Below are 55,002 nucleotides of genomic sequence, written 5' to 3'. Positions count from 1 at the left end.
CCGCGGCAACAGGACAAGTCCTTGATGGTTTGCGGAATTTCCCCGCTTGACGCTGCCTCAGCGAGCGTGGAGCATGGCGTGCATATGTCCCGATCTGGGGTCTACTAAGCGTTAGGCTCATATGCCACGTTTTTTCACAGCCATTGTCTTTGCGTTTCTTCTTGGCTGTTGTGTCATGGGCACAGCCGAGTCGTGCCCTGCGGGTTCCGGCGTCGCGACCCTGATTGTTTCTCACACTACAAACTGGTGCTCGCATTGCAAGCTCGGACCGGATGTTGCTCTTATCCAAGTTCGGACGCCTTCGGGCAAGATCGTCTGGTCATCTATTGCAGGCCAAGAACCTGAGCGGCTGTCTTTGAAAGCCGGTCACTGGCAAATCACGTATTTCTGCCCCGGTATCGCAGACTTCGAGAGACATCAAGAGATCGTCGTAGAGTCGGGCATCAGCTATATCGTTTCCTGCGGCAAGGTTCCAAACTACCCGCTTCAGTTGCGGCGCGCATCTGGTGCGCCTAACCACTCGTTCGAGGCGGACGGCTCCGCCGCCGCTCAACTCAAGCGTTAGCTTACTAATGACCATTTCTTCCGACGAAGAGCTTAGCAAGGCGATCGACGAAGCCAGCGCCTTAGTCCAACAGATCCAGGACTATGTTGGGCGAGATTTTTCCAAGCCCGCCAAGCTTCGCTTTCCGCGGGGATATCTGAGGACAGCATCGGAGGCGAGGCAGCGTGTAGGCTTCCTATCCAACCGGACGCTCCGAAGCAACATCGCATACACCCTCCAACTCGCGGACGTCCAACACTGGATCTTGAACCGCACAGACCTTTCCGGCATGGCAAAGGAGATGGTGATCAAGCTTCAAATGTTCCTGCTTGGAACGATTGTTGAGAGCATCACAAAAAACTACTTGCACGGTAAGTGCGGTGGCAATTTTTGTAAGCGGACCCAGTACCTCCTCGAGGCTGGCGAGATCGACGAAGAGCTCAAGCTAGACATCGATTGGCTCTGGGGGCTTCGCAACAACATGCATCTGTTTCAGCTAGATAACATTGAGTGGTCATCAACCGACTACACAATTGCAAATCACAACAGGGCTGTACGAGCTTTCCGTCATTTACTGGCGAAGCTTGGAGGCAGCTAACCACTCGTCCAAGCGGACGCGATAACGCGCGCCGCTTAGCTCCAGCGTTAGGCGCCATGAAGAATCTTGCCATCGCTTCATTGTCGTTCTTGCTGGCCGTACTCTGCGCATCCTGTGCCCACGACGCCAGCATTCCAAAGGTGGACAGGTCGCCAAACCTGGACCTCTCACCTATTGCGAAGCGCTTCGGTGTGCCTCGTTGCAAGGTGTCTGTGCCGTTGACCCAGGAGCAAGTGCTTCTCGCTGCTAAGCGGCAAGGCGATCCATACACTGAGAAGCGGCCCGAGTGGGCAACAATCAAGCGCGAGGCCAAGCCCGGCGATCAACTCCGTCAGGTCATTTGTCTTACAACGGGGCCGCAGGGCTATGCTGCTGGTGATGTCTTCTACGGGCTATTTCGGCGCGGCAAGATGGTTGCCGAAATGCATACAATCATCATCAACTAGGCAAGCCTTTGCCTAACCACTCGTCCAAGCGGACGCGCGTACCGCGCGCCGCTTAACTCAAGCGTTACGCCGCAACGACCAAAGCAAAGCATTCAGACCGTCGCTTGCTCCTGGGAGCCGCTCTCTTGCTTCCAGGCTTCGTTGCCTCTGCTCTTGCTTCTGCGCGCAGGAGCGCGCCGCTCTTCGGGGCCCCTGTGCGGTGGTGAGGCGGGGACGACCAGGCCGCGCAGCGGGCGTTGCCATGGAGGGCAACGCCTTTTCGCGCGGACAGGAGTCCGCTCGAAAAGCCCGGCCACGCCTCACGGACTCGGAGGGCAGGAGGCCCGGAGAGCGCCGCATCGGGGTGTCGTTTCCTCTTGGTTACTTCTCCGTTGGACAAGCAAAGGAGAAGTAACTCGGGCGCCGGCAGGCGCACGAAACCGCTTTATCGCCGACGACAGCGCGAGAGCAACAGCCCTCTCTCCCACAGGTGGGAGAGGGGAGGATGTGGATCGCGGACACGGCCGCATATCGGAGGCAGCGCCAGGCAACCGGAGACTTCGAACCGGTTCCTACGCCGCCGGTGCGCGCATCGCGAGGATCAGCGTCGCCTCGTCGCGCGACAGCCCGCAGCACGCCACGAGCTGTTCAGCGTCGGCACCCTCGCGTGCCAGTTGCTTGGCCAGTTCCCACGAACGCCCGGGCGGCGCGGGCCGCTCGACCTGGCCGAGTTGCCGTTCCAGCCGGCCCAGCGCCGTGACCACCATCGAGGTCGGCACGTCGGTGCTGGCACCGGCCGCGTTCTGCCACAGCGCATCCACGCGTTGCCGCAGCCGGGTCGATTGCCGCCACAGCCGCAGCAGCAGGACGGTCTGGCCCGTGGCCAGCAGCAGCAACACCAGTACGCCCAGTTCAAGCCACATCGCCATCACCTCCATCCAGCCGGTACAGCCGGCGCGCGTCGAGCAGGGCCACGAAGCCATCCCGCCAGGGCAGCACGCCACTGACCGGATCGTCGTCGCGGCTGGCCCGCCCCGGCGGCGGCGGCGCGATCTCCAGCCCGTCGCTGCACAGCAGCTCGCCGACCGCGTCGACCTTGAGGCCGAGCGGCTGGCCGGCATGCGCCAGCATCACGATGCGCACCGCGAGCGGATCGGCGGCGGGCAGCGCAGGCAGACCGAGTCGCCGGCGCCCGTCCATCACCGGCACGATGCGCCCGCGCAGATGCCGCACGCCGAGCAGGTCGGCGGCGGCGCCGGGCACCGGGGTCAGTTCCCCGTCGCGGATCACTTCGCTGACCTCGGTCAGCCGCGCGGCATACAGCTGCGTGCCGATCCGGAACGACAGCCAGTGGCGATCCTCCGGCGCGTCGCCGGCGACCTGGACGTTCATGTGTGTTCTCCCGCATGGACGCGCCGGTTCATGGCATCGCCCTGGCCTGGCCCGCGGCGGCGGATGCGCCGCCGGCCTGCATGCCGCCACCCGCCGCCGGCACGCCGAGCACGCCGGCGGCTCCTCCGGCGGGCTCATGTCCCGCTGCCGCGGCCGCCGGTGCCGGCGCGGTGTTCCGCAACGGCTCGACCACCTGCACGGTGGGCAGCGTGCCCGGCGTCGGCGCGTCGGCGACACCCGGCTGCTTGCCGAGCTCGCCGATGTCGCTTTGCTCGCGCGTGGGCGCCGAACCCTCGCCCATCACCACCACCAGTACGCGGCGATTCGCGTTGCGGCCTTCGGCGGTGTCGTTGTCGGCCACCGGATGCATTTCGCCCCAGCCGATGATGCCGAGCCGCTCCGGCGCGATGCCGCTGTTGACGAACAGGCGCGCCACGCTGCCCGCGCGTGCGGCCGACAGCTCCCAGTTCGAGGGATACAGCGCGGTGTTGATCGGCACGTCGTCGGTGAAGCCCTCGATCCGCAGCGGATTGCTGAAGCCGCCCAGCACCACGGCCAGGTTGTGCAGCACCGACTGCGCCGGCGTCGATAGCTGCGCCACGCCGCTGGGGAACAGGATGTCGGTGCGGATCTCGATCTCCAGCCAGCGCCCGTTGTTGCGCACGGCCACCTGCTTGCGGTCGATCAGCGCCTGCAGCGCCCTGCGTACCTCGGCCTCGATGCGATCGAGCCGCGCCCGCATGGCGGCCTCGTGCGCGATGTTGCGCCCGTTGCCGCCCTGCATCGCCACCGGATGCGGCGGAATCGGCACGGCGATCGGCACCGCCGAGGAGCCGGCCTGCCCGGACGGCGTGGCGATCGACGGATTGACGTTGTGCGGGCGCACGCGGGTGGGCGGCAGCGGCGCGATCGCGTGGCTGGAACCGTTGAACGCCTCGATCATCGCCTCGGACAGCACCCGGTACTTGCCCTCGTTGACCGCCGAGACGGCGTACATCACCACGAAGAAGGCCAGCAGCAGCGTGATCAGGTCGGCATACGGGATCGCCCACGCCTCGTGGTTCAGGTGGTCGTCGTGCCGGTGCCGCCTCATGCCACGTAGCCCTGCAGGCGCGCCTCGATCTGGCGCGGGTTGTCGCCCTGGGCGATCGACACCAGGCCCTCGATCAGGATTTCGCGCATCCGCGTCTGCTTGCTGACCAGGCTCTTCAGCCGCGCGGACATCGGCAGCATGAACAGGTTGGCCAGCGCCACGCCGTAGATGGTGGACACGAACGCCGCGGCGATGCCGTGGCCGAGCTTGCTGGGATCGGCCAGGTTCTGCATCACCGCCATCAGGCCCATCACCGCGCCGATGATGCCCAGCGTGGGCGAGTAGATGCCGGCCATCTCGTACACCTTGGCGCCGGCGAGGTCGGTCGCCTCGCGCGTTTCCAGGTCCACCTCCAGCACGCCGCGGATCGCCTCCGGCTCGCCGCCGTCGACCAGCAGCTGCAGGCCCTTGCTGATGAACGGATCGGGCTCCGCCTCGATCTGCGGCTCCAGCCCCAGCAGGCCCTGCCGGCGGGAGATCTCGCTCCAGCCCACGATGCGGCTGATCAGGTCGTCCGGCCGGTGGCGCGGCGGACGGTAGATCATCGGCACCATCTTCAGCGCGTGCTTGAGCACCTTGCCGTGGTTCTGCACCAGCAGCGCGGCCAGCGTGCCGAAAAGCACGATCACGAAGGCGCCGGCGTTCCACAGCGCCTCGATGCTGGAGCCCTTCAGGATCGTGCCGACGATGATGACCACGAAGGCCAGCACGGTACCGATGATGCTGATCAGATCCATGAAGTTCAGCCGGCCTGTGCGAGGGGAAGGGAGGATTGCGCGGCACCGTCGGCGAGGCCGGCCAGCTCCATCACCAGCGCCAGCCGGCCGTCGCCGGTGACGGTGGCCCCGGCCACGCCCGGCACGCCGTCGAACAGGTGGCCGAGCGGCTTGACGATCACATCCTCGCGGCCGAGCACCTGGTGCACCAGGCAGCCCAGCCGCTGGTGGCCGATGTGCAGCACCGCCACGTGGCGCACCGGCTCGGCCGCCACGCCGGCCCACGCGACCAGGTCGACCAGCGGCAGCGCGCGGCCGCGGTGGCGCGCCACCAGGCGACCGTCGAGCAGGCAGTCCTGGCCGGCGGCCAGTTCGAACACCTCCTCCACGTTGCCCAGCGGCAGCGCGAGCAGGCGGTTGCCCGTGCGCACCATCAGCACGCGCAGCACCGCCAGGGTGAGCGGCACCGCCAGTTCCAGCTCGCTGCCGTGGCCGGGGCGCGAATGCACCGCCAGCGTGCCGCCCAGCTCGGTGATGCGGGTCTTCACCACGTCCATGCCGACGCCGCGGCCGGAGACGTCCGACACCGTGGCGGCGGTGCTGAAACCGGGGCGGAAGATCAGCTCGTAGCATTCGGCCTCGTTGAGCCGCGCGGCCTGCGCCGCGTCGATCACGCCCTTCTCCACCGCCTTGCGGCGCAGGATCTCCGGGTCCATGCCGCGGCCGTCGTCGCTCACCGCGATCACGATGCGCTCGCCGCGCTGGCTGGCCGACAGCACGACGCGGCCCTTGCGCGGCTTGCCGCACTGCTCGCGCAGGTCCGGCGCTTCCACGCCGTGGTCGAGCGCGTTGCGCAGCAGGTGGATCAGCGGATCGGCCAGCGCCTCGACCAGGCTGCGGTCGAGATCGGTGCCCTCGCCTTCCAGCACCAGCTCCACCTCCTTGCCGAGCTGGCGGGCGAGATCGCGCACGATGCGCGGGAAGCGCTGGAACAGGCGCCCCACCGGCTGCATGCGCATGCCCATCACCGCGCCCTGCAGCTCGTCGGTGATGCGGTCCAGTTCGCCGGCCGCGGCCGCCAGCGCCTCGCCGCCGTGGCGCGCAGCGAGGCTGAGCAGGCGGTTGCGCGCCAGCACCAGTTCGCCGGCGTGGTTGACCAGCAGATCCAGCCGCGCGGTGTCCACGCGCACGGTGGTCTCGGCAGCGGGCGCCGCGTGGCGCGCGGCCGGTGCGGCCGCGGCGGACGGGGGCGGGGCTGGTGCCGGGGCCGGTGCGGGCGCCGCCACCGGTGCAGCGGCAACGCCGGGCTGGCCGCCCGCGTCATGCAGGCCGGGCTGGCCGCCCTTGCCGTGCAGGCTGTCCAGCAGCGCCTCGAATTCGTCGTCGTCGATCGTCGCCGCCGCGGCCGGCGCCGGCGGCAACGGAGCGGGCTCGACCGTGCCCGGGGCCGCCGTGCCGTACAGGCTGTCCAGCAGCGCCTCGAACTCGCTGTCGTCGATCGTGTCGCCCGCCGGCTCGGGCGACGGCGCGGGCACCGGTGCCGGCGCCGGCGCCGGCGTGGCGCCGCCGCGCGGCAGCAACGCCTGCAGCAGTGCCGGCGGCGGCGTGGCCAGCGGCGCGCCGGCGCCGAGCGCGGCCATCATCTCGCCGAGCAGGTCCAGCGTCTGCAGCAGCGCATCCATGTAGCCGGCATCGAGCAGCACGGCGCCATTGCGGGCCAGGTTAAGCAGGTCCTCGGCGTGATGGCACAGCTGCACCATCGGCTCCAGCGCGAGGAAGCCGGCGCCGCCCTTGACCGTGTGGAAGGCGCGGAACACCGCGTTCAGCAGCTCGCCGTCGCCGGGTGCCGCCTCCAGCCCGACCAGTTGCTCGCCCAGGCGCTCGACGAGCTCGCCCGCCTCGACCAGGAAGTCCTGGCGCAGCTCGTTGTCGAAATCCGGGTTCATGTGCCCCTGCACTCAGAAACCGAATTCGCTGAGCAGCCGGTCGGCGTCCTCCTGGCTGGTCACCTTGGCCACGTCCGCCGGCGCCTCGACGCCGGCCAGCGCGCCGGTGAGGCGCACCAGTTCCAGCAGCGAGGATTCGACCGTGCCGATGAAGCTGGCGACTTTCTTGATGCGCTGTCCGGTGAGGTCCTGCCAGGACTGCGCCACCACCATGTCGGCGAGGCCGGAACGGCAGCTGCCGGCGAAGCCGGCGGCCTCGCGCGCCAAAGCGGCGGCTGGCTCGTCGCCGTCGGACCGCTGCAGGAGCGCGTCGGCGTGGCGCGCCAGCGAATCGGCCTGCGGACGCAGGCGTTCGGCGAAGTCGATGCTGCGGTTGGCGGCGTTCGCGCTCATCTCCAGCACGTCCTGCAGGTGCTGGCGCGCGTCGGCCACGATGCCGGGCACGCCTTCCTGCGCCAGCTCGCCGCCGAGGCGCCGCACGGCGTCGTGCAGTTCGCGGGCCAGCTGGCCCAGCGCGCGGAACAGGTGCTGCTCGCGCTGGCGCACCATCGCGTCCAGCGCCTGCTCGAAGGCGGGGCCTTCCGGGCTGTTCAGCAGCTCGCGCAGTTCGGGCGGCAGGCTCTCGTCGACGGCGAGGGGAAGTACGGCATTCATGCGCTGGCTCCGGCGGCGGCGATCCGTTCGAAGATCTTGGTGAGTTTTTCCTTCAGGGTGACCGCGGTGAACGGCTTGACGATGTAGCCGTTCACGCCGGCCTGGGCGGCGGCGATGATCTGGTCGCGGTTGTTCTCGGCCGTCACCATCAGCACCGGCAGGCCCTTCAGCGCGGCCTCGGCGCGGATCGCGCGCAGCAGGTCGATGCCGGTCATGTTCGGCATGTTCCAGTCGGTCACCACCAGGTCGAACGGCTGGGCGCGCAGCATGGTCAGGGCGTTCTCGCCGTCGTCGGCTTCCTGGATCAGCGGGTTGCTGAAGCCCAGCTCGACCAGCAGGTTCCTGACGATGCGCCGCATGGTGGAGAAGTCGTCCACCACCAGGATTTTCATGTTCTTGTCCAAACGTCTGCTCCGCGTGCGTCGGGCCGGCGGACGGCCCCGGGGATGGTGGGATGGCGAGGTTTCAGTCGCGCCAGCCGGCCAGCTGCGCGCGCAGCCGGATCACGGCCTGGCCGTGGATCTGGCACACCCGCGACTCGCTCACGCCAAGCACGGCACCGATTTCCTTGAGGTTCAACTCCTCCTCGTAGTACAGCGACATCACCAGTTGCTCGCGCTCGGGCAGCTCGCCGATCGCCTCGACCAGCGCTTCGCGCATGCCGTGGTGCTCGATGCCCTCGTCGGGGGCGAGGCTGTTCTCGTCGGCCACGTCGAGCACGCCGGCCTCCTCGCCGTCGTCCGACGCGGTGAGGCTGAGCAGGCGCGAGGAGACCGCGTCGGAGAGCACCTGGTGGTACTCCTCCGCGCTGATGCCGAGCCGGCGCATCACCTCGGCGTCGTCCGCCTCGGCGCCGGTCTCGGCCTCGATCTGGCGGATCGTCTCGGCCACTTCGCGGGTCTTGCGGTGCACCGAGCGCGGCGTCCAGTCGGCGCGGCGCAGCTCGTCCAGCATCGCGCCACGGATGCGGATGCCCGCAAACGTCTCGAAGCTGGCGCCCTTGTCGTGGGCAAAGTGGCGTGCCGCCTCCAGCAAACCGATCATTCCCGCCTGGATCAGGTCGCCCACGTCGACGCTGGCCGGCAGCCGCCCCATCAGGTGATAGGCGATCCGGCGGACCAGCGGCGCGTGCCGACGTACCAGTTCGTCGGCACTCTCGCGGGAGAGTTGCAGATATTCCGAAGCCGCGTTCATCCCGGCATACCCCCGGCCGGAGCCGTCCGGCCACCGAAGAAGGAGATGCGGTCGAGACCCGCGCGCCCGGGCTCGATCCACTTATCGACCGCACCGGCCAGTTTCTTGAATGCCCGCGCCGACGGGCTCGACGGCCACAGCTCGACCACCGCGGCCTGGCGCCGGATCGCCTGGCGCAGGCGTTCGTCGTGCGGCACCCAGCCGCAGAAGTCGATCGCCACGTCGAGGAAGCGGTCGCTGACCCGCGCCAGCTTCTGGTGCAGCAGCCGCGCGTCGCCCTCGTTGCGCACCATGTTCGCGACCATGCGCAGGCGGCGCACGCCGAAGTCGCGGCTGAGCACCTTGGCCAGGCCGTAGGCGTCGGTCAGCGAGGCCGGCTCGTCGCACACCACCAGGATCACCTCGGTGGCGGCGGCGGCGAACATCGTCACGTTGTCGGCGAGGCCGGCGGCGGTGTCCACCAGCAGGTATTCGGGCGGCCGTGCCAGCTCGTCGAAGGCGCGGATGATCGCCGCCAGTTCGCCGCTGTCCAGCTGCGCCAGCCGGCGTGCGCCGGAGCCGGCCGGCACCACTTGCAGGCCGCACGGCGCGGGCAGCAGCAGCTCCTGCAGCGTGCACTCGCCGTCGAGCAGGTGGCCGATGTGGCGCGGCGGGGTGAGGCCGAGCATCACGTCGACGTTCGCCAGGCCGGTGTCGGCGTCCAGCAGCATCACCTCGTGGCCGGCAGCGGCCAGCGCCACGCCGAGGTTCACCGCCAGCGTGCTCTTGCCCACGCCGCCCTTGCCGCCGGCCACCGCGATCGTGTGGCAGTGGCGACGCGCGACCGACACCGCGGCGAGCAGGCCGTCGGCCTGGTGGCCGTCCGTGGCCGCCGGCGCGGGGCGGCTGACCATCGCCGCCAGCATCTGCTTCAGACCCGAAGCCTGGTTCATCGCGAGCACCCCGTTCATGCCTGGGCCACGGCGAGGCCGAAGCGCTCGGCCATCACGCTGTCGTCTGGCGCATCGCCCTTGAGCGACTGCGCGGCGCGGCACACCAGCACGCGCGCGTCGGCGGCGGCGATGTCCTCGGGCACGCGCTGGCCATCGGTGACGTAGTCCAGCGGCAGCCGGTGGCGGATCAGCACCGACAGCGCGCCGCCCAGCTTCGGCGCCTCGTCCAGCTTGGTGAGGATGCAGGCGTGCGGCTTCAGCTCGCGGTACGCGCGCACCGCCTCTTCCAGCGACGCGGTCTGCGCATTCGCCGCCAGCACCAGGCACGAACGCAGCTCGCCGGCATCGGCGAGGATCTCCAGCTGCTGCGCCAGCCGCGGGTCGCTGCCGGCCATGCCGGCGGTGTCGATCAGCACGGTGTGGCGGCCCTGCAGCATCTCCAGCACCTTGCGCAGGCTGCGCGCGTCGTAGGCCGGATACACCTGCACGCCGAGCAGGCGGCCGTAGTGCTCCAGCTGTGCGGCGGCGCCGATGCGGTAGTGGTCGGTGCTGACCAGCGCCACCCGCTCGGCGCCGTGGCGCATCACCGCCTTCGCAGCGAGTTTCGCGATGGTCGTGGTCTTGCCCACGCCCGTGGGGCCGACCAGCGCGACGATGCCGCGGCCGTCGTCGCACAGCTGGCGGCCGCTCACCGCGAGGCTGCGGCTGAGCATGCCCAGCGGCAGGTAGCGCGCCTGGTCGGCGTTGATCTGCTCCGGCAGCTCGGCCACCAGCGTGCGCGCCACGTCCGCTTCGATGCCGAGCCGGGTCATCTCGCGCAGGATGCGCGCGCGCAGCGGCTGGCGCCGCTCCAGGTCGTTCCACGCCAGGCTCGACAGCTGCAGCTCCAGCATCGCGCGCAGGTCGCCCAGCTCGCTGCGCAGCTGCGCGGTGTCGCGCGCGGCGCGCTCCATCAGCGGGTACGCCGCCGGCTCCGCGGCCGCAGCGGGAACCGCGGCGACGGCAGGCGACGCGACCGCATGCATGCGGCGTGGGGTGCTCGCCGGCGGTGGCGGCGGCGGCACCGACGACGCGGGCTTCGCCGGGGCGGCCGGCGACCGCGCCGGAACCGGCGCGCGCTCGGCCGGCGCTGCCTCCGCCTCGTTCGCGACGGCCTTCGGCGCGACCGGCGCACCGTGCCGGGCCGCTTCGCGTACCAGCGCCTCGTCGTAGTCGATCGCGGCGATCACCTCGATGCCGTCGTCCATCCGGCGCGTGGACAGGATCACCGCATCCGGCCCCTGCTCCTCGCGCACTTCGCGCATCGCCTGGCGCATGTCCGGCGCCACGAAACGTTTGATCTTCATGCGTGCTTGCTCCGCGAGCGGAATCCGGAAGCCGCGACCGGCGATTCGTCAACCGCCGGGACGCCGCAGGACCGCCGCGCCGACCGCCTTTCCGAACCCCGCATCCCGATATCCAAGTCCCTGCTCCTCATCGCCCCAAGGCCTGCACCAGACGCACCCGACGGTTGTCGGGCACCTCGTTGTAGGCCAGCACGTGCAGGTTTTGTGCCACGTGCCGGGTGAAGCGCGCGAGCCATGGCCGCAGCAGCGGCGGTACCAGCAGCACCGCCGGTTCGCCGCTCATTTCCTGGCGCCGCGCGGCTTCGGCCACGCTCTGCTGCAGGCGGTCGGCGAGGCCGGGCTCCACCGCGGCGCCCGCCACGCCGCCGGACATCGAGCCGAGCAGGATCTGCTCCAGCTCCGGCGCCAGCGTGATGACCGGGATCTCGGTGCCCAACCCGGCGATCTCCTGCACGATCTGCCGGCCCAGCGCCACGCGCACGGCGGAGGTGAGAACGCCGGGATCCTGACTCTGCCCCGCGTGCTCCGCCAAGGATTCGACGATGCCGCGCATGTTGCGGATCGGTACCCGCTCGGCCAACAGGTTCTGCAGCACCTTCACCACCACGCCCAGGGTCAGGCGCTTGGGGACCAGGTCCTCGACCAGCTTCGGCGCGCCCTGCGCCAGGCGATCCAGCAGCTGCTGCACGTCCTGGTGGCTGAGCAGCTCGTGCGCGTGGCCCTGCAGGATGTGCGACAGGTGGGTGGCGATCACCGTGGCCGGATCGACCACGGTGTAGCCGTAGCCCTGCGCCAGTTCGCGCTGGCCCGGCTCGATCCACACCGCCTCCAGGCCGAAGGCCGGGTCCTGCGTGGCGATGCCCGGCACCGTGCCGTGCACCTGGCCGGGATTGATCGCGAGCAGGCGCTCGGCATGCACCTCGGCCTCGCCCATCGGCACGCCCATCAGCATGATGCGGTAGGTGTTGGGGCCGAGGTCGAGGTTGTCGCGGATGTGCACCGCGGGGATCAGGAAGCCGAGCTCCTGCGAAAGCTTGCGGCGCACCGACTTGATCCGCCCCATCAGCTCGCCGCCCTGGTGGGTGTCGACCAGCGGGATCAGCCGGTAGCCCACTTCCAGGCCCAGCGGATCGACGCTGGCCACGTCGTCCCAGCCCAGCTCCACGCGTTCGGCGGGCAGCGCGGCGGCTGGCGTCTCGGCGGGCGCGGCGGCGAGCTGCTCGCGGGTCTCGCGCTGGCGCTTGAACAGCAGCCAGGCCGCGCCACCGCACACGCCGCCCAGCAGCAGGAAGGCAAGGTTCGGCATGCCGGGGATGACGCCCATCACGCCCAGCACCACCGCCGCCACCGCCAGCGCACGCGGCTGCCCGAACACCTGGCCGGCGAGCTGGCGGCCCATGTCCTGCGCGCGCGACACGCGGGTGACGATGATCGCGGTGGCCACCGACAGCATCAGCGCCGGCACCTGCGCCACCAGGCCGTCGCCGATGGTGAGCAGGGTGTAGGTGTGGGCGGCGTCCGCGGCGGACAGGCCGTGCTGCATCACGCCCACGAAGAAGCCGCCCACGATGTTGATGATGAGGATCAGGATGCCCGCGGTGGCGTCGCCGCGCACGAACTTCGAGGCGCCGTCCATCGAGCCGTAGAAGTCCGCCTCCTCGCGTACTTCCTGGCGGCGCTCGCGTGCCTGCTCCTGGGTCAGCAGGCCGGCGTTGAGGTCGGCATCGATCGCCATCTGCTTGCCGGGCATCGCGTCGAGGGTGAAGCGCGCGGTCACCTCGGACACGCGGGTGGCGCCCTTGGTGACCACCACGAAGTTGATGATGGTGATGATCGCGAACACCACCAGGCCCACCGCGAAATTGCCGCCGATCACGAACTCGCCGAACGCCTCGATCACCTTGCCCGCGGCGCCGGGGCCGTCGTGGCCGTGCAGCAGCACCACGCGGGTGGAGGCGATGTTCAGCGCCAGGCGCAGCAAGGTCGCCATCAGCACCACGGTGGGGAACGCGGCAAACTCCAGCGGCCGCATCACGTAGACCACCGCCAGCAGGATCACCAGCGACAGCGCGATGTTGAAGCTGAACAGCATGTCGAGCAGGAACGGCGGCAGCGGCAACATCATCATCGCCAGCATCACCAGCATCATCACCGGCGCGCCGGCGCCCCGTCGCGCCAGCTGCTTGAAACTGCCCAGTACCTGCGTGCCCGTCATGGATTTGACTCGTGCTCAGTCGCGATAGGGACCCATCAGGTCGGGATCGACCTCGGGGTTCGGCGCGGCAGGCGGCGCCTCGCCGCCCGCCTTCGCCTGCTTCAGCTGGAAGACGTAGACCAGTACCTGGGCCACCGCCACGTACAGCGCGGCGGGGATCTCCCGGCCCAGCTCGGTGGTGGCATACAAGGCGCGTGCCAGCGGCGGCGCCTCGACCAGCGGAATCCTGTGGCTGGCCGCCACCAGGCGGATCTGCTGGGCCAGCATGTCCACGCCCTTGGCGATCACCCGCGGCGCGCCCATGCGGCCGTCGTCATAGCGCAGTGCCACCGCGAAGTGGGTGGGATTGACCACCACCACGTCGGCCTTGGGCAGCTCCTCCATCATGCGGCGGCGTGCCTGCGCCATCTGCACCTGGCGGATGCGGCCCTTGATCTCCGGGCTGCCCTCGCTCTCCTTCATCTCGTCCCTGATCTCCTGCCGGCTCATGCGCAGGTTCCTGGTGTGGTCGTACTTCTGGTACAGCGCGTCGATGCCGCCGATCAGCGCCAGGATGCTGCCGAACCACAGCGCGGCCTGGCCCAGCAGGCCCAGCGCCTGCGCGATGCCCGCCGTCACCGGGCCGCGCCCGGTGGCCTGCAGCGCGCCCTGCCAGTGGCGCAGCAGCAGCGCCAGCACCGCGCCGATGAAGACGAGCTTCAGCAGCGCCTTGCCCAGCTCCACCAGGCCGCGCAGCGCGAAGATGCGGCCCAGCCCCTTGATCGGGTCCAGCCGCTCGAACTTCGGCTCCAGCGCCTTGCCGCTGAAGTTGAGCCCGCCCAGCAGCAGCGGCGCCGCCAGCGCGGCCAGCAGCGTGGCCAGCGCCACCGGCGCGAACAGCGCCATCGCCTCGTGCATGGCCGCGTGCAGCGCGCGCGCGGGCAGCGCGTCGGAAAACAGCGCCTCGCGCGAATAGCCCAGCCCCAGTCCGAAGATGCGCCGCGCATGCTCGAACGACGCGCGTCCGCCGGCCAGCAGCGCCGCCACGCCGGCCAGCACCACCGCCGCGCCGCTGAGGTCGCGCGATCGCGGGACCTCGCCCTTCTCGCGCGATTCCTTGAGCCGTTTCTCTGTCGGCTGTTCGGTTTTTTCCTGGTCGCTGTCGTCGCTCACGCGCTAGCTCCCCAGCAGGTGGCGCATCAGCTCCCAGGCGCTGTCCTGCAGGGCGCCGAACGCGCCGGGCAGGCTGCGCAGGGAGAGCCACAGCGCGATGAAGCCCAGCGACACGGTGATCGGGAAGCCCACCGCGAACAGGTTCATCGACGGCGCCGCGCGGCTGATCGCGGCGAAGCCGATGTTCACCACCAGCAGCGAGGTCATCGCCGGCAACGCCACGCGCACCGCGCCGCCGAACAGCTGCACGCCGAACGCGAGCACCGCGTGCAGGCCGTTGGCGTCGATCGCGGGTCCGCCCGGCGGCAGGCTGCGGAAGCTGTCGGCGAGCAGCGCGACCAGGCGCAGATGGCCATCCATCGCCAGGAACACCAGGGTCACCAGCACCAGGTAGAACTGGCCCAGCACGTTGGCATTGCCGCCGGCCTGCGGATCGACCACCTCGGCGAAACCCAGGCTCATGCCCTGCCCCACCAGGCCGCCGCCGAACTGCACCGCGTCGAACACCAGCTTCAGCACGAAGCCCACCGCCGCGCCGGCCACCACCTGGCCCGCCATGTCGAGCATGCCGGCGAGGCCCAGCACGTCCACCGCCGCCGGCGCCAGCGGCGCCAGCACCGCGGTGAGCACCAGCGCCACGCCCAGGCGCACCCGCATCGGCATCACCGTGGCGCCGAACACCGGCGCCACCAGGCACAGGCCGCCCACGCGCGCCAGCGCCCACAGGAATCGGCCCAGCCACAGCGACAACCAGGCCAGGTCCAGCGTCATCACCGGATCACCCCGGGCAGGCTCCCGATCAGCTGCGCGGTGTAGTGCACCAGGAGGCGCAGCATCCACGGCCCCGCGATCAGCGCCACCAGCGCCATCGCGATCAGCTTGGGGATGAAGCTCAGCGTCATCTCGTTGATCTGCGTGGCCGCCTGCACCACGCCGATCAGCAGGCCCACCGCCAGCGCGGTGAGCAGCAGTGGGGCCGCCACCAGCATCGCCACGTAGAGCGCGTGCTGGCCGATTTCCATGATGGATTCGGGGGTCATGGGCGCATCTCTTTTTGCGCAGGGCGCGGCATCCGCGTCTCGCCCACGCAAGTTTCAAAGCGGTTTCGAGCGCCTGCCGGCGCCCGAGTTACTTCTCCTTTGCTTGTCCAAAGGAGAAGTAACCAAGAGGAAACGACACCCCGATGGCGCGCCCTCCAGGCATCCTGCCTTCCGGGTGCGCGGGCGGGTTCCGGGGTTTTTCGACGGGACTCCTGTCCCGGCGAAAAACTGGCCGGCATCCATGCCGGCCATCCTGCGGACTTTCCTCCACCCGCCCGCCGCGCCATAGGGGCCCCGGGTAGAGCAGCGCGCTCCCGGCGCGTAGAAGCAACAGCAAGAGCGCGCAGCGCTGCGCTGCGGCTTCTGGCGCGCACGATGCGCGCCTGCTTTTCTGGGGCCCCTGGGCGGCGGTGAGGCGGGGACGACAAGGCCGCGCAGCGGGCGAGCCCACGGATGGGCTCGCCTTTTCGCGCGGGCAAGAGCCCGCTCGAAAAGCCCGGCACCGACTCACGGACTCGTAGGGCAGGATGCCCGGAGAGCGCCAACCGGGGTGGCCTTTCTCTTTGGTTACTTTCTCTTTGGCCACGCAAAGAGAAAGTAACTCGGGCGCCGCAGGCGTACGAAAGCTCTTGGCAAGCAAACCAGCCGGCAGCCAACGCCCCCGCGAGCACCCGCCCCTCACCCCAGCCCTCTCCCCGGAGGGGAGAGGGAGTAAACGTCCGCGCGCCGCTCACGTGTAGAAGCTCCCCGCCAGAGTCCCGAGCAGCAGCGTCCACCCGTCCACCAGCACGAACAGCATGATCTTGAACGGCAGCGAGATGATCGTCGGCGAGACCATCATCATGCCCATCGACATCAGCACACTGGCCACCACCAGGTCGATGATCAGGAACGGGATGAACAGCAGGAAGCCCATCTGGAACGCGGTCTTCAGTTCCGAGGTGAGGAAGGCCGGCATCGCCACCTTGAATGGCACGTCGGCCTTGCTGGCGTAAGGCTGCTCGCCAGCCAGCCGGGTGAACAGCGCGAGATCGGCCTCGCGGGTCTGGTCGAGCATGAAGCGCTTGAACGGCGCGGTGGCCGCCGGCAGCGCCTGCTCGGCACTCAGCTGGCCGTCCATGTACGGCTTCACGCCGTCGGCGTAGGCGCGGTTGAGCACCGGCGACATCACGAACAGGGTGAGGAACAGCGCCAGCCCCAGCAGCACCTGGTTGGGCGGCGTGGACTGCGTGCCCAATGCCTGGCGCAGGAAACCCAGCACGATGATGATGCGGGTGAACGCGGTCATCATCAGCAGGATCGCCGGCAGCAGGGTCAGCACCGTGAGCAGCGCCAGCATCTGCAGCGACAGCGTCCAGTTCTTCGCGCCGCCCGGCGCGTCGCGCACGGTCAGCACGGGGATGCCCGCGCCGCCCAGGCCCGTCGGGCCGGCCGGCATCGACAGCGCCGGCATGGCCGGTGCGGGCGCGGCGCCGCGTGCGGCCTGCGGTGCGGCCCAGGCCAGCAGCGGCAACAGCAGCAGGACGAGCGCGAGCCAGCAGCGCAGGACGGGACAGCGACGGGGCCTCACGACTTGCCCTTCCAGCGCGACAGCAGCTGCGCGAAGGAGGGCACCTCGGGCGCCGGCGGTTCGGCCGCGGCCGGCGCCACGCCCTCGTAGACGTGCAGCGTGCGCATGCCGCCCGGGCCCACGCCCACCAGCAGGCGCTTGCCGTCGGCGTCGAGCAGCAGCACGCGGTCGCGCGCGCCCACCGCCATCGCCTCCACGCAGCGGATGCGCCGTCCGCCGGGCCGGCTGCGCAGCTGCATGCGGCGGCTGAGCCAGCCCGCCACGAAGATCAGCGCCACCACCGCGACGAGGCTGAGCAGCACCCGCAGCAGCTCGCCGCCCACGTCGACGTCGGCGGCCGGCAGCGCCGCCGGCGCCAGCGCCGCGACGATCCCATGCGCCGTTCCCCGTGCCCCGTTCACGGCGTCACCGCAGCTTGCGCACGCGCTCGGCGGGGCTGATCACGTCGGTCAGGCGGATGCCGAACTTCTCGTTGATCACCACCACTTCGCCGTGGGCGACCAGGGTGCCGTTGACGAACACGTCCAGCGGTTCGCCCGCGGCGCGGTCCAGCTCCACCACCGAGCCCTGGTTGAGCTGCAGCAGGTTGCGGATGCTGATGCGGGTGCGCCCGACCTCCATCGCCAGGGTCACCGGCACGTCCAGGATCATGTCGAGGTTGACCTCGCCGGCACCCGCGGCGGCGCCGCGCAGCGAATCGAACTGGACGCGTTCGCCGGCGTCGTCGGCCAGGGCTTCAGTGGACTGGTTCATGCGGTTTCTTCCCGGATGGACAGGTCGCCGGTGGTGCGCACTTCGCGCCGCCCGACCTGGGTGTGGAAACGGACGGCGTTGCGGCCGTTGGCCTGGCCGTAGCGGCCGCGGAACAGCGGCACGTCTTCGGCGTAGACGGTGGCCAGTTCGGGCAGCTGGATCGGCAGCACGTCGCCGGGACGCAGGTGCAGGAACTCGCCCAGGGTCAGCTCGATGTCGAGCAGCTGCGAGCTCAGCGGCACCTCGGCGTCGAGCACCTCGTCGCGCAGCAGCTCGGCCCAGCGGTCGTCGCGATCGACGCGGTCGCTCTGCACGCCGGCGTCGAGCAGGGTGCGGATCGGCTCGACCATCGCGTACGGCAGGGTCAGGTGGATCTCGCCGCCGCCGCCGTCGAGCTCGACGTGGAAGCGCGACACCACCACCGTCTCGGTGGGGCTGACGATGTTGGCGAACTGCGGATTGATCTCCGAGCCCTGGTATTCGAACTGCAGGCCCAGCACCGGCGCCCACGCCTCGACCATCGCGGTGAACAGCTCGCCCAGCATGATCTGGATGACGCGGTTCTCGGTGGCGGTGAAGTCGCGGCCCTCGATGCGCGCGTGGAAGCGGCCGTCGCCGCCGAAGAAGTTGTCGATCACGGTGAACACCAGGCGCGGCTCGAACACCACCAGCGCCGTGCCGCGCAGCGGCTTGATCCGCACCAGGTTGAGGTTGGTGGGCACCACCAGGCCGTGCACGTACTCGGCGAACTTCAGCATCTTCACGCCCAGCACCGAGACCTCGCAGGTCTTGCGCAGCACGCTGAACACGCCGGTGCGGAAGAAGCGCGCGAAGCGGTCGTTGACCATCTCCAGCGTGGGCAGCCGGCCGCGCACGATGCGGTCCTGCTGGGTGAAGTCGTAGGAGATCACCGCGCCGGGCGGCAGCGGCTGGTCGCCGCCGGTTTCCACCGCGCCGTCGGCCACGCCGTCGAGCAGCGCGTCGATCTCGTCCTGGGAAAGCAGGTCGCTCATGCGCGCACCGTCCCCGTCACTGCATCACGAAGCTGGTGAAGTACAGCGCGTCGATGCCGGGCTTGCCCTGCCGCGCCTGCACGATCCTGCGCACCGCCTGCAGCGCCTGCTCCTGCAGCTTCTGGCGGCCGGCGGCGCTGCTGATGATCGAGTACTCCTGGTTGCTGAACAGCGACACCAGCGCATCGCGGATCACCGGGTCGGCGGCCTTCGCCACCTCGATCGCGTGCGGGTCATGCGACATCAGGGTCACCGCCACCTGCAGGTAGCGCAGGGAATCGCCGTCGCGGAAATTCACCACGAAGGGCGGATCCAGCGGCAGATACAGCTCGGCCCCGTGCTCCGCGGCCTGCCGGCCGACCTGTTCGTGCGCGGCCTTCCGCGCCTGCCAGACGTAGCCGCCGGCGGCCAGCGCCAGCAGCGCCACGATGCCGACCAGCAGCGGACCGCGCCGCTTGCGCGGCGCCGCTGCCGATGCCGCTTCAGCCTGTTCCTCGTTCGCCATGAAAACTTCACTCCACCCGGTTGACGGTCGCGCGCCATGGCGCGCCTACCGTGTCAAAGCAATCCATGTGCCATGCGCCGGAAGCCTTGCGGCAAGCGGGTTCGCGGTTGCCCGCGCGCAAACCGAACGGTGCGACGGCGCTTTCTTGACGCGCGCCGGAAGCCTGTCGCGACGCAATCGCGACGCGCTCCGCGGACAGGCGCGCAACGCAAAGCGCCCGCCGCCGCGGGCGCGGGGCGGGCGTGTACATCGGGGGGCTGTTCTCAGGCGAACGCGTCGAGCAGGCCGACCCGGCTCGTGGCGAGCGGCAGGCCGGCGCCGTGCGTGTCGCCGACCTCGTCCACGGCCGCGTGGGCGCGCCGCTCGCCGCGCGCGTGCTCGTCGCCGCGACTCTGCTGCTGCCCCACCTCGGCATGGCCGAGCGAGAGGCCGTGCCGGGCCAGCATGTGGTCGAGCTGCGGCAGGCTCTGCTGCACGGCCGCGACGGCGGCCGGGTGCTGCGCGCTGAACACCACGTCCACGCGGTCGTGGCTCACGCTGAGATGCACGTCGAGCGTGCCCAGGTCCTCCGGATGCAGGCGGATTTTCGCCTGCTGGATGTCGTGCCGGCCCAGCCACGCCACCTGCTGGCCCAGCTCGCCGGCGAAGCCCGCGCTGCCCGGCGGCGACGACAGCTGCAGCTGGGGCAGCGCCGGCGCCGGCGCCGCGGGTGCCGACACCGGCGTCGTGGCCAGCGCCAGCGCCGCCAGGCCGTGATCCTTGCGCGCGTCGACGGCGGTCGAAGCGAGCGCGTGCTCCACGCCGGCGGCGATGCCGGCCGGGCTCGCGCCCGGCGCGGTGGCGGCGGCGACGGCTGCGGCGAGCGCCTCGCCATCCGCCCCCGTGCCTTGCGGCGTCGCGGTGCCGTCCACTCCCGTGCCTTGTGACAGTACGCTCGCCCTGGCCTGGCCCGAGGCCGCGCCATCCGCGGACACCGTAGCGTCGTCCGCCGCGGGCGAGGCCCCCGCCAGGCTACCCGCCGCCTGGCCCAGCAAGGCGAGCATCGCGCCGGCCAGCGTCGCGGCGGCTTCCTCGTCGGGCGTCCCGGATTTCGATGTGCCGGCCGTCTTCGCGGCAGCCGTGACCGCGTCACCGGCCTCGGCAGCGAGCGGCGCGGCAACCGCCGGCGCGGCCTGCGCCATGAGCAGGGCGGCATCGAGCGGCGCGGCCGCCGCCTGCCCGCGCGATGTCGCGCCCGCCGCAGGCAATGCGTTCGTCGCCGATGTCGCGGGCGTGGTGGCAGGCGTCGACATGTTCGGCTCCGGGGTTGGCTTCGCCGCGGCGTCCGCGGCTGCAGGCGCGCCTTGCGCGGGCGCCGCCGGCGACGGCGCAGGTGGCGGCGGCTGCGACGGCGAGGGCGCGCTCCTGGCTGCCTGCATATGCTGGTCGAACGGGCTCGGCGCCGCCTCGTCGCGCGGTGCGGCGGCGGGAGCAGCGGGGGCGCCGCGCACGCTCGGTGCGGCGGGCAGCGGTGGGAGTGCGGCGGGCGGTGTCATGGTGAATGGACTCCTCGGCTGGGGCGGCGCGGCATCGCGGCGGTGCGCTTCAGCGCGGCCGCCGATGCTGCATGCGCTCGTCGATCTCGGCCTGTTCGCGCCGCTCCTCGGCGCGGCGTTCGTGTTCCTGGTGCTGCGCGACCACGCTGTCCAGCGCGCTCTCGCGCGCATGCGCCTGCTTCCAGCGGTCGCGCACCTGGTCCAGCCGGCGGTGCTGTCGATCGATCTCGGCGGCCTGCTGCGCGATCGCCTGGTCGATGCGCGCGATGAACTGCTGGCGGTTGAGCAGCGCGGTGACGCTGACCGCTCCCTCCTCCGCGGCGGCGTACTCGTTGCGGTAGCGCTCCAGCTCGCCGAGCTGGTGTTCGGCCCTGGCCAGCTGCTGCTGCTGCGTGGCCAGTTGCGCCAGCACGTCCTCGGTGTGCTGGTGGGCCTGGTCCACCGCCGGCTGCAGGCGTCGCGATCGCGAGTTCATTGGGTCACCTGTGCGGCGAGCTGGTCGAGCCGTTCGACGGCGGCACCGAGCGTCATCGGTTCGTCCACTTCCTGCTGCAGGAAGTCGCGCAGTTGCGGCCACAGCTCGATGGCCAGGTCCACCTGCGGGTCGGAGCCTTTCTGGTAGGCGCCCACCGCGATCAGGTCGCGCTGCTGGCGGTAGGCCGAGTAGACGCGGCGGAAGCGCTGCGCCGCCTGCATGTGTTCGCGCGCCACCACCTGCGGCATCACGCGGCTGATCGAAGCCTCGATGTCGATCGCCGGGTAGTGGCCGGCCTCGGCGAGATCGCGCGAGAGCACGATGTGGCCGTCGAGGATCGCGCGCGCAGCGTCGGCGATCGGATCGTGGCGGTAGTCGTCGCCCTCGGTGAGAACGGTGTAGAACGCGGTGATCGAACCCCTGCCCTCGGCATCGTTGCCGGCGCGCTCGACCAGCGCCGGCAGCAACGCGAACACCGACGGCGGATAGCCCTTGGTGGCCGGCGGCTCGCCGATCGCCAGCGCGATCTCGCGCTGCGCCTGCGCGTAGCGGGTCAGCGAGTCCATCAGCAGCAGCACGCGCTGGCCGCGGTCGCGGAACCACTCGGCGATCGCGGTGGCGTACTGCGCGCCGCGCAGGCGCTTCAGCGGCGGCGCGTCGGCCGGCGCCGCCACGATCACCGCGCGGCGGCGGCCTTCGGCCCCCAGGGTGTGCTCGACGAACTCCTTCACCTCGCGGCCGCGTTCGCCGACCAGCCCCACTACCACCACGTCGGCGTTGGTGTAGCGCGTCATCATGCCGAGCAGCGTCGACTTGCCCACGCCGGAGCCGGCGAACAGGCCCAGGCGCTGGCCGCGGCCCACGGTGAGCAGCGCGTTGATCGCACGCACGCCCACGTCCAGCGGTGCGTCGATCGGCTTGCGCGCCATCGGGTTGATCGCCTCGTTCTTGAGCGCGGCATGCTCGTCGGCGTCAAGCGGGCCCAGGCCGTCCAGCGGCAGGCCGTCGGCGCCGACCACCCGCCCCAGCAGGTGCATGCCCACCGGCAGGCCGCCGCTGCGTGCGCAGGGACGCACCCGCGCGTTCGGCAGCACGCCGTGCATGTCGCCCACCGGCATCAGCAGCAGGCGTTCGTCGGCGAAGCCGACCACCTCGGTTTCCAGTTCGGCGCCGTCGGCGGTGTCGACCAGGCAACGCGCGCCCAGCGCCGCCTCGCAACCCTCGGCCTCCAGGGTGAGGCCGACCACGCGGCGCAGGCTGCCCTCCACGGCCAGCGTGTGCGCCGCGGCGGCGCGCGCAGCCTGGCTCGCGAACTGGCGCTGCCAGCGTTCGCGGCGCGCGGCCGGATCGGCGGCGGCGTTCATGCGTCGCTCCCCGCGGACCCGGCGCTCTCGCCGAGCACGGCATCGATCACCGCCGCCAGGCGCGTTTCCACCCGCGCGTCGAGCCGCGAGTGTTCGCTCTCCATCCGGCAGTCGCCGCGCGCCAGCGCGGGATCGGCCAGCAGCTGCCAGTGGCGCTCGGTCGCGCCCAGCTCCTGCAGCAGGGCCAGGTCCTGCGGATGCAGGTGCACGCGCAATTCGCGGGTCGCCGCCGGCAGTGCGTCGGCCGCCTCGCGCACGGCACGCGCGACGAGCTCGGGCGAAAGCCGCAGCTCGCGCGCGACCACCCGGCCGGCCGCCACCATCGCCAGCCGCGTCAGCTCCCGTGCGACCTGTTCGTCGAAAGCCTGCAGCGGACGTGCCGCCGCCGCGCACAGCGCATCGAACTGCGCCATGCGTTGCCGCAGCTCCTGCGCCGCTGCGGCCCGCCCTTCGGCGAGGCCGGCGGCGTGGCCTTCGTCGCGCGCCTGCTGCTCCAGCGCTTCCAGTTCGCGCACGGTGGGCTGCGGCGGCGCCGCCTCGGCGGTCGGCGCCGGCTCCGGCGCGGCGCCGACATGCGGCAGCTCCCAGCGCCGGACATCCATCGCGGCATCGTGGATCGCGGCTGCCATCAGACGTAGTCATCCCCGCCGGCGCTCAGGCTGAGCTGGCCGGCGTCGGCCAGCTTCCTGGCCACGGCCAGCACTTCCTTCTGCGCCGCATCGACCTCGCTGAGGCGCACCGGCCCCTTCACCTCGAGGTCGTCGCGCATCATGTCGGCGGCGCGCTTGGACATGTTCGCGAAGATCTTCTCGCGGATCGCCGGCTCGGCGCCCTTCAGCGCGGTGATCAGGATGCCCGACGGCACCTCGCGCAGCAGGGTCTGCATGCTGCGGTCGTCCAGTTCGGCGAGATCCTCGAACACGAACATCAGGTCCTCGATGCGCCCGCCCAGTGCTTCGTCCTGGCTGCGGATCGCGGTCATCAGCTCGGCCTCGCGACTGCTGTCCATCGCGTTGAGGATGTTGGCCGCCGCCTTCAGCCCGCCGACGTTGGCGGACTTCAGCTTCTTGGTGTTGCCGTTGAACTGGCGTTCCATGATCTCGTCCAGTTCGTTCAGCGCGTGCGGCTGCACGCCGTCGAGGGTGGCGATGCGCATCACCGCGTCGGAACGCACGCGCTGCGGCAGGTAGCCGATCACCTCGGCGGCCTGGTCCGGCTCCAGGTGCGCCAGCACCAGCGCGATGATCTGCGGATGCTCCTGGTTGATCATCTCGGCGATCGCGCGGCTCTCCATCCACTTCAGCGATTCCAGCCCCTTCGAGCTGCGCCCGAGCAGGATGCGGTCGATCAGGCCGCCGGCCTTGGTCTCGCCCAGTGCGTTGGTGAGGATCTTGCGGATGTATTCCTCGGTGCCCACGCCCAGCGAGGTCTGCCGGCCCATGTCTTCGTCGAGCTTGTCGAGCACTCCGCTGACCTGCTCGCGCGACACGCTGGAGAGCGCCGCCATCGCGGTGCCGACCGCCTGCACGTCGCGCGCGCTCAGGTGCTTGAGCACCTCGGCCGCGTCCTGCTCGCCGAGCGTCAGCAGCAGGATCGCCGCGCGCTGCGCGCCGGTGACGGGCGCGTCGGAACGGTTAGTTGCCATCTTCGCTCACCCAGTTCCTCACCACTTGCGCCACCTGCCTGGAGTTTTCGCCGACCATGCGGCGCGCCTGGCCGATGCGCTGTTCGTAGGCCAGTGCCGGCGCCCCGTCGAGGCGGACCGGCTGGCTGCCCGACAACTGGCCGGCGGGAGCCGGTTCGTCGTCGCCCACCCGCACCGAGACGGTCGGCAGCGGCCCCGTCACGACTTCCTTCGCCGGCGCGCTGCGCAGCAGGCCCTTGAGCAGCGGGCGCAGCAGGCCGAACGCCACCAGCAGCGCGATCAGCACGCCGAGGCCCTGCTTGATCAGATCCAGCGCGCCGGGGCGCTCCCACAACGGCGTCGCCGGTGCCGCCTCCGGCGTGGCGTTGCGATGGAACGCCTGGTTGACCACGCTGACGCTGTCGCCGCGCTGGGCATCGAAGCCCACCGCGTTCTTCACCAGCTCGGTGAGGTGCTGCAGCTCCTGCGCGGTGAACGGCACGCTCTTCGGTTCGTTCTTGCCGCCGGCACCGGTGCCGCCCACCAGCTTGTCGTCCACCACCACCGCCACGGTGAGGCGGGCCAGTCGGCCCGCCGGATCGCTGACGTGGCTGATCGTGCGGTCCAGCTCGTAGTTGCGGGTGGCGCTGCTTGAACTCTGGCTGTCGCCGCTGCTCGTCGTGGTCGACGCCGTGGCGCCCGCTGCGGCGGCCGCGCCGGCATTCGGCTTTGCCGCAGTGGGCTGCGCCACGGTCGGCGGCGGCTGGTTGCTGAGCGCACCGGGCACGCCGCCGGCGGACCCGCCGCCGGTGCGCTGCTCGCTGCTGACCTGCTCGCTGCGCAACGCGGGATGGTCGTGGTCGTAGGTCTCGCTGGCCTTCTCGGTCTGGCTGAAATCCAGGTCCGCGTTGACCTGCGCGCGCACGCGGCCGGGGCCGACCAGCGGCGTCAGCAACTCCTCGATGCGCTGGGCATAGGTGTTCTCGATGCGCGTGGCCAGGCGCAGGCGGTCGTCGCCCGCTTCGTCGGAACTGCCCGCATTGCTGGTCAGCAGCCGGCCCTGCTGGTCGACCACCGAGACCTGGCCGGGATCGAGCCCCGGCACGCTGGACGCCACCAGGTGCACGATCGCCGCCACCTGCCCCGCGTCGAGCTGGCGGCCCTGGTACAGCGTGAGCAGCACCGAGGCGCTGGCGCCGTGGCTGTCGCGGATGAAGGCCGAGGGCTTGGGCAGCGCCAGGTGCACGCGCGCGGCGCGCACCGACTGCAGCGAGGCGATGGTGGAACCGAGGTCGTTCTCCAGCATCTGCTGGTAGCGCGTGCGCTCGGCCAGGTCGCTCATGCCGAACGGCGAGTCGCTGGCCGGCTGCGCGTCGAGCGCGGCGCTGCCCTGCGGCAGACCCTTCGCCGCCAGCCGCAGCCGCAGCGCGGCGAGGTCGGCGGCGGGCACCATGATCGAGGTACCGTCGCTGCCCAGCTTGTACGTGGCGTCGGAGGCCTGCAGCTCCTGGGCGATCGCCGCGGCATCCTTCTGGTCCAGCCCCGCGTACAGCAGGCCGTAGTTCGGGCCGCGCGACCACAGCACCACCGCCACGCCCAGCGCCACCGCCGCGGCCACCGCCACCAGCAGCGCGAGCTGGCGCGCCGCCGGATTGCGGGTGATCTGCTTGAGGGAGTCCAGGCGCGCGCCGCTGTTGTCGGTCGTCGCGATGGCGTTGTCGGCCATGCTGCTGCTCGTCGGTCAGGGCTGTTCGGTGATCGTGGCGCCGGCGTCAGACCGGCATGTTCATGATGTCCTTGTAGGCGTCGACCAGCTTGCTCTGCACCGCCACCACCGTGCGCAGCGAGAGCTCGGCCTTCTGCACCGCGATCATGGTGCGGCCGAGGTCGGCACCGGGATCGCCGCGCTCGAAGCTCGCGGCCATCCGTCCCGCCTCCATCTGGCTGTTGCCCACCGCGGCGATGGACTGCCGCAGCAGCGACGAGAAACTCGCCGGTCCGCTGCCCGGCGGCGCCTGCACCGCGGTTTCGGGCATGCGCACCTGCGCCGTCATCTGGCGCATCTGGGCGAGCAGGTTGTTGACGTCGATCGTGCTCATGCCGCGTGCTCTTGGCCGATGGAAGGAAGACGGAATCCCGTCGCGCGACGGGTTTGCAGGTGGTGGATGCACGAGCCGTGCCACGCAATGCACACAGCGCGCGAGGCGTTGTGCATCACGCCGCGAGACCGTTCGCCTGCAGGCCGTACTTGCGCAGCTTCTCCACCAGCGTGGTGCGCTGCATGTGCAGCAGGCGCGCGGCATGCGCCACCACGCCGCCGGTGGCGTCGAGCGCCTGGCGGATCAGTCCCACCTCGATGTCGGCGAGGTGGTCCTTCAGGTCGATGCCGTCCTCCGGCAGCAGGCGTTGTGCCTCGTCCGCCGGCTGCACGCCGGCAGACGCCGGCGTGTGGACGCCTTCCATCAGCGCCAGCAGGGCCGCGCCATGCGCTTCCTCGCCGACCGGCGTGTGGCGGTATTTCGCCGGCAGCTCGCTGGCGCGTACCTCGCCGTGCGGGCACAGGATCGCCATGCGCTCGACCAGGTTGGCCAGTTCGCGCACGTTGCCCGGCCACGCGTGCTCGCGCAGCGTCTGCATCGCGCCGGCGCTGAAGCGCGCCACGTCGAGGCCGCGGCGGGCGAGCCGCTGGTTGAACTCCTCGATCAGCACCGGCAGGTCCTCCAGCCGCTCGCGCAGCGCCGGCAGCTCCAGCGGGAACACTGAGAGGCGGTAGTACAGGTCCTCGCGGAAGCGGCCCTCCGCGATCGACTGCTCCAGGTCGCGGTGGGTGGCGGCGATGATGCGCACGTCGCAGCGCTGGGTCTTGGTGCCGCCCACGCGCTCGTACACGCGCTCCTGCAGCACGCGCAGCAGCTTCACCTGCATCGGCAGGCTCATGTCGCCGATCTCGTCGAGGAACAGCGTGCCGCCCTCGGCCAGCTCGAAGCGGCCCTTGCGCGCGCTGATCGCGCCGGTGAAGGCGCCCTTCTCGTGGCCGAACAGCTCGCTCTCCAGCAGCTCGGCCGGGATCGCGCCGCAATTGATCGCCACGAACGGCTTGTCGCGGCGGGCGGAATGCTCGTGGATGGCGCGCGCCACCATCTCCTTGCCGGTGCCGGACTCGCCGAGCACCAGCACGGTCGAATCGAACGGCGCCACCTGGCGGATCAGCGCGTTGACGCGCACCATCGGCGCCGACTGGCCCACGAAGCGCAGCGCGCCGGACGACCCGCCGGGCGGTCGCGCGTGGATGCCGCGCAGCGCCTCGGCCACCTGTTCGTAGCGCAAGGGAAATTCCAGCGCGGCCACGCGCGCGGCGGACGGCGCGGCCGCCTTCGCGCAGCGCGCGGCCAGCGGCGCATCGGCGGCCAGCAGCACCGGCACGTGGCCGGCGGCGTCGCCGAGCAGGGCCAGTTGGCGCTCCGCTGCGCGCTCGCTCTCGACGTGGCCTACATAGACGGCCTGCCAGGCGTGGGTGGACTCGTCGACGGACTCGCAGTCGCCCGCGCACTGCGGCCGGTAACCCAGGAAGTGAAGCGCCGACAGCACGGCTTCGGCGCGCGCCACATCGGACTCGATGACGAGGAAATCGAATTTCTGCACAGCCCCTTCTCCTTACTGCACTTGTCGCGGGCCCCTCGGCATCCAGCGGGGCACGCAGTTCGTCAGCGCCGGCTTTCCGTCACCGGCTCGATGAACGAAGTGCAACAAGGGGGCCAACTTTGACGGCCCGCGCGACAGCGGAATGTCGCGCCTCGACGGAATCACCGCAGCGGCAAGTCGCCGGCATGCGCAGGAGTCCGTCGCAAGTGCATGAAACGAAAGGCCATCACAAGACAGCCATAGCGTGACGAAGACATCCGGGAGCACGTGACGCGCGTCGGAAAAATCCCGGCGGAGGTTTCGCAACTGTGATGGATATCACATGCGAAATGTCGACCCGGTTCGCCGTTCAGCCGAGCAGCTGGCGCGCCTCTGCCACTTTGCGTCGATGATGGCGGAACACGAGACGCTCAATCGCGTCACCTGTCGCGTCGCCCTGCGTCGCGAACTCCACAAAGCTTCGACCATCGTCGAATGCACGCGCCACGCGGCCCGCCAGTTCGAGCGGCAGGCTGCGGCAGGCGTCGAAGCGCAGGCGCAACAGCAGGCCGTCGCCCGGCGGCACCAGCGCGGCCGGCAACAGGGCGCCCACGGCGTTGAAACGCAGCGCCTGGCGTGGCGGCAGCGCGGCGGCAGGCACCAGCAGCTGGTTCACGATCTCCACCAGCGCGGTGAGCTTGGCATCCATGCGCAGGATTTCCTGCATCAGCGGATTGTCGTCGTCGCCGAGGTCGGCGTGGCGCTCCTCCAGCGCGGCCAGCGTCGCCAGCGTGTTCGCGTTGCGCTCGGCCAGCCGCTGCAGCTGCTCCTGCGTCGGCGGCCAGGCCAGCGGCTCGCTGTCGGCGTGCAGGTGTTCCTCGCTGCTCAGGCGTTGCTCGAATTCATCCCAGCTGCTGGCAGTCATGTCCGCTCCGCGTGGCTATCCGGGCCGCCGTCCGGCCCGTGGCTGGTGTTGCCGCAGCAAGATGCTCGCCGGGCGCCTGCAGATCAAGCCCGACGCGGCGGCTCCACGTCCGGCGGCGCCTTATCCGGCGAGATCCACGTAGGCACGCAGGGCGTGGTGCGTGTAGCCATGCCGGCCCAGCGCATCGGCGACCTCGCCGCGGGCACGCGCGGCCAGCCCCAGCATTTCCTCGTTGCATGTGAGCAGCTGCCGCAACAGCTCGCGGCTGCGCGCATCGCGCGGATGGCCGGCGTGCAGCAGCGGCTGGCGCTCGGCGTCCAGCCCGGGCAGGCTGTCCCAGCGGCCTTCCTGCGCGGCCGCCAGCATCGAGGCGCTCACCGCCAGCGCGCGCTCGAGCGGGGCGTGTCCCGCACTCACGCGGCGCTCCCGGAGCGACCGGCAAGATAGGCGTCGCGGATGCCGTTCCAGCCGTCGCGCACCGGTTCGAGCAGGTTGCCGCACTCGGCCAGGGCCTGGTCGTCGTTGTGCAGCTGCGCGAACAGCAGGCGGCGGTTGACGTAGTCGTAGAGCGAGTCCAGCCGCTGCGCCAGCATGCCGCCGGCTTCATGGTTCAGGCTGGCGCGCAGTTCGCCCACGATCGCCACGGCCTTGGTGACCATGGCCCCCTTGGCGGAGATGTCGCCGTGGCGGAGGTGCGCGCGGGCCTGTGCGATGCGCTCGATCGCGCCGTCCAGCAGCATGGCGATCAGCTGGTGCGGATCGGCGCCTTCCACGCGCCCCCCGGCGCGGGTCTGCTGGTACATCGCGCTGGCCTGGCGCATGTAGGCGTTCGTCATGACCGCTTCCTCGTCACTTGCCCGATGAAGATGAATTGCCCAGCAACGCGTTCATCGAACTGGTGAGGTAGCTGCTGGTGTTGTTGAGCGAGGACATCAAGGTGTCCAGCGCGGTGTACTGCTGGCGCAGCTGGGTCGCATAGACATTCATGCGCGCGGTGAGCGCCGTCGATTCCTGGCTCAGGTTGCTGAGCTGGTTCTGGATGCTGGCGGTGCGCGTGGCGATGATGCCGCTGCTGGAGGTGAAGCCGTCCAGCATGCTGTTGAGACGGGTGGCGTAGCCGTTGGCGCCGGCGAACAGGTCCTGCACCGCGCCCGGGTTGCTCTGCAGCGCGCTGGCGAGCGTGCTGCTGTTGGATGACAGCGTGCCGTCGGCATTGCGCGTGATGCCCAGCGCCGCCAGCGACCCGATGCTGTTGCCGGCCACCGTGCCGCTCAGCACGCTGTTGACCTGGCGCTGCACCGACATCAGGGTGCTGTCGCCCAGCAGCACCCCGCCCTGCTTGGTGCTGGTGTCGTAGCTGCCCAGCGTGCCGACGGTGGAGATGTAGCTGTTGTAGGCGGTGACGAAGTTGGCCACCGCGTCGGTCACGGTGCCGGTGTCCTGGCTCACCGTCAGGGTGCTGGAGCCGGTGGCGGCCAGGTTCAGGGTGACGCCGTTCAGCGCGCCGCTCACCGAATTGCTGGCGCTGGTGACCGCGATGCCGTCGATGCTCAGGCTGGCGTCGCTGGCCTCGTTCGATCCCGCCGTGTTCAGCGTCGTGGCCAGCGATGACAGCCCCGCGCTGCTGCCGGCGCCCGCGCTCACGGTGAAGCCGTTGGCCACGCCGGTCTTGGTAGAGGTCAGCAGCAGCTGCGCGCCGTTCGCGCCATTGACGATGGTGGCCTGCACGCCGGGATTGCTGCTGGACTGGTTGATCGCCGTGGCGATGGTGCTGATCGAGTCGGTCGCCCCGACAGTGATGTTCATGGACTGACTGCCGACGCTCACCGTCAAAGTTCCGGCGCCTACCGTGCTGCCCGACGCATAGGCGCCGCTGGCCCGCTGCTGCGCGGTGGCCAGGTGGTTCACCACCAGGTTGTAGTTGCCCGGCTGCGCGTTGGGGAGGGTGCTGGCGGTGCCCAGCGCGGTATTCCCCAGTGTAGCCGTATAGGTATTGAAGGTGATGCTGCTGGCCAGGGTGGTTAGCGTGGCCTGCAGCGAGCTCAGGGCGCTGCCGAGGCCGGTCAGTCCGGCTTCCTGCGCCTGCAGTTGCGTGGTCTGGCTGCTGATCTGCTGCGCCGGGCCGGCCTGCTTGGCGTTGACCAATGCGGTGATGATGGCGTTGACGTCCAGCCCCGAGCCGATGCCCGCCGAGCTGAGCAGGCCAGCCCCGGTGTTGCTGTTGCTGCCCGAGCTGCCGCTCGTGGCGCTGGCGGAGGTCGTGGTGGTGCCGACACCTGAGATGGAAGTCATGGGTTATTCCTTTCGCGATCCGATCCCGCTCGATGGGGATGCAAGGATCGCAGGCAAAACTCACGCCAGCCGCATGGGCTTTGCCTGAAACCCTCGTGGGGACGGCGGCTCCGCTGCGGGAGCCGCCTCCGCACGGGGCAACCGTTCGCGGCCCGACCGGCCCGTGAACGGTTCCCCTGTCGCCGTCACTGCAGCAGCTTCAGCGCCATCTGCGGGTTGGAGTTGGCCTGGGCCAGCACCGAGATGCCTGCCTGCTGCAGCACGTTCGCCTTGCTCAGCGCCGCCGTCTCGGCCGCGAAGTTCGCGTCCTGGATGGTGGATCGCGCCGCCTGCAGGTTGGTCGACTGCGCCGCCACCGTGGCGATGGTGGACTGGAAGCGGTTCTGCACCGCGCCCAGCTGGGCGGCGAAGTCGGCCACCGACTTCAGGGCCACGTCGACCTGGGAGATCAGGGCGTTGGCACTGTTGACGGTCTTCACGTTGCTGCCGGACAGCGAACCCGACACGGCGATGGAACCCGTGGCGTTGGTGGCCGTGGTCGAACCGTCCACGTAGGCGCCGCTGGTGATTGCGCCGGAAGACACCGCACCGCTCGCGGCGGCGCCGCTGTCGGTCACCTGGAAGCTGCCGTTGGCGAACAGGCTGACGCCGCCGTTGCCGTCGACTGCCGCGCTGACGCCGGTAACGCCGGCGGCGTTGATGGCATCGGCCAGGTCCTGCACGGTCCCGGCTGTACCGGAGAGCGTGACCGACTTGCCGTCGGTGCCCTTGATGGAGATCTTGCTGAGGTCCATCGTCTGGGCATTGCCGCTGGCGTCGACGAAGGCGCCGCTCAGGTTGCCGGTTTCCAGCTGGGCGATCGAGCCCAGCGCGGAGGCCTTCACGCTGGTCTGCAGGTTCACGCTGATGGTCTGGCCCACGTCGGCGCCGACCTGGAAGCTCTTGGTGCCCAGCGAGCCGTCCAGCACCTTGGAGCCGTTGAACGTGGTCTGGTTGGCGATGCGGGTGATTTCCGCCAGGCGCTGCTGCACTTCCTGGTCGATCGAGGAACGGTCCGAGGCGGTGTACGTGCCGTTGGCGGACTGCACGGCCAGGTCGCGGATCGCCTGCAGGTTGGCGGTGACCTGGTCCAGCGCGGAGCCGGCGGTCTGCGCCAGGTTGATCGCGTCGGAGGCGTTGGCGCTGGCCTGGGACAGGCCGCCGACCTGGGTGGTGTAGCGCTGCGCGATCGCGAAACCCGCGGCGTTGTCGGCCGCACTGTTGATCTGCAGACCCGAGGACAGGCGCATGGTGGCCTGCGCCAGCGCGCTCTGCGACTTGGACAGGTTGTTCTGCGCGTTCAGCGAGGAAACGTTGGTGTTGATGACCAGTGACATGGGATGTCTCCTATTAAGCGGTCTTGAAGCTGTCGGATACCTTCTCCGGCGGTGCTCCTAGACCGGAGTGCCAACCGCCTCAGGGGATGTTTCGGCGCCGGTGCAGGGTTCTTGAGCCTTTTCCGGAAATTTCTTTGTGTTGGCACGGGATATGCGCGGTACCGTTCCCGCGATGGGCGTCGGCCGCGCCACGCCGATGAGGCCGACTCAAGCCGCACCGCGCCGGGCGCCCGATCGCATGGTGGCGCAGGCCGAACCGGGGTTGGCACCAACCTTGCTGCAAGCGGCAATGGCCGCTCCGCGACGGAAAACCGTCGACGCCGCGAGCGCCAGACCCCATCGCGAGGTGCAAGGCACATGCAAGCGGCCACCATGCAAGACGAAGCGACAGAACACGCCCGGACGATTCCGCTGATGCGTGCGCAACTGCCGGACGCGGACGCGCTGCTTCCCTATCTCCGACGCATCGATGCCGCGCGCTGGTACACCAACTTCGGTCCGCTCGCGACCGAGCTGGAGGGGCAACTGGCCCGGCAACTCGACGCCGGCGACAGCCCCGACGTGGTCTGCCTGTCCAGCGGCACCGCCGCACTCGAACTGGCGCTGTCCGCCATGCGGCTGCCGGCCGGCGCACGCGTGCTGTTGCCGGCGCTCACCTTCGTCGCCACCGCCACCGCCGTCATCCGTGCCGGCCACGTGCCGCTGATCGGCGACGTCGACGCCGGCAACTGGCTGCTCACTCCGGACATCGCCCGCCGCATGGCAGCGGCGCACCGCATCGACGCCGTCATGCCCGTCGCCACCTTCGGGCTCGCGCAGGACACCGCGGCGTGGGACCGCTTCGTCGAGGACACCGGCATTCCCGTGCTGATCGACGCCGCGGGCGCGTTCGGCAACCAGCGCGCCGCGCGGCATTGCCACGTGGCGTTCAGCCTGCACGCCACGAAGGCCCTCGCCGCCGGCGAGGGCGGTTTCGTCGCCACCCGCGACCATGCGCTCGCCGCGCGGATACGCACGCTGAGCAATTTCGGCATCGACCTCGAGCACGGCAGCCAGGTGTTCTTCCCCGGCGGCAACGGCAAGCTCAGCGAATACCACGCCGCCGTGGCACTGGCCTCGCTGGAGCAATGGCCCGACATCGAACGTTCGCGACGCGCGCTGCGGGCGCGCTACCTGCGGCAGTTGCTGCGGTCCTGCCGGGGCATCGTCCTGCAGGAGCAGGCGGTGGGCGGCGTGTATCCGATCCTGGTGGTGGCGCTGCCGCCCGGCCTGCGCGCGACGGAGATCCAGCAGGCACTGGCGACGCGCGGCATCCAGACGCGGCAGTGGTACTGCCCCACCCTCGACCGTCATCCCGCGTTCGCCGGCCATTGCCCGGAACCGCTGGCCGTCGCGCCCGCGCTCTCGGAGCGCCTGCTCGGCCTGCCGTTCTACCTTGACATCACCACAGCGCAGATCCGCCGCGTCTGCGAGACGCTGGCCCGCCTGCTTGCCGAAGCGGCCGGCACGAGCGCGCAGACGACCAACCGCCCCGCGGGGACATGCCAGCAATGAGCCACACGGACACCGCCCAGCTGCAGCAGCAATGCGAGAAGCTGCAACAGCGCATCGGGCTGATGCAGCAGTTCTTCGACGAACACGGGCTGCGGGAAAAGACGCGGCTTCGCGCCGGCGACGCGGCGCGCCTCGAACGCATCCGCAGCCGGCCCGACTACGACGAGGCCTACGGCGAACGGCCGTTGGTTTCGATCGTCGTCCCCACCTACAACCGTGCCGGGTTGATCGTGGAGCGCACGCTCCCCAGCGTGCTGCGCCAGGACTATCCGCATTGGGAACTGCTGATCGTTGGCGACTGCATGGACGCATCGCAGGCGGCCATCCTGCACGAGGCGGCGCAGTCCGATCCGCGCGTGCGCTTCCACAATCTGCGCCGGCGCGGAAGATATCCGGCGCTGAAGGGTCCGAAGTGGTACGTGGCCGGCATCAAGCCGATGAACTTCGGCCTGCGCCTGGCCCGCGGTGCATGGATCGCCCACCTGGACGACGACGACGAGTTCCTTCCGGACCATCTGTCGAACCTGCTGCGCACCGCGCGGGAGAACCGGGCCGAGTGGGCGCACGGGCGCGTGCGCTTCCTGGACGACCACGGCCGCGAGCAGGGCGTGGTCGGCAGTGCCACGCCGCGTTTCAGCGAGATCGCGCGCATCGGCAGCCTCTACCATGCCGGGCTGAAGACGTTCCGCTACAACCCCGGATGCTGGAAGTATTTCTACCCGGGCGACTGGGACCTGTGGGAACGCCTGCGCGACATGGGCGTGCGCCACGCGCACTCCGAGGCCGTCACGGCCATCCACCACGGCGACTATTTCCGGGCATCGGTGCTCGACCAGTCGCAACAGCCGGCCATCCACATCCACCCCGCCAGTCCGGAGGAGCAGTACCGCCACTGGCTCGGCCCCCAGCGACTGTCCCCTGCGCAAGCCGCACTGGCGCAGGACCGCGAGACCGCCTGCCGGGTGCAGGTGCTCGTGATCGATGCGGACGGCGAGGCCGCCGCGGTGCAGAGCAGCCTGGACAGCCTGGCCGGGCAGCAATACCGCGACCTGCGCGTGACCGTGCTGTCGGACCGCGACGAGCTTGCGTGCGGCGACGCCGCCCTGCGGCCGCTGCGCGGCGACTGGGTCGCGCGCCTCAACGAGGAAGCCGCCGCCAGCGATGCGGACTGGCTGCTCCCGCTGTTCGCCGGCGACGGACTGGCCCCGCACGCGCTGGTGTTGCTGGCTGCGAATGCCGGCGCACACCCAGAGCACGCGTGCTGTTATGTCGACGAGGACTCGTGCGGCGACGAAGGTGGCGCGCACCCGATCTTCAAGCCCGACCTCAATCTCGACATGCTGCGAAGCTACCCCTACCCGGGCCGCACCCTGGCCATGCGCCGGGACGCGCTGCTCGAGCTGGGCGGGTTGGACGCGCGGCATGGCCCGCTCGCCCACTACGACTTCGTGTTCCGCAGCATCGAGCAACGCGGTCTGCAGTCCGTGGGGCACCTTGCCGAGGTGCTGTACCACGCGGGCCTGCCGTTCGCGCAATGGCTGGCCTCGCCGCCGGTGCGCGAGCGCGCCGTGGCGGTGGTCGCGGATCATCTCGGCCGCCTGGGCATTTCCCACGAGATCGAATCCGACGCCTCGGCCGGCATCAACCGCGTGCATTACCGCTACGACCGTGCGCCGCCGGTCTCGATCATCGTCCCCACCCGCGACCAGCTGCCGATGCTCAACGGCCTGATCGACAGCCTGCTCGCCAAGACCAGCTACCGGAACTACGAGCTGCTGATCGTCGACAACGACAGCCGGGACCCCGCCGCCTGCGCCTACCTGGACGGCATCGAGCGGCTGAACAACCCGCAGCTGCGCGTGCTGCGCTGGCCGCATCCGTTCAACTACTCCGCGATCAACAATTTCGCCGCCGCGCAGGCGCGCGGCGAATACCTGATCCTGCTCAACAACGACACCGCGGTGCTGCACGCGGACTGGATCGAGGCGCTGCTCAACCACGCGCAGCGGCCGGAGGTGGGCATCGTCGGCGCCAAGCTGCACTACCCCGACGGGCGCATCCAGCACGCCGGCGTGGTGCTGGGCCTGCGCGGGCCCGCCGACCACCCGTTCATCGGCGAGCCGATGGACGCGCCCGGCTACATGCACCGCCTGCAGGTGGACCAGAACTACACCGCGGTCACCGCCGCCTGCCTGATGATCCGCAAGTCGGTGTACGAGGAGGTCGGCGGGCTGGACGAGCAGGACTTCAAGGTGTCCTACAACGACGTCGACCTCTGCCTGAAGGTCAACCAGGCCGGCTACCTCACGGTATGGACGCCCTACGCCCGCCTGATGCACGAAGGCAGCGTCAGCCAGAACAAGGTGGACCAGACCGCCCGCGAGGCCAAGCACGCGCGCTTCTCCGGCGAACAGCAGGCGATGTACCGCAAGTGGCTGCCACTGCTGGCCCGCGACCCGGCCTACAACCGCAACCTCAGCCTGGCCGGCAACGGCTTCGACCTCGACCAGGCCCGGCCGCTGGCCTGGCAACCCTTCGAGCAGCCGCTGCTGCCGCGCCTGTTCTGCGTGGCCGCCGATGCCAACGGCTGCGGCCATTACCGCATCCGGCAGCCTTTCCACGCCATGCAGCGGGAAGGGCTGGCCGATGGCATGGTTGCCCCGATGCATCTGAAACCGGTCGCGATGGAACGCTTCGCGCCCGCCGCCATCGTGCTGCAACGCCAGCTCACCGACGCCCAGATCGAGACCATGCGCGGCTATCGCGACTTCAGTCGCGCCTTCAAGGTCTACGAGCTCGACGACTACCTGCCCAACCTGCCGCTGAAGAGCGTGCATCGCGACGGCGTGCCCAGGGACGTCCTGAAATCGTTGCGCAAGGCAGTGGCCCTGACCGACCGCTTCGTGGTTTCCACCGCGCCGCTGGCCGAGCAGTTCGCGAACCTGCACGACGACATCCGCGTGGTGCCCAACTGCCTGCCGGTGGACTGGTGGGGCCAGTTGGCCAGCCAGCGGCGCAAGGGCGTCAAGCCCCGCGTGGGTTGGGCCGGCGGCAGCAGCCACCGCGGCGACCTGGAACTGATCGCCGACGTGGTGCGCGAGCTGGCCGACGAGGTCGAATGGGTGTTCTTCGGCATGTGCCCGGAGAAGCTGCGCTCCTGCGTGCACGAATTCCACGACGGCGTGCCGATCGCCAACTACCCGGCGGCGCTCGCCGCGCTCGACCTCGATCTCGCGCTGGCGCCACTGGAGGACAACCTGTTCAACGCCTGCAAGAGCAACCTGCGCCTGCTCGAATACGGCGCCTGCGGCTTCCCGGTGATATGCAGCGACATCGTCTGCTACCGCGGCGAACTGCCGGTGACACGCGTGCGCAACCGCTACAAGGAATGGGTGGACGCGATCCGCATGCACACCAGCGACCTCGACGCCGCTGCCCGCATGGGCGACGCGCTGCGGGAGGCGGTACGCCGCGACTGGATGCTCAGCGGGGACAACCTGGTTTCCTGGCGCAACGCCTGGCTGCCCGACGGCTGAGGCGGACACGCGTTGCCGGCCTGGCTCCGCTTGAATTCGAATCGGTGCTGTCCCGGTCGACCCGGAATGGAAGCCACCGGGTCGAGGGGGTAGGCGCGCCTGCGGTGGGCCTCTGGTCGTCTGTCGCGCAAGCGACAAGGCGGTTTCGAGCGCCTATCGCAAATAGCAAGGCGGTTTTGGGCGGTCTCCGCAAGGAACAAGGCGGGCAAGCCAACGTGTCGAACCGGAGGGTCATCGCGGGTGCCGCCCCTCATCCCTTGGAGAGAGGGAGGAACGCAGGCTGCGACAGGCGACCGAGACCACCCTGTCGCAAGACTAAAAGCCGGCCGATCCAGATCACCCGATCAGCCGCCCGCCGGCATCGCCACACACTTTGCATGGCCGGCATCGATTCAAATACCGGGACTACCCGGAGCGTCCCTTGACGACGGCAGGCACGCCGGCGACGAGCGTGTTTGGCGGGACATCCCGCGTCACACAGGCGCCGGCCGCGATCACCGCGCCGTCGCCGATGCGCAGCGGCTGGCCGGGCCGCCCGTTGATGATGCAGGCATTCGTGCCGATGAACACGCCGCGGCCGACGTGCACATGGCCAGACACCATAGCCCCCGGCGACAAGGTCGCGTAGTCGCCGAGCACCACGTCGTGCGCCACCGCGCAGCCCAGGTTGACCTGCACGTGCGTGCCGATCGAGACGTTGCAGGTGATCGAGGATTTCGCGCACACGACGGTGCCCGCGCCCACCTCGACGAAGCGCGACATCTCGGCGCGCGGATGGATCAGGGTGGCTGGCCGGTGCCCGGCGGCGAGGAAGGCCGCGACGACGCGCCGCCGCTGTTCCGGGTCGCCCAAGGCCACCACGAAGCGGGCGTCGTCGGCCAGTTCGAGTTCCGCCAGCAGCGAAACCGGGATGCCGTTGACCGGACCATCCAGGTAGCGCGGATGGTCCACCACGAACTCCACCGCGACCTGGTCTCCCCAGGCCTGTTCCGCCAGCCACGCGGTCTCCCGGCCGGAGCCGCCGGCGCCGAAGATGCGCAGCCGCCGGAAGCCCGGCTGCGGATCATGGAAGGGGTTGGGAGGGATCATGGCTCCACCGTGGGCGTGCGTGGATCGCGTCGGGCCGCGGGGTACGCAAGCCGCTGCGCCGGTTGCGTCACTTCAGGTAATCGAACAGGCTCATCCCCTGCACCTTCGCGAAGGTCTGCTGCGAAGCCTGCAGCGCGGTGGACTGCAGCATCAGCTTGCTGATGGCGCTGGCCATGTCGGTGTCCTGCACGCCGGAGAGGGTGGTCTGGTAGGTCAGGGTGAGGTCGCTGTAGGTGCTCTTCTGCTGGGCGAGGCGATTCAGGCGGCCGCCCACGTCCGCCTGGGTGGAGAGCACGCCGTCCTGGGCACGGTCGACGGATTCGAGCTGGCGGCTGATGACGTTGCTGCGTGCGGTGTCGCTGAGGGAGTCGTCCTGCAGCGCACCGATCAGCGCGGTCACGGTGGAGAACACGTCCTGGCGCTGGCCGCTCTTCACGCTCACCGAGTCGCCCGCGGCCGGCGCGCCGCTGAGCGCGATGGAGAGTCCGTTGAAGCTGACGCTGCCGCCCTCCTGGTAACTGCCGCTGGCCACCACCGCGTTGCCGTTGTTGGCGTCGGTGGCGGTCCAGTTGCCGGCGGCGTCGAAGCTGATCTGGTAGTCCACCGGGCCGGCAGCGGTGGCCGTCTGCCAGGCGTTGCCGTCGGTGACGCTGGTGGCGCCCACCAGCAGGGTGCCTGCGTTGCCGGCCGCCGCGCTGGCGACGAACGAGCCGTTGCCGGCGGGGATGTCCATGAACAGCCCCGCGCCCGCGTCGCTGTTGGGAATGCGCAAACCGTTGCCGATCGCGGTCATCTGGTTGTCGCCGTTGCCGGCGTAGCCCACCGTGCCGTCGCTGTTCAGCACGAACGGCGTGCCGGTGGTGGTGGTGCCGGCGAACAGCGCATTGCCGTTGGCGTCGGCGGTGTTCGCCAGCTGCACCAGCTGCGCGCGGATCTGCACGAGCTGCGCGGCCATGTCGTGGCGGTCGGACGCCGACAGCGTGCCGTTGACGCCCTGCACCGTCATCGAACGCACCTGGTCCAGCAGCGAGTTGAAAGAGCTGAGCGTGTTGCTCTCGGTGGAGAGCCGCGCGTTCGCGCTGTCGATGTTCGCCGAGTACTGCGCGGTGCTGGCCAGGATGTGGTAGAGCGACACCACCTGCGCGGCACCGGCGGGGTCGTCCGAGGCGAGGTTGATGCGCTGGCCGCTGCTCACCTGGTTCTGCGTGGCGGCGAGCGTACCCTGCTGGTCGAGCATGGTGGTCAGCGACTGCTGGTACATCCAGCTGGTAGAGAGGCGGATCATGGGCAGGCTCCCGCTAGCCGTGGATGGCGGCGATCAGGCTGGTGAACAGCGTCTGCGCGGTGGCGATCACCTGCGCCGAGGCCTGGTAGGCCTGCTGGTACTTGATCAGGCTGGCCGCTTCCTCGTCCAGGTTCACGCCCGCCACGCTCTGCTGCGCGCTGGCCGCCTGGTTGTAGAGGCCGGTCTGGGTGGTGAGGTCGTTGGCCGCCATGCTGCCGGCGAGGCCGATTTGGTTGGTCAGTCCCGCATAGGCGCCCACCACCGAGGTATGCCCGCCGTCGAGCACGCCCACATCGGCAAGCCCGGCAAGGTCCAGCGCGTTGCCGTTGTCGTTCAGGCCGCTGCTGTTCTTCGCCACGCTGAAGCTGTCGCCGCTGGCGGGCGTGCCGGCGAGGCTGAGGCTCCAGCCGTCGAACTGGATCGGAGTGCCACTGGTGTACGTGCCGGTGGTGCTGTTGCCCGCGCCGTCGGTGACGGTGTAGCTGCCGCCCGCGCCGAACGTCACGGTGGCGCCGGCGAACAGGTTCGCGTTCGCGCTGTCGGTCACGCCCACTGCGCTCACCGTGGCACCGCCGCTGTTGGCGGCGGCGGCGGTGCCCTTCAGCGCTGCCGCCGCTGCAATGGTGGCGGGATCGCTGCTGGCCAGCGCCAGTCCGCTGGCCGCGTCACGGGTGGGCCGGATCTGGAAGCTGTCGCCTGCCTGGGCGCCGGCGGACACGGTGAACGTGAGGCCCTCGGCCGACAGCGAGCCGTCCGGGTTCGCGGTCATCGCCACCGAACGCCCGCTGCTGGTGGCCAGTGCCCAGCCGTTGACCGAAGGCGCGGTGGCGCTGCCGGTGTAGGTGAGCACGTAGTTATCGTTGGTGAGCCCCGTGATGTCGCTCACGCTGGCGCCCACGGCGGCGCTGCCCTGATTGCCCGCGGCGGCCGCCACGGCCGGGCCGGGCACGCTGAACAGCGGACCGCCCTGGTTGCCATTCAAGTCCAGGCCCTTGGCCTGCTGCGCGTTGACGCTCTGCGCCAGCGCCAGCGCGGCGCGGCCCAGCTGGTTCTGTGCCGGGTCGAGCGTATTGCGCCGGTAGCCCAGCAGCGCTCCCAGCGTGCCGCCGGAAAGGCGCGCGCCGATGTCGTGGCCGCTGGCGTCGAGCACGGTGGTGCTGCTGGCGTCGTAGGCGTCGCTGCCGACCTGGAAGTCGTAGGCATAGCTGCCGCTCACCAGCGCCTGGCCGGAGCTGCTGTACACGCTCAGCGTACCATCGGGCTGCGCGGCGACGGAGATGCCGGTGACCCCGGCCAGTTGCTTGACCAGGCCGTCGCGCTGGTCGAGCAGGGCGTTGGGCTGGGTGTCGCCGGCCTGGCTGATGCTGGTGTTGAGCGCGGCGATCTGCTTGGCCAGCGAGTTGATGCTGCCGACGGCGTCGGCGATCTGCGTGTTGATCTGCGTGCGCTGCTGGTCGAGCTGCTGGCCGAAGGTGTTGAACGCCGCCGCCAGGGTTGACGCGTTGCCCAGCAGCGCCTGGCGTGCGGCGGGATCGCGCGGTGCGTTGGCCACCGCGTCGAAGCCGCCGTAGAAGCTGTCCAGCGCCGACTGCAGGTTGCCGCTGTTCTTCAGCAGGCCGTTCAGCGTGGTGGCGAGGTCGTTGGTGGCGGTGGCGCCCTGCAGCGCGCTGTTGGTGTTCCACAGCGTCTGCGTCAGGTACTGGCTGTAGGCCCGCTGCACCGCGATCACGTCCACGCCGGCGCCCATGGTGTAGCGGCCGTTGTTCTGGCCCACCCGGTCGACCTGTACGGTGTTCTGCCGGCTGTAGCCGTCGGTGCCGGCGTTGGCGATGTTGTTGCCGGTGACCTTCAGGCCGAGCTGGGCCGCGTTGAGGCCGGAAACACCGATGCTGAACAGGCTGGACATGGCCGGAATCCCTGGTATCGCTTATTCGTTCGGCACGCCGGCCGGATTCTTGAGCGCGGCCAGCGCCTCGCGCATCTGCGGGCTGGCGGCGATCGCGCTGATCTTCTCGGCATAGGACGGATCGGTGGCGTAGCCGCCCTGCACCAGCGCGCGGGCGAAGCCGCGCACGTCGTCGCCGTGCCCGCGCGCGGCGGCGTAGCGCGGGTTGGAGGCGATCAGGTTGGCGTAGTCCCTGAACGATTGCGCCGGCGAATCGTAGGCGCGGAACTGGGCGCGTCGGCGCACCGCCACGCCATCCTCGTACTCCAGCGTGGGCACGCTCACCTTGCGCCCGTCCCAGCTCTCGCCGGCCTTGATGCCGAACAGGTTGAAGCTGGTGGCACCGTCGGCGCCGCGCGGCATGCGCCTGCCCCACTGCGTTTCCAGCGCGGCCTGCGCCAGTACGGTGCGTACCGACAGGCCCAGCTTCTGCGCCGCGGCCTCGGCGTACGGCGCCAGTGCACGCACGAATTCCTGCGCGTCCTGCGGCAGCCACTTCATCGCGCTGCGGCCGACTTCGCGCCCGGCCTCCAGCACGTTGGCAAGGCGGCGCTGAAACTGGTCCGCGGTGGCCGGCAGTTTGGTGGGATCGCCGATGCCGTCGGCGTCGTCCGTCGTGCCGGCGGGACTGGCCACCACCGGCGTGCCGCTGCCGCCCAGCGTGCCGATCGCGGCACCGACGCCATCCGGCGCCGACGTCGGCGTGGCGGTGCCGCCGAGCTGGCGGACCAGCATCTGCGCGATGCCGAGCCCCTTGCCGCCCTGCGCCAGGCTCACCGAGAGCTGCTGGTCGAACAGGTCGCGGTAAGCCTTGCCGGCCTCGCTGTCGCCCAGCGCGTTGCCGAAGCTGTCGCTGGCCTCGCGCATGGACTTCAGCATCATCTGGGTGAACAGCGCCTCGAACTGCTTCGCCACCGCGGGCAGCGTCGCCTTGCCGTCGCGCTGCGCCTGCGCGCGCAGCTGGTCGAACCCGGAGAGGTCGGCCCAGGTGCCCAGCGAGGCGTTGGCGGACAGCGGGGCGTCGGTCATTGCTAGATCACCACGAGATCCGCATGCAGCGCACCCGCCTGCTTCAGCGCCTGCAGGATCGAGATCAGGTCGCTGGGCGAGGCGCCCACCTGGTTCACCGCGCGCACGATGGTGTCCAGGCTGACGCCGGGGCCGAACTTGAACATGTGCCCGCCCTGCTCGCTGACCTGCACGCTGCTGGAGGGCACCACCGTGGTCTGGCCGTTGCTGAAGGGCGCCGGCTGGCTGACCAAGGGCTGCTCGCCGATGGTGACCTCGATCGCGCCGTGCGCCACCGCCGCGGCGGACACGCGCACGTCCGAGCCGATCACCACGGTGCCGGTGCGCGAGTTCACCACCACGCGCGCGGGCGGTGCGCCCGGGGTCACGTCCAGGTCCTGGATGGCGCCCAGCCAGGCCACTTTCTGCGTGGGGTCCTGCGGCACGCGCACGTCCACCGTGCCGCCGTCAACCGCATGCGCGGTACCCGCGCCGTAGGTGCGGTTGATCGTGCTGACGATACGCGACACGGTGGTGAAGTCCGGGGTGTTGAGGTCCAGACGCAGGTCGTCGCTGGCGGCGAACGCGGACGCCACGCTGCGCTCCACCGTGGCGCCGTTGGGGATGCGACCGCTGGCGGAGATGTTCTTCTGCACGCTGGAGCCGCTCTTGCCCGACGCGCTGATGCCGCCGACCACCACGCTGCCCTGCGCCACCGCGTAGACGTTGCCGTCGGCGCCGCGCAACGGCGACATCAGCAGCTCGCCGCCGCGGATGCTCTTGGCGTTCCCGATCGAGGCCACGGTGACGTCGATGGTCTGGCCCGGCTTGGCGAACGGCGGCAGCTCGGCGGTGACGGTCACCGCGGCCGCGTTCTTCAGCTGCGGGCGGACGTTCGGCGGCACGTTGATGCCGAACTGCTGCAGCATGTTCTCCAGGCTCTGCGTGGTGAACGGCGCCTGCGTGGTCTGGTCGCCGGAACCGTCCAGGCCCACCACCAGGCCGTAGCCGATCAGCTGGTTGGAACGCACGCCCCCCACCGACGCGAGATCGCGGATCTTGTCGGCATGGGCGGGGGCGGCGAGCAGGGTGAGCAATGCCAAGGCAAACACGATCACCGCGGATTTATCTCCCTCTCCCCTTTGGGGAAAGGGCCGGGTTGAGGGGCGGGGCTTGCGGAAGAGGTTGGAGAAACGAGCAAAGAGCGAAGCCAAAGCTGCACCTCGCGAGAGTGTCCCCTCTCCCCGACCCTTTCCCCGGAGGGGCGAGCGGGCGAACGCGGCGGGCGGGTTCGCCCACTCGTGCCGTGCGGCAACCTGTAACGTCATGGGCCCGTGGAGTTTCATCTTAAAAGGGCATCCACTTGGAGTTGAAGAAGCGCGACAGCCAGCCCTGCGTGTTGGCGTCGGCGAGGCTGCCGCGGCCGGTGTAGGAGATCCTGGCGTCGGCGACGCGGGTGGACGGCACGGTGTTGTCCGGCGCGATGTCCTGCGGGCGCACGATGCCGGCGATGCGGATCAGCTCCTGCCCCTGATTGATGGTGAGCCACTTCTCGCCGCGCACCTGCAGGTTGCCGTTGGCCAGCCGCTGCGCCACGGTGACGGTGATGTTGCCGGTGAGCTGGTTGCTCTGGCTGCTGCTGCCGCCACCGTCGAAGCTGCGCTCGCCGTCGGTGCCGATGCTGGCGTCCTTGCCGCCCACCTTGAAGATGTGGCCGAACAGCGTGGGTGCACCGATGCTGCTCTTGTCCTTCTTGCTGGTGCTGGTGTTGGCCTTCTTCACCGCCTGGGTGTTTTCCACCAGCACGATGGTGAGGATGTCGCCGGTGCGGTGCGCGCGCGGGTCGGCGAACAGCTCCATGCCCTGTGCGTCATGGTAGATCGCGCCGTCGGCTGCCGGCGCGGCGGCGGCGGCCACCGGCGGCGTGGCGGCCCACTGCGCGTCGTCGCGCGGCGGCTGCATGGCGCAGCCGGCCAGCAGCGCCAGGGCGCACGGCACGAGGTAACGGCGACGATCGGACATCACGGCACGCCTCAGGTCTTGTTGGTGATGGTCTGCAGCATGTTGTCCGCGGCGCTGATCGCCTTGGAGTTCATCTCGTAGGTGCGCTGGGTCTGGATCATGTCCACCATCGCCTCCACCACGTTGACGTTGGACGATTCCAGCGAGCCCTGCAGCAGGGTACCCATGCCGTTCAGGCCGGCCTGGCCGGTCTGCGGGCTGCCGCTGGAGGCGGTTTCCAGGTACAGGTTCTGGCCCATCGACTGCAGGCCGGCGGGGTTGACGAAATCGGCCAGCTGCAGCGAGCCCACCTGCACCGGCGCAGCCTGCCCCGGCACGGTGGCGCTGATCGTGCCGTCGTTGCCGATGGTGATGCTCTGCGCGCCCTGCGGCAGGGTGACGGCCGGCTCGATCGGGTAGCCGTCCGCGGTGACGATCTGGCCGTTGGCGTCGGTATGCAGCGAGCCGTCGCGGGTGTACGCGGTGCTGCCGTCGGGCATGCTCACCTGCAGGAAGCCGCGTCCCTGGATGGCCACGTCCAGCGCATTGCCGGTCTGGCTGATCGCGCCCTGGGTGAACAGCTTCTCGTTGGCCACCACGCGCACGCCGGTGCCCATCAGCAGGCCGGAGGGCGACTGCGTCTGCTCGGTGGTCTGCGCGCCGGGCTGGCCCAGGTTCTGGTACATCAGGTCCTGGAACGCGGGACGCGAGGCCTTGAAGCCGGTGGTGCTGGCGTTGGCCAGGTTGTTGGAGATGGCGTCCAGGCGCGTCTGCTGCGCATCGAGGCCGGTCTTGGCGATCCAGAGTGAGGAGAACATGGAAGGGCTCCGCTAGCGGTATCGGGTTCAGTTCGCCTGCAGCAGCTTGAGGCTGGCGTCGGCGTCGTCTTCGGCGGTCTTGATCGAACGCACCTGCATCTCGTACTGGCGCGACAGCGAGATCATCCGCACCAGCTCGGCGGAAGGATTTACGTTGCTGCCTTCCAGCATCTGCGGCGCCAGTTGCACACTGGGATCGGCATCGGTGCTGCCGCCGCCGGCCAGGTGCAGCAGGCCGTCGGCGCCCTTGGAGAGCTGCGCGGGATCGGGGTTGACCAGCTTGATGCGGTCGATCTGGGTGAGCGTGTTCGGTCCCTGCCCCAGCGGCACGCTGGAGATCGTGCCGTCGTCGCCGATCACCACCTGCGCGCTGTCGGGCACGGTGATCGGGCCGCCGTTGCCGAGCACCGGGTTGCCCGCCGCGTCGGTGAGCACGCCGTCGGCGCTGAGCTGCAGGTTGCCGGCGCGCGTGTACGCCTCGCTACCGTCCGGCGCCTGCACGGCAATCCAGCCCGCGCCGCGCACCGCCACGTCCAGCGCGCGGCCGGTGTGCTGCAGCTGGCCCTGGCTGTCGTCGCGGCCGAGGCCCTGCGCCACCGCGTTGATCCGGGTGGCGCTGCCCGGCCCCTGCACCGGCAGGCTGCGGAACGCGTCCAGCTCGCTCTTGAAGCCGGTAGTGCTGGCGTTGGCCAGGTTGTGGCTCACCACGTCCTGGGCCTGCATGATCTGCGCGGCCCCGGTCATGGCGATGTAGACGGAACGATCCATGGCTGGCTACCCCGACCGATACCTACCGCGAGACGGCATTGAACAGCGTGCTGGCCAGCGTGTTGTCAGTGGACAGCACCTGGGCGTTGGCCTGGTAGTCGCGCTGCGCCTTGATCATGTCGACCAGCTGCTGGGTGGTGTCGGAGGTGTTGGATTCCTCCAGCGCGCCGGACTGGATGGTGCCGTACTGGCCGCTGGCGGCCGTGCCCATCACCGCGGTGCCGGAGTCGGTGCTGGACATCCAGCTGGCGCTGCCGAGCTGGCGCAGGCCCTGCAGGTTCTGGAAGTTCGCCATCGCCAGCTGGCCGATCTTGCTGCTCTGGCCGTTCGAGTAGTTCGCGGTGACGATGCCCGCGCTGTCGATGTCGATCGAGGAGAGCGCACCGGCGGTGTAGCCATCCTGGCTGATCGTGCCGGCGGCGTAGCCGGTGCCGTACTGGGTGGTCTTGCCGAAGTTGATCGACAGCGTCTGCGGGTTGGCGCCGTTGCCGTAGTTCACCGGGTTGAAGCCGACGATGCCGGAGGCCGGCGTGGTCAGCGCGCCGCTGCTGTTGAAGGCCAGCGCCTGCGTGCCCGCGTTGTTGCCGTCGACGTACAGGTTCACGTTCCAGGTGTTGGTGCCAGTCTTCACGTAGTAGGCGGTGGCCTGGTGCGAGGAACCCAGGCTGTCGTACACGGTGAAGGTGGAGGACTGGTTGAAGGTGGCCGGGTTGGTGGGGTCGAAGGCCAGTGTCGGCGCGGTGGCGTCCGCCGGCAGGTTGGACGACACCGTCGCGGTGGTGGTCGGCTTGGCCGAGCTCTGCGCGGTGACCAGGTTCAGGTCGGACAGCGTGCTGGTGTCGAAGCTGTTGCTGGTGTTGCTGTAGGGGTAGACCTGCAGCTTGTCGTTGTCCTTGGTGACCACGTTGCCGGCCGGGTCCTGGTGGAATGCGCCGGCACGCGTGTACGCGTAGCCGTTGCCGGTGTTGACCACGAAGAAGCCGTTGCCGCTGATCGCCAGGTCCAGGCTGTTGCCGGTGGTCTGGATGTCGCCCTGGGCGAACTGCTGCGCCACGCTGGTCAGGCGCGTGCCGCTGCCCACCGCGGTGGCTCCCAGGTTGATGCCCGTCACCGCGTAGATGTCCGCGAACTCCGCGCGCGAGCCCTTGAAGCCGACGGTGTTCGCGTTGGCGATGTTGTTGGCGATCACGTTGAGGTCGGACTGCGCGCCGTTGATGCCGCTGAGAGCTTGATTGAGTGCCATGGATTCGTTCCTCGCTGGAAGGGTTGTTGCCGGCGGTCAGTTGATCTGCGCGATCGCGCTGAGCGGCACGCCGCCCACGCCGCTCACCTGCACGTACGTGCCCACGTCGCTGCCGCCGTAACCGACGCCGCTGACCGTGCCGTCGACGTAGGTGGAGAGCGCGTCGCCGCCCACGTCGGCGGCCGTCACGCCGTAGTCGCCCGGCGGCACCGGCTTGCCGTTGTCGTCCATGCCATCCCAGCTGAAGCGGGCGAGGCCGGCCGCCTGGGTGCCCAGGTCGAGGGTACGCACCACCTTGCCGGAGCCGTCCTTGATCGCGACCTGCACGTTGGCGGTGGCACCGGTGACGCCCACCGCGCCGTCCAGCGCGCTGCCCGCGTAGCTGAGGTTGGCGGACGGCACCAGCACGTGACGCCCCACCAGCCCTGCCGAACCCAGCACCTGCGAGGTCTGCAGCGAGCTGGTGATCTGGCTGGAAAGGTTGTTGAGGCTGGTGTTGAGGTCCTGGGTGGAAGCCAGCTGGCTGAACTGCGCCAGCTGCGAGACGAACTGGGAGTTGTCCAGGGGGTTGGTCGGATCCTGCGTCTGCAGCTGCGTGGTGAGCAGCTTCAGGAAGTCGGCCTGGTTCATCGTGTTGCCGAGTGCGGCGGTGGTCGCGCTTGCGGCGCCGGTGCCGCCGACGTTGTTGGTCACGCTGGTGGTCATGGCAGGAAACTCACTGGCCGAGGGTCAAGGTCTTGAGCATCAGTTGCTTGGCGGTGTTCATCACCTCGACGTTGTTCTGGTACGAACGCGACGCCGAGATCATGTTCACCAGCTCATCCACCGGGTTGACGTTGCTGGCGTAGACGTAGCCGTCGGCGTTGGCCAGCGGATTGCCCGGCTCGTAGCGCTGCGGAACCGCCGCCTGGCTCTCGGTAATGCCGAGCACCTGCACGCCCTGGCTGGCTTCGGCACCGGGAGCGCCGTTGCCGTCGCCCGCCAGCCCCTGCTGCTTCTGCACGGCGGCGAACAGCGGTTCGCGCGCGCGGTAGGCGCCTTCCGGCGTGCCGGACACGCTCTCGGCGTTGGCCAGGTTGCTGGCCACGGTGTTGAGCCGCAGCGACTGCGCGGCCATGCCGGAACCAGCCACGTTGAAGATGGAAAAGAGCGACATCAGCCCTGCCCTCCGGTGATGGCGGTGCGCAGCATGTGGATCTGCGCGGTGATGAAGGAAAGACTGGCCTGGTAGTGCACGCTGTTGGCGGCGAAGTCGGCCTGCTCGACCTGGGCGTCGACGGTGTTGCCGTCCATGCTGGGCTGCGTCGGCACGCGATACTCCAGTGCCGCCGAGGCCGCACCCGCGTGCGGTCCGCCGCCGATCTGCCCGGCGGTCGGCGCCTGCAGCGGCAGACTGCCGCCGGCGTTGCCGCCGGCCGCGGAGAGCGCCTTGCGGAAGTCGATGTCGCGCGCGAGATAGCCCGGGGTGTCGGCATTGGCCAGGTTGTTGGCCAGCACATCGGCGCGACGCTGCCACAGTTCCAGCGCCTGGGTATGAATGCCGAACAGGTTTTGCGGGATGGGACTCATCGGTTTGCTCCGCGTGCGATTGCCGCATGGAGCCGGAGGCAAGTTGCATGCCACCACGCCGGAACCCTTGCCACGACTGGCCTGGCAGGGTTCGCGCCCCGGCGCCGCGCGGGCGGCGGCGGGGCGGAGTCGGATTGTTGACGCGCCGCTGGCGCGTCAGCCGGTCGGCGTTTCCGCCGGCAGCAGTTCCAGCACCGCCTGCGCCAGCAGGTCGGGCTGGAACTTGGCGACGAAGGCGTCGGCCCTGACCTCCTTCACCATCGCCTCGTTGAAGATGCCGCTCAGCGAGCTGTGCAGCAGCACCCGCGTCCCGCGCAGCTCCGGCGCCTCGCGGATCGCGCGGGTCAGCGCGTAGCCGTCCAGGCGCGGCATCTCGATGTCGGAGACCACCAGCTTCACGCCTTCGGCCGGATCGCCGGCCGCCAGCTCGCGCAGGCGATCGAGCGCCTCGCGACCGTCCTGCGCCACCACGCACTCGATGTCCATCTGCCTGAACAGCTCGACCAGGCGGCGGCGGGCGATCAGCGAATCATCCACCACCATCACCCGCCGCGAGGCCAGCGCGCACGCACCGGCAAGGCGTTGCATCTGCACCGACAGTTCGGCCGGCGCCGCATCGATGCCGGCCAGCACCTGCTCCACGTCCACCACGGCCAGCAGCGCGCCATCCACGCGGGTCACCGCGTTGACCCATGCGCCGAACCCCAGTGTGGCGGCCGGCGCCTCCAGCCTGTCGCCGTCGCACTGCACCATGCGCTGCAGGTCGGCAACCAGGAACCCCTGCACCGAACGGCTGAATTCGGTGACCATCAGGTGCGCCGACTCCACGTCGCGCAGCGGCGGATAGCCGAGCGCGGCGGCCAGATCGATCACCGGGATGGTCTGCCCACGGTAATCGCAACTGCCCGCCAGCAGGGGATGCGCGCCCGGCATCCGCTCCAGCGGCGGGCGGCGCATCACCTCGCGTACCTTGAACACGTTGATGCCGAACAGCTGCGCGTCGCCGAGCCGGAACAGCAGCATGGCCACCCGGTTGTGGCCGGCCAGCCTCGTGTGTTGCTCCACCTTTTCCAGCAGCGTGCCGCCCATGCGGACTCCTCGCGAATGACCCGCCGCCGCGGCGGCCCTACGCGCACGCTATCGACCACGGCACGGTGCGCTTGAGCCAGGGCGACCATCCGGCACGGTGGCATGCGGATTGCTTCCTCAAGCCGCGACGGTTTCGGTCGATGCAGCTCCCTGCAGGCACCTGCCGCACATTCGACAAAGGTGATGTCCGTCCCATGAGTCTGATCTGGAATCAGCATCTCGCCCCACTGGTGGAGGCCGCCGCCGCCGGCGACGAGCCGCGGCTTGCGGCGCTTCGTCGCACGCACCCGCGCACCGCGCAGGCGCTGGCGCCGCTGCTGGCGCGTGTCGCCAGCCGGCCGCCGGCGGCGGTGGCACTGCAGGCCGTGGAGCAGCAGAGCCTGGTGCTGACGGCGGTGCAGCAGCTGGCGCGCGAACAGGCGGCGCTCGACCAGGCCGCCATCGACAGCCGCGGCGGCGTCGATCGCTTGACGGATGGCAGCGCCAGTATCTCGACGGCCCTGCAGCAGGTGGCCGCCGAACTCGACCGCGCCGGGCGCGCCGGCGAGGCTGGCAGCGGCAGCGTCAGCGAGCTCGACGGCCAGCTGCGCCTGCTGCGCAGCGCGCTGGCGGCGATGAACCGCAACCAGAGCAAACTGGCCGAGCAGGTGGAACAGATCCGCAAGCTCACCGCCACCGTGCAGGAAATCGCCCACCAGACCAACCTGGTGGCGCTGAACGCCGCGATCGAGGCCGCACGCGCCGGCGAAGCGGGCCGCGGCTTCGCCGTGGTGGCCGACGAGGTCAAGCAGCTGGCGGAAAAGACCGCGCTCACCACTGCCGAGATCGAGAGCGTCACCGGCTCGATCGGCGATTTTTCCACGCAGCTGGACGGCGACGTGCAGCACAGCCTGCAGCAGCTGGAGCGCGCCCAGGCTGGCGCGGCGCAGTCGGGCGCCACCCTCGATGCCGGCGGCCAGGCACTGCGTGCGGCCGGCGATCGCCTCCACAAGCTGCAGCAGAACCATGATGCCCAGCATGCGCGCGCCACCAGCGCGCAGGCCGCACTCGGCGCATTGCAGCGCCGTGCCGGCGAGGCACGGCGCCAGTCCGATGCCCTGCAGCGCGCCGCGCTGCTGTCCCACCGGCTGGGCTTGGACTGGCTGGAGGGCATCAGCGGCAACGATGCGGGCAGCCTCAGCCTGACCGTGCGCGAAGGCTCCCTCAACCTGCGCCAGGCTGCCGAGCTCGCCCTGCTCGAACCGGCCGCGCTGGACCGGCGCTGGTTCGACACGCATGCGATCCGCCGCAGCATCGAGCGGCTGGGTTCGCTGCAGCCGGACCATCCGGCCTCGGCCGGTCTCGCCGACGCGGGGTTGCAGCTGTGCGAGCAGGGCAACCGCTTCATCGCGCTGCTCAGCGACGGCGAAACCGACCAGGCCGCCGCGCTGTCGCGGCAGATCGAGTCCGGCCGCGAAGCGCTGCTGGGCCAGCTCGACGCTCTGCTGGCCGACGCGTGAGCGGCTCCCGCGCCAGCACCGGCCGGCTGCTCGCCCTGGCATGGCTGGCCCTGCCCTGGCCAGCAGCCAGCCTCGCCGCGGCGATGTCGCCCGACGCCGTGCGCGCCGCCGCCGAGCAGGCCGTGCGCGCGCATTTCGCGTTGCCGGGAAGCCGGGTCGTGGCGCGGGCGATGCCGCTCGATCCGCGCCTGCGGCTGGTGCCCTGCAGCATGCCGCTGCGCGCGACGCTCGCCGATGCCATCCGGCCGGCGCCGAGCGTGAGCGTGCCCGTGCAATGCCCGCAGCAAGCCAGCGGCTGGACCGTGCGCGTGCAGGTGCAGCTGCAGCTGTTCCGCCCGGTGCTGGTGACCAGCCGGGCGCTGCTGCGCGGCGACGGCCTGCGCCCGGCGGACGTGCACGCCGAGGAGCGCGACGTGGCCAGGCTCGGCTACGGCTACGTCGACAGCCTCGACCAGGTGGCCGGGCGCACCCTCGCCCGTGCCCTGCCCGACGGCAGCGTGCTCACCCCCGCCGCGCTGGGCGGCCGGCGCATGGTGCGCGCGGGCGACCACGTGCAGTTGGTCGCCCAATTCGGCGGGATCGTGGTGCGCGCCGACGGCGTGGCGCTGGGCGGCGGCGACAACGGCGCCCGCCTGCGCGTACGCAACGAGAGCTCGGGCAGGGTGGTCGACGCGATGGTCCGCGCGCCCGGCGTGGTGCTTGCGCTGCCCTGAACGCCGCCATGCCTTCCATACCCTGTCCCCACCCCCTAAAGTTTCCATGCACCCCGCCGATGCAGCATTCACAGGGCCACTCCGCAGCGAGAACGGACGCATGAACACGACCATTTCCAACAACGGCTTGCCGAAGCTCCAGCCGGCCGCCGGCCAGCCGGGCAGCGGCACGACAGCGGAATCCGCCGGCACCGCTGGTGCCGGCACGCCGGCCGCCAAGGCCGACGACCAGCTCCGGCTGACCGATTCGGCCAAGGCACTGCAACAGGCTGCGCGCGCCGACGCCGCCGCGGTCGACCCGCGGCGCGTGGAGCGCGTGCGCCAGGCGCTGGCCGATGGCAGCTACAAGATCGATGCCGGCCGTGTCGCTGACCGCATGATCGCCATGGAACGGCAGCTCGGCGGCACGGGCAAGGCATGAACCCGCCGCTGCGGCAGGAGCTCGGCGAAGCCCTGGCGGCGGTGCAGGGCGAGATGCGCCAGGCGCTCGATCAACTCGCCGCGGCGCTCGAAGCCGAACGCACGGCAATCGACGCCGGCGACACCGAAGCGCTCGGCCACGCCGGAACGCGCAAGCAGACCTTGATGCAGCAACTGGAACAGCTGGACCTGGAACGTCGCCAGCTGGCACGCGAACAACCACAAGCCGAGGCCGCTGCGGATCCGGCCTGGGACGCCATCGTGGAGTCGTTGCGGCACTGCCATCGCCTCAATCAGCGCAACGGCGGCATCGTCAGCCAGCGCCTGCAGGTGGTGCGACAGGCGTTGGCCGTGCTTACAGGTGCAGATGGCGACAGCGGACTGTACGACCGCAGCGGCGAACTGCACGCCGGTGCGCGTTCGCGCCCGCTGGCGGCCGCATGAAGTCGAGATGACTACAACGCCGTCCGCATGCGCGGGTGGCATCTCCAGCGCGCCGCCGGCCGCGGCACGCTTCAACGTTCAACGCGATGCCGGATCGATCATGAGCCCATCCCCCGCTCCCGCCGCCGCCGACACCAGCAAGTCCCCGGTCTACGAGGGCATCGCCCCGCCGCTGCCGGTACTGCGCGTGCCGCTGCTCAACCGCGAGCGCGAGCTGTTCGCCTACGAGATCCTGTTCCATCGCGAGAGCGGCGACGAACAGACCCTGCTGCAGAGCGTGCTGGCGATGATCACCGACGGTGCGCTGACCCGACTGGTGCGCGGCAACCGCGCGTTCCTGAACCTGCCGGCCGAACTGCTGCCGGAGGACGCCGACGTGCTGCTGCACCAGCCTCGTCTTGGCGTGGTGCTGCAACCGCACGTGGCCGACGATCCGGCGCTGCTGAAACGCCTGCAGCTGATGGCGCAGCGCGGTTGCCAGTTCATGCTGGACGTGGGCGAGCAGGATCTCGACCACGGTTTGCCGTTCGAAGCCCTGCTGCAAATGGTGCAGCTGGTCCGGCTGGATGCCAGCCAGCTGCCGCCACAGGTGCTGGCGCAGCGCGCAGCGCACCTGCACGCGCGCGGCCTGCACGTGGTCGCCGGCCAGGTCAACGACCATTCCACGTATGAGCGCTGCCTGACCCTGCCGGTGGAAGCCGTGCAAGGGCGCTACCTGCTGGTGCCGCAGCCAATGGCTGTGCCCGTGCTGACCGCCAACCGCCTGAGCATGCTGCGCCTGATGGGCGTGCTGCACGAAAACAACCCGGGCCCGGTCGAGCTGGGCAACATCGTGCGCGACGATGCGGTGCTCAGCTACAAGCTGCTGAGTTGCGTCAATTCCGCCTATTTCGCGTTGCCGCGACAGCTGAAGTCGGTGCAGCAGGCCGCGATCTTCTTCGGCGTCACCCGCATGCGCAACTGGGTCGACACCATGGCGATGTGCAGCATGGATGACCGTCCGCCGGAGCTGCTGCGCGCTGCGCTGATCCGTGCACACATGTGCGAGGAACTGGCGCAGGGCATGCCGCACGGCCACGCCGAGATGGCGTTCACCGTCGGCCTGTTCTCGCTGCTCGACACCCTGATGTGCGCGCCGATGGAATTCCTGCTTCCCCATCTGCGCCTGGCACCCGAGATCAGCGACGCGCTGACCGGCCGCGGCGGTCCTTTCGGCTCGATCCTGCAACAGATCCTCGCCTGGGAAGCCAACGAGCTGACCAGTGCACAGGTGCCGCCGCAGCGCATCCAGCGACTGGCGACGGTCTATCTCAACGCCGCACAGTGGGCCGATCAGGTCTACGCCAGCGCCAACGAAAAGAGCGTGCAGTAAGGCCTCCGTTCCTCCGCCGCGCCAGCGGGGCCTCCACGTCGTCCGCTGTCGATCATAGCTGTTCTTCCCGATGTGATGCCGCGTTGGCTCGGCGCGCCCTGGAGTTGTGAGGTCAGCAACGGGGATGCGTGCCATGACGTTCATTTGCTGGCGGCCCGGATAAAGACGTCACGTTTTTCGCGCGGTGGGCGTGTTGGCGGTGGCGAGTGGGCGGCGCACAAGGAAACGCCCCCACCGGGATCGGTGGGGGCGTTCGAGGGATAAAGCCCCTGGCGGTGACCTACTCTTGCATGCGAGATGCACACTACCATCGGCGCGGCTGCGTTTCACTTCCGAGTTCGGGATGGGA

At 70.0% G+C, this 55,002-nt stretch carries 55 protein-coding genes and 1 rRNA gene; 10 read left to right on the top strand and 46 right to left on the bottom strand.

Going from position 1 to position 55,002, the window contains the following annotated elements; all coding sequences use genetic code 11:
- The first annotated feature begins 121 nt into the window (after window positions 1-121).
- The 3 genes from ACQGNW_RS08975 to ACQGNW_RS08965 are packed head-to-tail and all read left to right on the top strand — an operon-like array spanning window position 122 to window position 1,588.
- On the top strand, window positions 122-565 hold the full coding sequence (locus ACQGNW_RS08975; protein WP_426662800.1) for a hypothetical protein: 444 nt from the start codon (window positions 122-124) through the stop codon (window positions 563-565).
- Between the two features lie 7 nt (window positions 566-572).
- Entirely contained in the window at window positions 573-1,142 is a 570-nt protein-coding gene (locus ACQGNW_RS08970) for a hypothetical protein (protein WP_426662799.1), read from the top strand.
- 56 nt (window positions 1,143-1,198) lie between these two features.
- Window positions 1,199-1,588 carry a hypothetical protein gene (locus ACQGNW_RS08965; protein WP_426662798.1) on the top strand — a complete coding sequence of 130 codons (390 nt, stop codon included), beginning with the start codon at window positions 1,199-1,201 and terminating at the stop codon, window positions 1,586-1,588.
- A 551-nt stretch (window positions 1,589-2,139) separates the two neighbouring features.
- Here the strand turns inward: ACQGNW_RS08965 and ACQGNW_RS08960 are convergent.
- The 32 genes from ACQGNW_RS08960 to ACQGNW_RS08805 form a co-directional block, all read right to left on the bottom strand.
- Window positions 2,140-2,496 carry a DUF2802 domain-containing protein gene (locus ACQGNW_RS08960; RefSeq protein ID WP_426662797.1) on the bottom strand — a complete coding sequence of 119 codons (357 nt, stop codon included), beginning with the start codon at window positions 2,494-2,496 and terminating at the stop codon, window positions 2,140-2,142.
- Window positions 2,480-2,959: a chemotaxis protein CheW gene (locus tag ACQGNW_RS08955; RefSeq protein ID WP_426662796.1), complete on the bottom strand. Its 480-nt coding sequence runs from the start codon at window positions 2,957-2,959 to the stop codon at window positions 2,480-2,482. The genes ACQGNW_RS08960 and ACQGNW_RS08955 overlap by 17 nt, the downstream gene beginning before the upstream one ends.
- 28 nt (window positions 2,960-2,987) lie before the next feature.
- Complete coding sequence (gene motD, locus ACQGNW_RS08950; protein WP_426662795.1) at window positions 2,988-4,052, bottom strand: flagellar motor protein MotD; 1,065 nt, start codon at window positions 4,050-4,052, stop codon at window positions 2,988-2,990.
- Window positions 4,049-4,789, bottom strand: a complete 741-nt coding sequence (locus ACQGNW_RS08945; RefSeq protein WP_426662794.1) for a flagellar motor protein — start codon at window positions 4,787-4,789, stop codon at window positions 4,049-4,051. The genes motD and ACQGNW_RS08945 overlap by 4 nt, the downstream gene beginning before the upstream one ends.
- Before the next feature lie 5 nt (window positions 4,790-4,794).
- On the bottom strand, window positions 4,795-6,714 hold the full coding sequence (locus ACQGNW_RS08940; protein WP_426662793.1) for a chemotaxis protein CheA: 1,920 nt from the start codon (window positions 6,712-6,714) through the stop codon (window positions 4,795-4,797).
- 12 nt (window positions 6,715-6,726) lie between these two features.
- Window positions 6,727-7,368: a protein phosphatase CheZ gene (locus ACQGNW_RS08935; protein WP_426662792.1), complete on the bottom strand. Its 642-nt coding sequence runs from the start codon at window positions 7,366-7,368 to the stop codon at window positions 6,727-6,729.
- A complete protein-coding gene (cheY, locus tag ACQGNW_RS08930; RefSeq protein WP_426662791.1) occupies window positions 7,365-7,772 on the bottom strand; it encodes a chemotaxis response regulator CheY in 408 nt (135 codons plus the stop codon). Before cheY ends, ACQGNW_RS08935 begins: the two co-directional genes overlap by 4 nt.
- A gap of 61 nt (window positions 7,773-7,833) precedes the next feature.
- Window positions 7,834-8,562: an RNA polymerase sigma factor FliA gene (locus ACQGNW_RS08925; protein WP_426662790.1), complete on the bottom strand. Its 729-nt coding sequence runs from the start codon at window positions 8,560-8,562 to the stop codon at window positions 7,834-7,836.
- Complete coding sequence (locus ACQGNW_RS08920; RefSeq protein WP_426663641.1) at window positions 8,559-9,494, bottom strand: MinD/ParA family ATP-binding protein; 936 nt, start codon at window positions 9,492-9,494, stop codon at window positions 8,559-8,561. Before ACQGNW_RS08920 ends, ACQGNW_RS08925 begins: the two co-directional genes overlap by 4 nt.
- A gap of 14 nt (window positions 9,495-9,508) precedes the next feature.
- Window positions 9,509-10,840 (bottom strand): flagellar biosynthesis GTPase FlhF, encoded by a 1,332-nt coding sequence (gene flhF / locus ACQGNW_RS08915; protein ID WP_426662789.1) that lies wholly within the window; start codon window positions 10,838-10,840, stop codon window positions 9,509-9,511.
- Window positions 10,841-10,967: 127 nt separating this feature from the next.
- On the bottom strand, window positions 10,968-13,055 hold the full coding sequence (gene flhA / locus ACQGNW_RS08910) for a flagellar biosynthesis protein FlhA (protein WP_426662788.1): 2,088 nt from the start codon (window positions 13,053-13,055) through the stop codon (window positions 10,968-10,970).
- 15 nt (window positions 13,056-13,070) lie between these two features.
- Window positions 13,071-14,207, bottom strand: coding sequence for a flagellar biosynthesis protein FlhB (gene flhB, locus ACQGNW_RS08905; RefSeq protein WP_426662787.1), 1,137 nt, complete (start codon window positions 14,205-14,207; stop codon window positions 13,071-13,073).
- A 3-nt stretch (window positions 14,208-14,210) separates the two neighbouring features.
- On the bottom strand, window positions 14,211-14,978 hold the full coding sequence (gene fliR / locus ACQGNW_RS08900; protein ID WP_426662786.1) for a flagellar biosynthetic protein FliR: 768 nt from the start codon (window positions 14,976-14,978) through the stop codon (window positions 14,211-14,213).
- Complete coding sequence (gene fliQ / locus ACQGNW_RS08895) at window positions 14,978-15,247, bottom strand: flagellar biosynthesis protein FliQ (RefSeq protein ID WP_426662785.1); 270 nt, start codon at window positions 15,245-15,247, stop codon at window positions 14,978-14,980. The genes fliR and fliQ overlap by 1 nt, the downstream gene beginning before the upstream one ends.
- Before the next feature lie 730 nt (window positions 15,248-15,977).
- On the bottom strand, window positions 15,978-16,793 hold the full coding sequence (gene fliP / locus ACQGNW_RS08890; RefSeq protein WP_426663640.1) for a flagellar type III secretion system pore protein FliP: 816 nt from the start codon (window positions 16,791-16,793) through the stop codon (window positions 15,978-15,980).
- 20 nt (window positions 16,794-16,813) lie between these two features.
- Entirely contained in the window at window positions 16,814-17,218 is a 405-nt protein-coding gene (gene fliO, locus ACQGNW_RS08885; protein WP_426662784.1) for a flagellar biosynthetic protein FliO, read from the bottom strand.
- Window positions 17,219-17,222: 4 nt separating this feature from the next.
- Window positions 17,223-17,570 carry a flagellar motor switch protein FliN gene (fliN, locus tag ACQGNW_RS08880; protein ID WP_426662783.1) on the bottom strand — a complete coding sequence of 116 codons (348 nt, stop codon included), beginning with the start codon at window positions 17,568-17,570 and terminating at the stop codon, window positions 17,223-17,225.
- Window positions 17,567-18,583, bottom strand: coding sequence for a flagellar motor switch protein FliM (gene fliM / locus ACQGNW_RS08875; protein ID WP_426662782.1), 1,017 nt, complete (start codon window positions 18,581-18,583; stop codon window positions 17,567-17,569). Before fliM ends, fliN begins: the two co-directional genes overlap by 4 nt.
- Window positions 18,584-18,599: 16 nt before the next feature.
- The gene (locus tag ACQGNW_RS08870) at window positions 18,600-19,088 is read right to left on the bottom strand and encodes a flagellar basal body-associated FliL family protein (protein WP_426662781.1); all 489 of its coding nucleotides are present in this window, start codon (window positions 19,086-19,088) and stop codon (window positions 18,600-18,602) included.
- A 263-nt stretch (window positions 19,089-19,351) separates the two neighbouring features.
- Window positions 19,352-20,380: a flagellar hook-length control protein FliK gene (locus ACQGNW_RS08865; RefSeq protein ID WP_426662780.1), complete on the bottom strand. Its 1,029-nt coding sequence runs from the start codon at window positions 20,378-20,380 to the stop codon at window positions 19,352-19,354.
- A 292-nt stretch (window positions 20,381-20,672) separates the two neighbouring features.
- Window positions 20,673-21,098, bottom strand: coding sequence for a flagellar export protein FliJ (gene fliJ / locus ACQGNW_RS08860; protein ID WP_426662779.1), 426 nt, complete (start codon window positions 21,096-21,098; stop codon window positions 20,673-20,675).
- The gene (fliI, locus tag ACQGNW_RS08855) at window positions 21,095-22,462 is read right to left on the bottom strand and encodes a flagellar protein export ATPase FliI (protein ID WP_426662778.1); all 1,368 of its coding nucleotides are present in this window, start codon (window positions 22,460-22,462) and stop codon (window positions 21,095-21,097) included. Before fliI ends, fliJ begins: the two co-directional genes overlap by 4 nt.
- On the bottom strand, window positions 22,459-23,091 hold the full coding sequence (locus ACQGNW_RS08850) for a FliH/SctL family protein (protein WP_426662777.1): 633 nt from the start codon (window positions 23,089-23,091) through the stop codon (window positions 22,459-22,461). The genes fliI and ACQGNW_RS08850 overlap by 4 nt, the downstream gene beginning before the upstream one ends.
- Complete coding sequence (fliG, locus tag ACQGNW_RS08845; RefSeq protein ID WP_426662776.1) at window positions 23,091-24,107, bottom strand: flagellar motor switch protein FliG; 1,017 nt, start codon at window positions 24,105-24,107, stop codon at window positions 23,091-23,093. Before fliG ends, ACQGNW_RS08850 begins: the two co-directional genes overlap by 1 nt.
- Window positions 24,097-25,812 (bottom strand): flagellar basal-body MS-ring/collar protein FliF, encoded by a 1,716-nt coding sequence (gene fliF / locus ACQGNW_RS08840; RefSeq protein ID WP_426662775.1) that lies wholly within the window; start codon window positions 25,810-25,812, stop codon window positions 24,097-24,099. Before fliF ends, fliG begins: the two co-directional genes overlap by 11 nt.
- Window positions 25,813-25,858: 46 nt before the next feature.
- Complete coding sequence (gene fliE / locus ACQGNW_RS08835; RefSeq protein WP_426662774.1) at window positions 25,859-26,185, bottom strand: flagellar hook-basal body complex protein FliE; 327 nt, start codon at window positions 26,183-26,185, stop codon at window positions 25,859-25,861.
- A 115-nt stretch (window positions 26,186-26,300) separates the two neighbouring features.
- Complete coding sequence (locus ACQGNW_RS08830; protein WP_426662773.1) at window positions 26,301-27,728, bottom strand: sigma-54 interaction domain-containing protein; 1,428 nt, start codon at window positions 27,726-27,728, stop codon at window positions 26,301-26,303.
- 349 nt (window positions 27,729-28,077) lie between these two features.
- Window positions 28,078-28,632 carry a PilZ domain-containing protein gene (locus ACQGNW_RS08825; protein WP_426662772.1) on the bottom strand — a complete coding sequence of 185 codons (555 nt, stop codon included), beginning with the start codon at window positions 28,630-28,632 and terminating at the stop codon, window positions 28,078-28,080.
- A gap of 120 nt (window positions 28,633-28,752) precedes the next feature.
- On the bottom strand, window positions 28,753-29,049 hold the full coding sequence (locus ACQGNW_RS08820; protein WP_426662771.1) for a flagellar protein FliT: 297 nt from the start codon (window positions 29,047-29,049) through the stop codon (window positions 28,753-28,755).
- Window positions 29,046-29,468: a flagellar export chaperone FliS gene (fliS, locus tag ACQGNW_RS08815; RefSeq protein ID WP_426662770.1), complete on the bottom strand. Its 423-nt coding sequence runs from the start codon at window positions 29,466-29,468 to the stop codon at window positions 29,046-29,048. Before fliS ends, ACQGNW_RS08820 begins: the two co-directional genes overlap by 4 nt.
- 13 nt (window positions 29,469-29,481) lie before the next feature.
- Window positions 29,482-30,924 carry a flagellar filament capping protein FliD gene (gene fliD / locus ACQGNW_RS08810; RefSeq protein WP_426662769.1) on the bottom strand — a complete coding sequence of 481 codons (1,443 nt, stop codon included), beginning with the start codon at window positions 30,922-30,924 and terminating at the stop codon, window positions 29,482-29,484.
- 185 nt (window positions 30,925-31,109) lie between these two features.
- On the bottom strand, window positions 31,110-32,300 hold the full coding sequence (locus tag ACQGNW_RS08805; protein WP_426662768.1) for a flagellin N-terminal helical domain-containing protein: 1,191 nt from the start codon (window positions 32,298-32,300) through the stop codon (window positions 31,110-31,112).
- 414 nt (window positions 32,301-32,714) lie between these two features.
- On the opposite strand from ACQGNW_RS08805, the gene ACQGNW_RS08800 reads away from it, so the two are divergent.
- On the top strand, window positions 32,715-33,854 hold the full coding sequence (locus ACQGNW_RS08800; protein ID WP_426662767.1) for a DegT/DnrJ/EryC1/StrS family aminotransferase: 1,140 nt from the start codon (window positions 32,715-32,717) through the stop codon (window positions 33,852-33,854).
- A complete protein-coding gene (locus tag ACQGNW_RS08795; RefSeq protein ID WP_426662766.1) occupies window positions 33,851-37,390 on the top strand; it encodes a glycosyltransferase in 3,540 nt (1,179 codons plus the stop codon). The genes ACQGNW_RS08800 and ACQGNW_RS08795 overlap by 4 nt, the downstream gene beginning before the upstream one ends.
- 405 nt (window positions 37,391-37,795) lie before the next feature.
- Here the strand turns inward: ACQGNW_RS08795 and ACQGNW_RS08790 are convergent, their stop codons facing one another.
- The 13 genes from ACQGNW_RS08790 to ACQGNW_RS08730 form a co-directional block, all read right to left on the bottom strand.
- Complete coding sequence (locus ACQGNW_RS08790; protein WP_426662765.1) at window positions 37,796-38,479, bottom strand: acetyltransferase; 684 nt, start codon at window positions 38,477-38,479, stop codon at window positions 37,796-37,798.
- Window positions 38,480-38,546: 67 nt separating this feature from the next.
- On the bottom strand, window positions 38,547-39,764 hold the full coding sequence (gene flgL / locus ACQGNW_RS08785) for a flagellar hook-associated protein FlgL (RefSeq protein WP_426662764.1): 1,218 nt from the start codon (window positions 39,762-39,764) through the stop codon (window positions 38,547-38,549).
- A gap of 13 nt (window positions 39,765-39,777) precedes the next feature.
- Window positions 39,778-41,670 (bottom strand): flagellar hook-associated protein FlgK, encoded by a 1,893-nt coding sequence (gene flgK / locus ACQGNW_RS08780; protein ID WP_426662763.1) that lies wholly within the window; start codon window positions 41,668-41,670, stop codon window positions 39,778-39,780.
- A gap of 21 nt (window positions 41,671-41,691) precedes the next feature.
- Window positions 41,692-42,738 carry a flagellar assembly peptidoglycan hydrolase FlgJ gene (gene flgJ, locus ACQGNW_RS08775; RefSeq protein ID WP_426662762.1) on the bottom strand — a complete coding sequence of 349 codons (1,047 nt, stop codon included), beginning with the start codon at window positions 42,736-42,738 and terminating at the stop codon, window positions 41,692-41,694.
- A 2-nt stretch (window positions 42,739-42,740) separates the two neighbouring features.
- Window positions 42,741-43,832 carry a flagellar basal body P-ring protein FlgI gene (locus ACQGNW_RS08770; RefSeq protein ID WP_426663639.1) on the bottom strand — a complete coding sequence of 364 codons (1,092 nt, stop codon included), beginning with the start codon at window positions 43,830-43,832 and terminating at the stop codon, window positions 42,741-42,743.
- 232 nt (window positions 43,833-44,064) lie between these two features.
- On the bottom strand, window positions 44,065-44,739 hold the full coding sequence (gene flgH, locus ACQGNW_RS08765; protein ID WP_426662761.1) for a flagellar basal body L-ring protein FlgH: 675 nt from the start codon (window positions 44,737-44,739) through the stop codon (window positions 44,065-44,067).
- An 11-nt stretch (window positions 44,740-44,750) separates the two neighbouring features.
- Window positions 44,751-45,536 (bottom strand): flagellar basal-body rod protein FlgG, encoded by a 786-nt coding sequence (gene flgG, locus ACQGNW_RS08760; protein WP_426662760.1) that lies wholly within the window; start codon window positions 45,534-45,536, stop codon window positions 44,751-44,753.
- 27 nt (window positions 45,537-45,563) lie between these two features.
- Entirely contained in the window at window positions 45,564-46,304 is a 741-nt protein-coding gene (flgF, locus tag ACQGNW_RS08755) for a flagellar basal-body rod protein FlgF (RefSeq protein WP_426662759.1), read from the bottom strand.
- A gap of 22 nt (window positions 46,305-46,326) precedes the next feature.
- A complete protein-coding gene (gene flgE / locus ACQGNW_RS08750; RefSeq protein ID WP_426662758.1) occupies window positions 46,327-47,547 on the bottom strand; it encodes a flagellar hook protein FlgE in 1,221 nt (406 codons plus the stop codon).
- Window positions 47,548-47,583: 36 nt separating this feature from the next.
- Complete coding sequence (locus tag ACQGNW_RS08745) at window positions 47,584-48,252, bottom strand: flagellar hook assembly protein FlgD (RefSeq protein ID WP_426662757.1); 669 nt, start codon at window positions 48,250-48,252, stop codon at window positions 47,584-47,586.
- Window positions 48,253-48,262: 10 nt separating this feature from the next.
- Entirely contained in the window at window positions 48,263-48,703 is a 441-nt protein-coding gene (gene flgC / locus ACQGNW_RS08740; RefSeq protein WP_426662756.1) for a flagellar basal body rod protein FlgC, read from the bottom strand.
- Entirely contained in the window at window positions 48,703-49,116 is a 414-nt protein-coding gene (gene flgB, locus ACQGNW_RS08735; RefSeq protein WP_426662755.1) for a flagellar basal body rod protein FlgB, read from the bottom strand. Before flgB ends, flgC begins: the two co-directional genes overlap by 1 nt.
- 156 nt (window positions 49,117-49,272) lie before the next feature.
- Window positions 49,273-50,205: a chemotaxis protein gene (locus tag ACQGNW_RS08730; RefSeq protein ID WP_426662754.1), complete on the bottom strand. Its 933-nt coding sequence runs from the start codon at window positions 50,203-50,205 to the stop codon at window positions 49,273-49,275.
- Window positions 50,206-50,399: 194 nt separating this feature from the next.
- Here ACQGNW_RS08730 and ACQGNW_RS08725 point away from each other — a divergent pair, with 194 nt between their 5' ends.
- The 5 genes from ACQGNW_RS08725 (at window position 50,400) to ACQGNW_RS08705 (ending at window position 54,653) form a co-directional block, all read left to right on the top strand.
- A complete protein-coding gene (locus tag ACQGNW_RS08725) occupies window positions 50,400-51,704 on the top strand; it encodes a methyl-accepting chemotaxis protein (protein ID WP_426662753.1) in 1,305 nt (434 codons plus the stop codon).
- Window positions 51,701-52,417, top strand: coding sequence for a flagellar basal body P-ring formation chaperone FlgA (gene flgA / locus ACQGNW_RS08720; protein ID WP_426662752.1), 717 nt, complete (start codon window positions 51,701-51,703; stop codon window positions 52,415-52,417). Before ACQGNW_RS08725 ends, flgA begins: the two co-directional genes overlap by 4 nt.
- 100 nt (window positions 52,418-52,517) lie before the next feature.
- Window positions 52,518-52,838 carry a flagellar biosynthesis anti-sigma factor FlgM gene (gene flgM / locus ACQGNW_RS08715; protein ID WP_426662751.1) on the top strand — a complete coding sequence of 107 codons (321 nt, stop codon included), beginning with the start codon at window positions 52,518-52,520 and terminating at the stop codon, window positions 52,836-52,838.
- Window positions 52,835-53,281, top strand: coding sequence for a flagella synthesis protein FlgN (locus tag ACQGNW_RS08710; RefSeq protein WP_426662750.1), 447 nt, complete (start codon window positions 52,835-52,837; stop codon window positions 53,279-53,281). The genes flgM and ACQGNW_RS08710 overlap by 4 nt, the downstream gene beginning before the upstream one ends.
- A 100-nt stretch (window positions 53,282-53,381) precedes the next feature.
- Window positions 53,382-54,653 (top strand): EAL and HDOD domain-containing protein, encoded by a 1,272-nt coding sequence (locus ACQGNW_RS08705; RefSeq protein ID WP_426662749.1) that lies wholly within the window; start codon window positions 53,382-53,384, stop codon window positions 54,651-54,653.
- Between the two features lie 267 nt (window positions 54,654-54,920).
- Here the strand turns inward: ACQGNW_RS08705 and rrf are convergent.
- Window positions 54,921-55,002: ribosomal RNA gene (gene rrf / locus ACQGNW_RS08700) — 5S ribosomal RNA — on the bottom strand; the annotation flags it as partial.

Source organism: Rhodanobacter aciditrophus (assembly GCF_050026795.1).
Taxonomy (GTDB): domain Bacteria; phylum Pseudomonadota; class Gammaproteobacteria; order Xanthomonadales; family Rhodanobacteraceae; genus Rhodanobacter_A.
This window is presented reverse-complemented; position numbering and strand designations above follow the sequence as displayed.

What these genes read in the sequence shown, in the direction of transcription:
- ACQGNW_RS08975 (WP_426662800.1), top strand. Translation starts at nt 122, where the DNA reads ATGCCACGTTTTTTCACAGCCATTGTCTTTGCGTTTCTTCTTGGCTGT.
- ACQGNW_RS08970 (WP_426662799.1), top strand. Translation starts at nt 573, where the DNA reads ATGACCATTTCTTCCGACGAAGAGCTTAGCAAGGCGATCGACGAAGCC.
- ACQGNW_RS08965 (WP_426662798.1), top strand. Translation starts at nt 1,199, where the DNA reads ATGAAGAATCTTGCCATCGCTTCATTGTCGTTCTTGCTGGCCGTACTC.
- ACQGNW_RS08960 (WP_426662797.1), bottom strand. Translation starts at nt 2,496, where the DNA reads ATGGCGATGTGGCTTGAACTGGGCGTACTGGTGTTGCTGCTGCTGGCC.
- ACQGNW_RS08955 (WP_426662796.1), bottom strand. Translation starts at nt 2,959, where the DNA reads ATGAACGTCCAGGTCGCCGGCGACGCGCCGGAGGATCGCCACTGGCTG.
- motD (WP_426662795.1), bottom strand. Translation starts at nt 4,052, where the DNA reads ATGAGGCGGCACCGGCACGACGACCACCTGAACCACGAGGCGTGGGCG.
- ACQGNW_RS08945 (WP_426662794.1), bottom strand. Translation starts at nt 4,789, where the DNA reads ATGGATCTGATCAGCATCATCGGTACCGTGCTGGCCTTCGTGGTCATC.
- ACQGNW_RS08940 (WP_426662793.1), bottom strand. Translation starts at nt 6,714, where the DNA reads ATGAACCCGGATTTCGACAACGAGCTGCGCCAGGACTTCCTGGTCGAG.
- ACQGNW_RS08935 (WP_426662792.1), bottom strand. Translation starts at nt 7,368, where the DNA reads ATGAATGCCGTACTTCCCCTCGCCGTCGACGAGAGCCTGCCGCCCGAA.
- ACQGNW_RS08925 (WP_426662790.1), bottom strand. Translation starts at nt 8,562, where the DNA reads ATGAACGCGGCTTCGGAATATCTGCAACTCTCCCGCGAGAGTGCCGAC.
- ACQGNW_RS08920 (WP_426663641.1), bottom strand. Translation starts at nt 9,494, where the DNA reads ATGAACCAGGCTTCGGGTCTGAAGCAGATGCTGGCGGCGATGGTCAGC.
- flhF (WP_426662789.1), bottom strand. Translation starts at nt 10,840, where the DNA reads ATGAAGATCAAACGTTTCGTGGCGCCGGACATGCGCCAGGCGATGCGC.
- flhA (WP_426662788.1), bottom strand. Translation starts at nt 13,055, where the DNA reads ATGACGGGCACGCAGGTACTGGGCAGTTTCAAGCAGCTGGCGCGACGG.
- fliR (WP_426662786.1), bottom strand. Translation starts at nt 14,978, where the DNA reads ATGACGCTGGACCTGGCCTGGTTGTCGCTGTGGCTGGGCCGATTCCTG.
- fliQ (WP_426662785.1), bottom strand. Translation starts at nt 15,247, where the DNA reads ATGACCCCCGAATCCATCATGGAAATCGGCCAGCACGCGCTCTACGTG.
- fliN (WP_426662783.1), bottom strand. Translation starts at nt 17,570, where the DNA reads ATGAACCAGTCCACTGAAGCCCTGGCCGACGACGCCGGCGAACGCGTC.
- fliM (WP_426662782.1), bottom strand. Translation starts at nt 18,583, where the DNA reads ATGAGCGACCTGCTTTCCCAGGACGAGATCGACGCGCTGCTCGACGGC.
- ACQGNW_RS08870 (WP_426662781.1), bottom strand. Translation starts at nt 19,088, where the DNA reads ATGGCGAACGAGGAACAGGCTGAAGCGGCATCGGCAGCGGCGCCGCGC.
- ACQGNW_RS08865 (WP_426662780.1), bottom strand. Translation starts at nt 20,380, where the DNA reads ATGTCGACGCCTGCCACCACGCCCGCGACATCGGCGACGAACGCATTG.
- fliJ (WP_426662779.1), bottom strand. Translation starts at nt 21,098, where the DNA reads ATGAACTCGCGATCGCGACGCCTGCAGCCGGCGGTGGACCAGGCCCAC.
- fliI (WP_426662778.1), bottom strand. Translation starts at nt 22,462, where the DNA reads ATGAACGCCGCCGCCGATCCGGCCGCGCGCCGCGAACGCTGGCAGCGC.
- ACQGNW_RS08850 (WP_426662777.1), bottom strand. Translation starts at nt 23,091, where the DNA reads ATGGCAGCCGCGATCCACGATGCCGCGATGGATGTCCGGCGCTGGGAG.
- fliG (WP_426662776.1), bottom strand. Translation starts at nt 24,107, where the DNA reads ATGGCAACTAACCGTTCCGACGCGCCCGTCACCGGCGCGCAGCGCGCG.
- fliF (WP_426662775.1), bottom strand. Translation starts at nt 25,812, where the DNA reads ATGGCCGACAACGCCATCGCGACGACCGACAACAGCGGCGCGCGCCTG.
- fliE (WP_426662774.1), bottom strand. Translation starts at nt 26,185, where the DNA reads ATGAGCACGATCGACGTCAACAACCTGCTCGCCCAGATGCGCCAGATG.
- ACQGNW_RS08825 (WP_426662772.1), bottom strand. Translation starts at nt 28,632, where the DNA reads ATGACTGCCAGCAGCTGGGATGAATTCGAGCAACGCCTGAGCAGCGAG.
- fliS (WP_426662770.1), bottom strand. Translation starts at nt 29,468, where the DNA reads ATGACGAACGCCTACATGCGCCAGGCCAGCGCGATGTACCAGCAGACC.
- fliD (WP_426662769.1), bottom strand. Translation starts at nt 30,924, where the DNA reads ATGACTTCCATCTCAGGTGTCGGCACCACCACGACCTCCGCCAGCGCC.
- ACQGNW_RS08805 (WP_426662768.1), bottom strand. Translation starts at nt 32,300, where the DNA reads ATGTCACTGGTCATCAACACCAACGTTTCCTCGCTGAACGCGCAGAAC.
- ACQGNW_RS08800 (WP_426662767.1), top strand. Translation starts at nt 32,715, where the DNA reads ATGCGTGCGCAACTGCCGGACGCGGACGCGCTGCTTCCCTATCTCCGA.
- ACQGNW_RS08795 (WP_426662766.1), top strand. Translation starts at nt 33,851, where the DNA reads ATGAGCCACACGGACACCGCCCAGCTGCAGCAGCAATGCGAGAAGCTG.
- ACQGNW_RS08790 (WP_426662765.1), bottom strand. Translation starts at nt 38,479, where the DNA reads ATGATCCCTCCCAACCCCTTCCATGATCCGCAGCCGGGCTTCCGGCGG.
- flgL (WP_426662764.1), bottom strand. Translation starts at nt 39,764, where the DNA reads ATGATCCGCCTCTCTACCAGCTGGATGTACCAGCAGTCGCTGACCACC.
- flgK (WP_426662763.1), bottom strand. Translation starts at nt 41,670, where the DNA reads ATGTCCAGCCTGTTCAGCATCGGTGTTTCCGGCCTCAACGCGGCCCAG.
- flgJ (WP_426662762.1), bottom strand. Translation starts at nt 42,738, where the DNA reads ATGACCGACGCCCCGCTGTCCGCCAACGCCTCGCTGGGCACCTGGGCC.
- flgH (WP_426662761.1), bottom strand. Translation starts at nt 44,739, where the DNA reads ATGTCCGATCGTCGCCGTTACCTCGTGCCGTGCGCCCTGGCGCTGCTG.
- flgG (WP_426662760.1), bottom strand. Translation starts at nt 45,536, where the DNA reads ATGTTCTCCTCACTCTGGATCGCCAAGACCGGCCTCGATGCGCAGCAG.
- flgF (WP_426662759.1), bottom strand. Translation starts at nt 46,304, where the DNA reads ATGGATCGTTCCGTCTACATCGCCATGACCGGGGCCGCGCAGATCATG.
- flgE (WP_426662758.1), bottom strand. Translation starts at nt 47,547, where the DNA reads ATGGCACTCAATCAAGCTCTCAGCGGCATCAACGGCGCGCAGTCCGAC.
- ACQGNW_RS08745 (WP_426662757.1), bottom strand. Translation starts at nt 48,252, where the DNA reads ATGACCACCAGCGTGACCAACAACGTCGGCGGCACCGGCGCCGCAAGC.
- flgC (WP_426662756.1), bottom strand. Translation starts at nt 48,703, where the DNA reads ATGTCGCTCTTTTCCATCTTCAACGTGGCTGGTTCCGGCATGGCCGCG.
- flgB (WP_426662755.1), bottom strand. Translation starts at nt 49,116, where the DNA reads ATGAGTCCCATCCCGCAAAACCTGTTCGGCATTCATACCCAGGCGCTG.
- ACQGNW_RS08730 (WP_426662754.1), bottom strand. Translation starts at nt 50,205, where the DNA reads ATGGGCGGCACGCTGCTGGAAAAGGTGGAGCAACACACGAGGCTGGCC.
- ACQGNW_RS08725 (WP_426662753.1), top strand. Translation starts at nt 50,400, where the DNA reads ATGAGTCTGATCTGGAATCAGCATCTCGCCCCACTGGTGGAGGCCGCC.
- flgM (WP_426662751.1), top strand. Translation starts at nt 52,518, where the DNA reads ATGAACACGACCATTTCCAACAACGGCTTGCCGAAGCTCCAGCCGGCC.
- ACQGNW_RS08710 (WP_426662750.1), top strand. Translation starts at nt 52,835, where the DNA reads ATGAACCCGCCGCTGCGGCAGGAGCTCGGCGAAGCCCTGGCGGCGGTG.
- ACQGNW_RS08705 (WP_426662749.1), top strand. Translation starts at nt 53,382, where the DNA reads ATGAGCCCATCCCCCGCTCCCGCCGCCGCCGACACCAGCAAGTCCCCG.